Origin of the sequence: Inquilinus limosus, assembly GCF_051487185.1 — a bacterium.
GTDB lineage: Bacteria > Pseudomonadota > Alphaproteobacteria > DSM-16000 > Inquilinaceae > Inquilinus > Inquilinus limosus_F.
This window is the reverse complement of sequence record NZ_JAHVDK010000018.1, coordinates 57,517-113,425: the sequence shown is the minus strand read 5'-3', so window position 1 is coordinate 113,425 and position 55,909 is coordinate 57,517. Positions and strand designations below refer to the sequence as shown.

Genomic DNA, 55,909 nt, shown 5'->3' with positions numbered 1-55,909 from the left:
TGATCCCAACCCGTTCCTGACCGTTGCCCTGATCCGTCTCGGCGCCTTCTGCCAGCGCCGTGCCCTATGGGTGATCGGCGCCGCCCTGGTGCTGTCGGTCTGCGCCGCGCTCGCGGTGATCCGGTACCTGTCGATCAACACCGATACCGACACGCTGCTCGACCCGAACCTGCCGTGGCAGCAGGACAATGCCGCGCTGGACCGCGCCTTTCCGCAGAACATCGATGTGCTGGCGATCGTCGTCGACGGCCAGACGCCGGAACTGGCGGACTCCGCGGCGGCGCAGCTGGCCAAGGCGCTGACGGCGGAGCCGTCGCTGTTCAAGAGCGTCCGCCGGCCCGACGGCGGCCCGTTCTTCGACCGGAACGGCATCCTGTTCCTGTCGGTGGACGAGTTGCGCCAGACGGCGGAGGACGTCATCGCCGCCCAGCCGCTGCTCGGCGGCCTGGCCGCCGATCCGAGCCTGCGCGGACTGCTCGGCGTCGTCGACCTGGCCTTGCAGGGGGTGCAGATGGGCCAGGCGGAGCGGTCGCGGATGCAGCCGGCCTTCAGCCGGATGGCCGAGACCATCGACGCCAACCTGGCCTCCGACCACGTCGTGCAGCCTCTGTCCTGGCAGTCGCTCCTGTCCTCCGCCCCGCCGTCGCCGCGGGCCCTGCGCCGCTTCGTGCTGACCCAGCCTGTGCTCGACTACGGCGCGCTCGAGCCCGGAAAGAAGGCCACCGACTTCGTCCGCGCAGCGGCGGAGCGGCTGCATCTGACGCCGGATTACGGCGTCACGGTGCGGCAGACCGGCAATATCCCGCTGAACGACGACCAGTTCTCCACGGTCAGCGAGGGCATCGGCCTGTCGACCACGCTCTCGGTCATCCTGGTCCTGGGCCTGCTGCTGCTCGGCCTGCGCTCGCTGTCCATGACCGTGGCGATCATGATCACGATGCTGGTCGGTCTCCTGCTGACCGCCGCCTTCGCAGCGCTGACCGTGGGCGCCCTGAACCTGATCTCGGTCGCCTTCGCCGTGCTGTTCGTCGGCATTGCCGTCGATTTCGGCGTCCAGCTCTGCGTTGCCGTGCGGGCCAAACGCCTCACGGCCCCCGGTATCCAGACGGCGACCGCCGCCGCCATCCGCCGGATGGGCGGCGCCCTGGTGCTGGCCGCGCTGGCCGCCGCCAGCGGCTTCTTCGCCTTCCTGCCGACCGCCTATCGCGGCGTGTCCGAGTTGGGGCTGGTCGCCGGCGCCGGCATGCTGATCGCGGTCGCGCTGAACCTGACGCTGCTGCCGGCCCTGCTGGCGGTGCTGCCGGTCCGGGCTGAGCGGGAGGAGGTGGGCTGGCAGACGCTGGCGCCGGTCGACCGTTTCCTCCTCAGGCGCCGGCGCTGGGTGCTGGCCGGCGCCGGGGTGCTGGCGCTGGGGGCGCTGGCCCTGATGCCGCGGCTGAGCTTCGACTTCAACCCGCTGAACCTGATGGATCCGCGCACCGAGTCGGTCTCGACCATGCTCGAGCTGATGCGCGATCCGCTGACCACCGCCAACACGATCGAGGTTCTGACCCCCTCGGTGGAGGAAGCGGCAGCGCTGGCGCCGAAGCTGGAGGCGCTGCCGGAGGTCAGCACCGTGCTGTCGCTGAACAGCTTCGTGCCCACGGATCAGGAACCTAAGCTGGCAATCCTGTCCGACCTCGCCCTGCTGGTCGGTCCGACGCTGGAGGTGCCGGAGACCGAGGATCCGCCGCCGGATGACGTCGTGCGTACCGCCGCCGCCGGGACCGCGGCGACGCTGCGCCGGATCGCGCCCGAGCCGGACAGCCCCGAGCGCCGCCTGGCGGATGCGTTGGATCGGCTGTCCAAGGCCGATGCCGCGACCCTGGCGCGGGTGAGAGAGGCCCTGCTGGCATCGCTGCCGGCGACGCTCGACCGGCTGCGGCTAATGCTCTCGGCCCAGCCGGTGACCATGGCCGACCTGCCGCAGGATCTGAGGGAGAGTTGGGTCTCCCCGAACGGCCAGGCCCGGCTGCAGGTGTTCCCGTCCGGCGATGCCACCGACAATGCGGTGATGGAGCGCTTCGTCGACGCCGTCCGCGCAGTGGCGCCGCACGCCACCGGCACCGCCGTGACGATCCAGGAATCGAGCCGCACCATCGTCGGCGCCTTCATCACCGCCGGCATCCTGGCGACGGTGATGATCGCGCTGCTGTTGGCCCTCACCCTGCGCCGGCTGATCGACGTGGTGATGGCGCTGGTGCCGCTGCTTCTGGCCGGGCTGCTGACGCTGGCCTCCACCGTCGTCATCGGCCTGCCGATCAACTTCGCCAACATCATCGCCCTGCCGCTGCTGCTCGGCGTCGGCGTCGCCTTCGACATCTACTTCGTCACCAACTGGCGGGCCGGCCGCGCCGACCCGCTGCAGTCTAGCACCACCCGCGCGGTCGTGTTCAGCGCGCTCGTCACCGGCTCGGCCTTCGGCAGCCTCTGGCTGTCGCCCCATCCCGGCACGGCGGGGATGGGCGAGCTGCTGTCGATCGAGCTGATGTTCACCCTCCTCGCCGTGCTGGCGTTCATGCCGGCGCTGCTGGGGCCGCCCCGCGTGGCACCGCCGCGGCGCCCGGCCGGATCGTGAAGCCAAGCTTCACGGCGCATCCGGATCATGGCTGGTGACGGCCCGAGTCGGATGCGGTTAGTCTCGCCCCGCCGCGGCCTTCATGGCCGGGATACGGCGGCCTTGCCGGGCTTGAGAACGAAGCTCATGTGAGGTGGTTGTTGCCGTACCGCCCGCAGGATATTGTTCACAGCTGTATAAAGCCTCCCGCCGCGGGGCTGGGGTTCGCCCGAACCGCGGCGTCAAGCGTGCGAAACCGTCGATCCTTGGCGGTCCGTCACGGATAGAACCACCGAGTGGATTGCTCACGGGATCGGATCGGAATGCCGACGCGCTCACACGGACCCTCTCGCCCAGTCGCTCTCGTCGTCGCTGCGCTTTTTGCCACCGCGACTCTGAGCGGCTGTGCCACGCCGCCGACCGACCCCGCCCAGCGGGCCGAGTTCGACCGGATCAACGATCCGCTCGAGCCGATGAACCGGGCGATCTTCGACTTCAACCAGGCGGTCGACAAGAACGCGATCCGCCCGGTGGCGATCGCCTATCGTGACGTGGTGCCGGAATTCGCGCGCGACCGCCTGCACAACGCGCTGCAGAATTTCGGCGAGCCAGTGATCTTCCTGAACAAGGTGCTGCAGGGCGAGCCGATCGCCGCGATCAAGACGCTGCTGCGCTTCATGGCGAACTCGACCTTCGGCCTCGGCGGCTTCTTCGACGTCGCCACGCCGCGCGGCGTGGTCCGGCAGCAGGCCGGCGACTTCGGTGCGACCCTGTACAAATGGGGGATCGGCGAAGGCCCGTACCTGATGCTGCCCCTGCTCGGCCCCTCCAATCCGCGGGACACGGTCGGCTTCGCGGTCGATACGGTCAGTAGCCCCTGGGGCTACATCGTCGACATCCCGACCGAGGCGAGCGTCGGCATGTTCGTGTTCAGGGGTGTCGACGTGCGGTCGCGCACCGTCGACGCCACCGACGAGCTGGAGCGCCAATCGGTCGACTACTACGCGACGCTGCGCAGCGTGTTCCGGCAGTACCGGCAGGCCGAGCTCAGCGGCGGCCAGGCCCCGTCGGGCGGCGATCTCTACACCGACCCCGCCGCAGCGGGTCCGGCCGGCGCCGCCGCGCCGACGGTCCCTGCGGGTGACATCCCCGAGTCGCAGCTGCCGGATATTCCCTGACCGGTCGGCCGGCGGGGCATCGCCTCCGCCGGCCCTGTCCGGGAGTGTCTGGCCTACCGCCTCGGCGTCAGCTCGGCGATCTTGCGTTCGATCAGCTGCACCAGCGCGTCGCCACCGCCCCGGCGCAGCGTCGCACCGAACTCGGACCGGTAGTTGGCGAGCTGGCTGATCGTGCCGTTCAGATAGACGTCGATGATCTGCCAGTTCGCCCCGCTGGCGCGCAGGCGGTAGTTCAGCGCCACCGGGGCGCCGCTGGGCCGCACCAGCCTGGTGTCGACCACCTGGTCGCCGCCGGAGACGGGCTTGACGTCGTTGACCTGGAAGCTCTCGCCGCTGTAGCCGTCGAACCGGGCGGCATAGGTGGTGATGCTGAAGCGGCGGAAGGCGTCCATCACCTTCTGCTGCTGGGTCGGGTTCAGCGTCGACCAGTCCGGACCGACGGCGATGCGCGCCATCAAGGGCAGGTTGAACACCTGGTCGAGCACCGGCTCGAGCTTCTGGTAACGCCCGCGAAAGCCCAGCGAATCGGCGTTCTTCATGACGTCGAGAAGGGCGGCGTCGAGGGTCTCGACGACCTGGCGCGGCTCGGCTGCGGATGCGGCCGGGGCGGCGAAAGGCAGCGGCAACAGCAGCGCCAGGGTCAGGGCAAGGCGATAAAGGGCAGGCGAGCGCATGATGTCTCTTCCGATTCGGAACATTGGGCCGTCGCCGTTCGGCTCCGCGACGCGGCGTGATCGCCCCATGATGGCTTCAACCCGTCCCTTTGCCGAGAGGTTCCGCACGATCCGGATTCGGAATTCTCTCGGGCAGACAAGCATATCCGCCGATGCATACAATTTGATAAATACCGAGGGCGTGTTGTGATGCTGATCACAGCGGTCACCTTAGTGACACGCAAAGTTGTCGCGTTGTATGGTCCAAATTGAGAGTGATTCACTCTGGCGAACTCCAGCGCTCAGCCAGGACAAAGGTGCGGAATGCGGATCATCTTGGCCCAGCCGCGAGGCTTTTGCGCCGGCGTCGAGCGGGCGATCGAAATCGTCGAACGGGCGTTGGAGATCTTCGGCCCTCCCGTCTATGTCCGGCACGAGATCGTGCACAACCGGCACGTGGTCGAGAGCCTGCGGGCGAAGGGCGCCAAGTTCGTCGACGAGCTGGACGAGGTGCCGCCGGGCAGCATCACGATCTTCAGCGCGCATGGCGTCGCTAAGGCCGTCGAGGAGGATGCGGAGCAGCGCGGTCTGCAGGTGATCGACGCGACCTGCCCGCTGGTGTCGAAGGTGCACATCGAGGGACGCAGATACGCGGCCCAGGACCGTACCGTCATCCTGATCGGCCATGCCGGCCATGCCGAGGTCGAGGGCACCACCGGCCAGATACCGGGCGGCGTCACCCTGATCTCGACGGTCGAGGATGTTGCGGCGCTCGAGGTGCCGGATCCGGAGCGCGTCTCCTACATCACCCAGACCACGCTCAGCGTCGACGACACCAAGGCGGTGATCGATGCGCTGAAGGCCAGGTTCCCGGCGATCGTCGGCCCGGACACCAAGGACATCTGCTACGCCACCCAGAACCGCCAGCGCGCGGTGCGGGAGCTGGCGCAGGTCGTCGACGTCATCCTCGTGGTCGGCGCCAGGAACAGCTCGAACTCGAACCGGCTGCGCGAGATCGGGGCCGAGCTCGGCGTGCCGAGCTACCTGATCGACGACGCCTCGGCACTGGACCCGGCCTGGCTCGAGGGCAAGCAGGCCGTCGGCATCACCGCCGGCGCCTCCGCCCCCGACAGCCTGGTGCAGGAGCTGGTCGAAGCCCTGCGACGTTATGGCGAGGTCGAGGTCTCGACGCTGCAGGGCGTCGATGAGAATATCCGCTTCCGCCTTCCCTCCCAATTGACCGCGCCGGTTCCCGCCGAGTAGGCAATGTCGCTTGGCCCGGGTTTCGGCCGACAGTCACGTGAAGGTCCCATGGGTATCCCGCTTCAACAGCAGATCCGTATCGGCGCGTACCTCCTGAAGAACCACCTGATGGGGACCAAGCGGTACCCGATGGTGCTCATGCTGGAGCCGCTGTTCCGCTGCAACCTGGCCTGCGCCGGCTGCGGCAAGATCGACTATCCGGACGAGATCCTGAACCAGCGCCTGTCGGTGGCCGAATGCCTGCAGGCGGTGGATGACTGCGGGGCACCGGTGGTCTCGATCGCGGGCGGCGAGCCGCTGCTGCACAAGGAGATGGCGGAGGTGGTGCAGGGCATCATCGCCCGTAGGAAATACGTCTATCTCTGCACCAACGCGCTGCTGATGGAGAAGAAGCTCGATCAATACAAGCCGAGCCCCTACTTCATCTGGTCGGTCCATCTCGACGGCGACCGCGAGAACCACGACCGCTCAGTCTGCCAGGAGGGCGTCTACGACCGCGCGGTCAAGGCGATCAAGGCGGCCAAGGAGCGCGGCTTCCGGGTCAACATCAACTGCACGCTGTTCAACAACGCTGATCCGGAGCGCGTCGCGAACTTCTTCGACGACGTCAAGACGATGGGCGTCGACGCCATCACCGTGTCGCCCGGCTACGCCTATGAGCGGGCGCCGGACCAGCAGCACTTCCTGACCCGGCAGACCACCAAGCAGCTGTTCCGCGAGATCTTCAAGCGCGGCGACAAGGGCCGGCGCTGGTCGTTCAGCCAGTCGACGATGTTCCTCGACTTCCTAGCCGGCAACCAGCAGTACCACTGCACCCCCTGGGGCAACCCGACCCGCACCTATTTCGGCTGGCAGCGGCCCTGCTACCTCCTCGGCGAAGGCTACGCCCAGAGCTTCAAGGCGCTGATGGAGGAGACGGACTGGGACAAGTACGGCACCGGCAACTACGAGAAATGCGCCAACTGCATGGTGCATTCGGGCTATGAGGCCAGCGCGGTGAAGGACATGTTCCGCAACCCGCTGAAGGCCTTCCTGGTCAGCCTGCGTGGCATCCGCACCGAGGGGTCGATGGCGCCGGAGATCCCGCTCGACCGGCAGCGCCCGGCCGAATATGTGTTCTCCGCCCATGTCCAGAAGGCGCTGGAGAAGCTACGCCACACCCCCAAGGTCGCCAAGGCGGCCGGCGGCGGCAAGTAGCGCCCTCATCGCCGCGCTGCTCTGCCGGCCCAGGCGGATCAGCGCGGGAAGCTGACCCGGGCTGCGGGCGAGTGCCCGCAGCACCGGTCCGATCGCCGGCCGGCCCTCGGCGTTGAGACCGACCAGCGCCGCCGGGGGCAGGCCATGCGCCGCGGGATCGGCCACGGCTCGCAGCACGCCGAAGGGCAGCCCCGCCTCCATTGCTGCTGCTGCAACTGCGGCGCTTTCCAGATCGACGATGACGGCGCCGCTGTCGCTGTACAGCTGGACCTTGGCCGCGGCCGTGTCGACGATGGCGTCGCCGCCCCAGACATCGCCTCGCACCGCGCCGGGCAGGACAGCCGCCAGCCGGGCGGCCAGATCCGGGTCGCAGGCATAGGTCGCCGCGCCGGTCCGGACGGTGGTGCCGATCACCAGCCGTCCCGTGGGCAGGTCGGGCGCCAGCCCGCCGGCGATGCCGAAGCTGAGCAGCGCGGTGGCGCCCTGACCGATCAGATCACGCGCCAGCGCAACGGCCCGGACCGGATCGCTGGCCGAGCAGGCCACGAGCGGCGAGATCCGTTGCGCGATCTCCGCCTCCTTGGCCAGGCCGGTCAGGATGCCGAGCATAGAGGCGGCGCCGCCGCCCCTCACATGCCCACCTCGACCCGGCCGCTGTTGCTGTCCTGCAGGCGGCGGTAGCGGGACAGGGCCCAGGTCGGGAAGAAGGCCGGGTAGCCGTGGTAGCGCAGATAGAACACCCGCGGGAAGCCGACCGCGGTGAAGCTCGGCTCGTCCCACAGCCCGTCCTCGCGCTGATGCGCCGAGAGCCAGGCGATGCCCCGGGCGACCGCCGGATGCTTCGCCTCGCCTGCCGCCATCAGCGCCAGCACCGCCCAGGCGGTCTGCGACGCCGTCGAGGTGGCCGGCGTCATCTCCGGCTTGCCCTCGTAATAGCTGTCGCCGGATTCGCCCCAACCGCCATCCTCGCGCTGCTGCGCCACCAGCCAGTCGACGGCGCGTCGGATCATCGGCTCCTGCGGGTCCATCTCGATGGCGTTGAGGGCGCACAGCACCGACCAGGTGCCGTAGACGTAGTTGGTGCCCCACCGCCCGAACCAGGAGCCCTCGGCCTCCTGCTCGCGCCGCAGGAACTCCACCGCCCGCGCCACCGCCGGGTCGTCGATGCGCCGGCCCAGCTGGCCCAGCATGCTGACGCAGCGCGCGGTCACGTCGGCGGTCGGCGGGTCCAGCAGCGCCCCGTGGTCGGCGAAGGGGATGTGGTTCAGGTAGTGATAAGTGTTGTCGACCTCGAAGGCCGCCCAGCCGCCATTGCTGCTCTGCAGCCCCAGGATCCATTCCACCCCACGGTCGATCGCCTCGCGGTAGCGGGCCGGGTCGGCGCGGTGCATGGCCATGACCACGACCGCGGTGTCATCGAGGTCCGGGTAGTGCGGATTGTTGTACTGGAAGGCCCAGCCGCCCGGCCGGACATCCGGCCGGCGGACCGCCCAGTCGCCCTTGAGGTCCAGCACCTGGCGGCCGACCAGCCAGTCGAGGCCGTGCTTCGCTCGCGCCACCGCCTCCGGGTCGTCGGATTCGAGCAGGGCGTGGGCGGTCAGCGCCGTGTCCCAGACCGGCGACAGGCAGGGCTGGGCATAGGTGACACCGTCGACGGTGTCGACCAGCTTCTCGATCGAGGCCCAGGCGATCTGCAGGTCCGGATGGTCGTCCGGATAGCCGAGGCATTTGAACATCATCACGGCGTTGGCCATGGCCGGGTAGATGGCGCCCAGCCCGTCCTCGCCGTTCAGCCGCTCGGTGACGAACTCGACCGCCTTCTCGATCGATTTCTGCCGCCGCGGGAAGAACGGCTCGATCGGCCGCAGCACCCCGTCCAGCCGGCGGAAGAACCGGCCCCAGAAGGTGCCGTCGACATGGACGTGCCAGTTCTTCACCTGCTCCGGCGGCTCGACCATCAGCTCCTGGATCGACAGCGCCCCCGGATTCACCGGCCGCGGCTTCTTCGCCATGATCACCAGCAGCGGCACGATCACCGTCCGGCTCCAGTATGACACCTTGTTCAGGTGGAACGGGAACCAGGAGGGCAGCACCATGATCTGCACCGGCATCACCGGCACGGCGCGCCACGGCACCTGCTCGAACAGCGCCAGCAGGATGCGGGTGAAGACGTTGGACCGGGCGGCGCCGCCGGCGGCCAGGATGGCGGCGCGGGCGCGGGCCATATGCGGCGCGCCCGGATCGTCGCCCGCCGCCTTCAGCGCGAAATAGGCCTTCACGCTGGCGCTGATGTTGAACGGGCCGTCATGCCACAGCGGCCAGCCGCCATGCGTGTCCGACTGGATGCTGCGGATGTAGTCGGCCAGCTTCGCTTCCTTCTCCCGGTCGACCACGCCGAGGAAGTGCTTCAGCAGGATGTATTCGGCCGGGATGGTGGCATCGGCCTCGAGGATGAAGGCCCAGTGGCCGTCCTCCCGCTGCAGGCCGAGCAGCCCGCCGACGCCGCGGCCGATCGCCTCGTCGAGGCTGGCGCGCGAGGCTGTGGCGAGGTCGGCGGTGTCGAGGGAAACGCTGGACATGGTCATCGGGACAGGGTCCGGGTCTGACGGGACAGGTCGGGCGCGGCGCCGGGCTGGTCGTAGACGCGGCCCTTCCAGGCCCCGCCGACTCCGGCCCAATGGCGCCGCGCCGAATCGATCGTGGCCCCGAGATATACCAGCGCCGCGAGCGGCAGGAAGGGCGCCCAGAGCGGCGAGCGCCGATAGAAGCGCAGCATCGGCACATAGCAGCCGCTCATGATCGCCCAGGCGGCCACGGCGACATATCGCGCCGCCCCTTGCCCCAGGATCGTCAGGGCCGGCGGCGCGACGTAGGTGACGACCAGGCCGGCGACGGTGCCGAGCAGGAGCCAGGGCGAATAGCGCAGCTGGGTGAAGGCGGTGCGGGTCACCATGCGCCAGATCTCGCCGACATCGCCGTAGACGCGCAAGCTCTCCGCCTGATTGGTGAGGTCGAGCCGGATCATACCGTGCCGCTTCAGCGCCGCAGCCAGGGTGCAGTCGTCGATCAGCGCGTCGCGGATCGCGGCGATGCCGCCGACCCGGGCCAAGGCCTCGCGCCGCACCAGCATGCAGCCGCCGGCCGCGCCCGCGGTGGCCTTGTCCGCCCGGTTCACCCAGGCGAAGGGGTACAGCATCTTGAAGAAGAAGACGAAGGGCGGGATCAGCCAGCGCTCGGCGAAATCGACGCAGCGCAGCCGCACCATCAGCGACACGAGGTCGAGCCCGTCCGCCTCGCCCCGCGCCACCAGTTGCGCCACATTGCCGGGCCGGTGGACGATGTCGCCGTCGGTCAGCAGGATCCAACGCGCCTCGGGATCCGCCTGCTCCGCCGCTGCGACGCCCTGCGACACCGCCCACATCTTGCCGACCCAGCCGGGTTGCAGCGGTGTCCCCGGAACAACGGTCAGCCGGCCGGACACCCCTGCGTCCGCCGCGGCGGCGCGGGCGATGTCGGCGGTGCCGTCGGTCGACTGGTCGTCGACCACCACCACCCGCAGCCGGCCGGGATAGGCCTGCCGCAGCAGCGAGCCGACGGCGGCGCCGATGCCCTCGGCCTCGTTGCGCGCCGGGATCACCACGGCGACACCCGGCCATTCGGCCGGCGGCGGCGCCTCGGGAGCCGTCTCGGCCTCCCAGAACCGACCCTGGAACAGCCACAGCTTGAGCCAGGCGGCAAGGCTGGCGAGCGCGAGGATTAGCCCGGCTATCTCACACCCCCTACGACCTGCGTCGTCTTGCGGTGAGTCGGATGCGGGGGCGGGGCGCGAAAAGCGTATAGGGACATACGGTTGAGCGGCCCGCCCCCGCAGGCGGCCGCCGCAAGACGACCCTTCGGGCCGGTTGAAAATGCCGACAGGGTGCGTCGAACGGCTTGCCCGATGCATAAGCATCGCGCTGCGCCGCTCTCCTGCCCCGTCGGCATTTTGAACCGGCGCAGGACGCAGGGGGTGTGAGATAGCCGGGCTGAGCCGATCATTTCAGGTAGCCGTTGGCCTGGAACCACTCGAGCGCGTCGACCAGGGCCTGGCGGGCCGGCCGCGGCCGGTACTCCAGCGCCGCCTGCGCCTTGGCGGAGGAGAAGTACATGGTCTTGCGCGCCATGCGCAGCGCGTCGCGCGTCACCATCGGCTCCTTGCCGGTGAAGCGCGACACCGTCTCGGCCGCCAGAGCCACCGGCCAGATCGGCCCCAGTGGCAGCCGGATCTTCGGCGCCTTGCGGCCGACCAGGGCGGCGATCTCGGACAGGATGGCGGACAGGGCGAAGTCCTCGCCCCCCAGGATGTACCGCTCGCCTGGCACGCCGCGGGCGAAGGCGGCGAGATGGCCCTGGGCGACGTCGTCGACATGGACGAGGTTCAGCCCGGTGTCGACGAAGGCCGGGATGCGGCCGGTCGCCGCCTCGACGATGATCCGCCCGGTCGGGGTCGGCTTGACGTCGCGCGGCCCGATCGGCGTCGACGGGTTGACGATCACCACCGGCAGCCCGGTCTCGGCCGCCGCCTCGCGGGCCGCGTCCTCGGCCAGGAACTTCGAGCGCTTGTAGAGGCCGATCATCTGGCCTTCGGTCGCGACCGTGGTCTCGTCCGCAGGCCGGCCGTCCGCATGATGGCCGAGCGTCGCGACGCTCGAGGTGTAGACGGCGCGCGAGACCCCGGCCGCCGCGGCGGCGCGCAGGATCGCGGCCGTGCCTTCGACATTGGTGCGCAGCATCGCCTGCGGCACGGGGACCCAGAGGCGGTAATCGGCCGCGACGTGGAACAGCGCGGTACAGCCCTTCAGCGCCGGAACCAGCGAGGCCGGGTCGTCGAGGTCGCCGGTCACCGGCTCGGCATCGAGGCCGGCGAGGTTGCGGCGGTCGCTGTTCGGGCGCACCAGCACCTTGACCCGATGGCCTTCGGCCAGCAGCGCGCGGGCCACGGCCGAGCCGACGAAGCCGGTGGCCCCGGAGACGAGGGCGATCTCGCTCATCCTTCCCCGTGGCTATCGTCCCGAACTCGGGAACGTTCCGTATTCGATCGCATCATGGCAGCGAGACTGTCGGACCGGGCCGCAGACCGCAACCGCAATTACCGTAAGCCTGCATGCCATCGGCGTTTGCCTTGACAATTCCGGGGGGTCTGCGATGTGGTGGCCCGGTCCAGGGCCGCGCGGTGGAACCGCCGCTGCGCCTCGTTTCGGATGGCCCTGGCCGAGACAAGACAGGCGACCATGACCGTGCCGGCCGATCGAGCCATCGTCGACTCTTCGCCGCCCGCCGGCGCCCCGTCCCCCCGGGCGGACGCCGTCGAGCTGCCGGCGACGAAGACCTCGAGCCAGGAGAATTTCCCGGTCGGGTCCTGGCTGTTGCCCAAGCGCCTCAGGCCGCACATCGCCGCCTTCTACCGCTTCGCCCGCGCCGCCGACGACATCGGCGACGATCCCGACCTGCCGACGGAGGAGAAGCTGGCCCGGCTCGACGCGCTGGAGGCCGGGCTGACCGCCCCCGGGCCGGAGGCGGCCGCCGGGATCCGCGCCTCGATCACCGTCACCGGCGTCGGCCTCGTCGACTGCCGCGACCTGCTGGTCGCCTTCCGCCGCGATTCCGAGAACCGCAGCTGCCGAAGCTGGGACGACCTGATCGACTATTGCCGCTATTCGGCCAATCCGGTCGGGCGCTACCTGCTGCGGCTGCACGGCCAGTCCGAGGAGACCTTCCCGGCCGGTGATGCGCTGTGCACCGTGCTGCAGATCCTGAATCACCTGCAGGATTGCGGCGACGACTGGCGCAAGCTGCATCGGATCTATGTGCCGACCGACTGGATCGAGGCCGCCAGCGGGATCGACCGCTTCTTCACCCCGGAGGAAGCCGGGCTGCGCCGGCCGGTGATCGACCGCTGCCTCGACCTGGTCGACGCCATGCTCGACACCGCCAGCACCCTGCCGGGGCAGCTGACCTCGCGGCCGCTGGCGGCCGAGGTCAGCGTCATGCTGTGGCTGGCCCGGCGCCTGGCGGCGCGGTTGCGTGTCGGCGATCCGCTGCAGGGCCGGGTGGCGCTGAGCAAGGCCGATTTCGCCCGCGCCCTGCGGCCCGGCCTGGCTGTTCTGGCCGTCGGCGCCAAGCCGCTGGACGACGCCGCGCTGGTGCGGATGGCGGTGTTCCGGGCCAAATCCTCCTTCGCCGCCGGGATGCGCATCCTGCCGGCCGAGGGCCGCCGCGCCATCTACGCCGTCTACGGCTTCTGTCGGCAGGTCGACGACATCGCTGATTCCGCCGCTACGGTCGAGGAGAAGACCGCCAGTCTCCTCGCATGGCGGCGGCGGCTGGACCGGATCTTCGCCGGCCGTGGCGAGGATCCGCTGGACCGCGAGCTGATCTCGGCGATCCGCCGCTTCGGCCTGCCGCGCGCCGAGTTCGAGGGCATGCTGGACGGTATGACCATCGACGCCGCGACCGAGGTGCGGATCGCCGATCGCGCCGGGCTGGCGCATTACGCCCGCTGCGTCGCCGGCACGGTCGGCGTGATGGCAGTGAAGATCTTCGGCTGCCCGGACCAGGCCAGCGAAGCCTTCGCCGTGGTCCAGGGCGAAGCGCTGCAGCTGACCAACATCCTGCGCGACGTCGACGAGGACGCGGCGCTCGGCCGCCTCTACCTGCCGGACAGCTGGCTGCAGGAAGCCGGCATTTCGACCGACCGGCCGATCCCGGAGATCGTCGCCGATCCCCGCATCGCCCAGGTCTGCGCCCGGCTGGCGGCCGAGATCCAGCCCCTCTACGCCGCCCTGCCCGGGCTGATGCCGCCCGGCACGGAGAAACGCATGAAGGCCGCGCTGATCATGCAGCACAGCTACCGCCGTATTTTCGAGAAACTGCAGGCCCGGGGGTACGCCGACCGAACGGTCCGGCCGCGCCTGTCGAAGCGCGAGCGGATCGGCATCCTGCTGTCGGCGCTGCTGCGATGACCGCGCATGTGATCGGCGGCGGGCTGTCCGGCCTCGCCGCCGCGGTCGAGCTCGCCCGGACCGGAACCCCGGCGGTGGTGTACGAGGCCACCGCGCGGCCCGGCGGGCGCTGCCGTGCCTTCCACGAGCCGGCCTTGGATCGGGTGATCGACAACGGCAACCATCTGGTGCTGTCCGGCAACCGCAACGTGCGGCGCTATCTCGAGCTAATTGGCGCCGCCGACCGGCTGGCCGCGCCGGCCCGCCCCGGCTTCCGCTTCGTCGACCTGGAGCACGATCGCGAATTCACCCTGCGGCCGAACCGCGGCCGGCTGCCCTGGTGGATCCTGCGCGCCGGCCGTCGGGTGCCCGGGACCCGGCCGCGCGACTATCTGGCGCTGCGCCGTCTGGCCAAGGCCGGTCCGGAGGACACCGTGGCCGGCATGGTGCCGCCGGGCGAGCTGTATCGCTGCCTGATCGAGCCGCTCGCCGTCTCTGCGCTCAATACCCCGGCGGAGGAAGCCTCGGCCCGTGGCCTGTGGGCGGTGGTGGAGCAGACCCTGGCCAAGGGCGGCGCCCAGACCATCCCGCTGATCGCCCGTACCGACCTGGCCGACACCTTCATCAACCCGGCGCTGGAGTTCCTGCACCGGCACCGCGTGACGGTCCGGACCGGCATGCGGATCAAGGCCCTGGAGATCGACGAGGGGCGCGTCACGGCGCTGGAGCTGGACCAGGGCACCCTGCCCCTCGCGCCGGACGACCAGGTGATTCTGGCGGTGCCGCCGACGGTCGCGGCGCGGCTGGCGCCGGGGTTGACGCCGCCCGAGGTGGACGAACCGATCGTCAACGGCCATTTCGCCATCCCCATGCGCGAGGAGCCGCACGACATCGCCGGCATCGTCGGCGGCACCGCCCATTGGGTGTTCCGCCGCCCGGGCATTGCCAGCACCACGGTCAGCGCCGCCCGCGGCCTGGTGGACGAGCCGGCGGAGCAGCTGGCCCCGCGGTTGTGGGCCGATGTGGTGCGGGCTTTTCCCGACCTGGCCGGTCCCCTGCCAGCCTACCGCATCATCAAGGAGAAGCGGGCGACGATCCGCCAGACCCCGGCCGACGAGGCCCGGCGCCCGCCCTGCCCCACGCCTTACGCCAATCTCTGGCTGGCCGGCGACTGGACCGCGACCGGGCTGCCGGCGACGATCGAGGGCAGCCTGCTGTCCGGCTTCCGCGCCGCCGACCATGTGCGGTCCGCCGGCGCGTCCCCACGGCCGGCGCGGCCAAGTCGGGTCAGGCCATCATCTCGCGGACGAGCGGCATGACCCTGCTGCCGTAAAGCTCGATGCTGCGCATCAGCTTGGCGTGCGGCAGCGGGCCGGCGCTGTACTTCAACTGGAAGCGCGAGGCGCCGAGCACAGAGACGGTGGCGACGATCTTGCGCGCCACGGTCTCAGGAGAGCCGACGTAGAGCGAGCCGTGCTCGGCCTCGCGCTCGAACTCCGCCCGCCCCATCGGCGGCCAGCCACGCTCTGCCCCAATCTTGTCGCGCATCTTCTTGTAATCGGCGAACAGCTCCTCCTGCGCCTGGTCGTCGGTCTCGGCGACATAGCCGGGAGAATGGACGCCGATCGGCTGCGCCGGCCGGCCGAGCTGCTCATAGGCGCGATGGTAGAGATCGACATACGGGCGGAAGCGCTTCGGGTCGCCGCCGATGATGGCCAGCATCAGCGGCAGGTCGTAGCGGGCGGCGCGGATCACCGATTCCGGGCTGCCGCCGACGCCGATCCAGGTCGTCAGCCGCCGGTCGCCCTCGACCGGCGGGAAGACGCGCTGATTGCGCAGCGGCGGGCGGGTGCTGCCCTGCCAGGTCACCGGCTCCTGCCGCAGCAGCGCCGCGAACAGGTCCAGCTTCTCCTCGAACAGCGTCTCGTAGTCGCCCAGCTCATAGCCGAACAGCGGGAAGGATTCGGTGAAGGAGCCGCGGCCGAGGATCACCTCCGCCCGGCCGTTCGAGACCGCATCCAGGGTCGAGAAGCGCTGGAACACGCGGATCGGGTCGTCAGAGCTGAGCACCGTCACGGCCGAGCCGAGATGGATCCGGCTGGTCCGCCCCGCGATCGCCGCCAGCAGCACCTCGGGCGCCGATACCGCGAAATCGGCGCGGTGATGCTCGCCGACGCCGAAGAAATCGAGGCCGAGCTGGTCGGCCAGCACCGCCTCCTCGACCACGTCGCGCAGCACCTGCGCCTGGGTCAGCAGGGTGCCGTCGGGCCCGGTGGTGACGTCGCCGAAGGTGTCGAGTCCGAATTCGAGGGGCTGGGGCATGCGGGTCTCTGGGTCGCGGGATGCGTCAGCGCACAAATGGCCTCCGAGCAGGGCCGGTCAACTGTGTTGGACGGAAACAGACTGTCTCACGGACGGAACCTGCGCTCCCAGCCCGGCCGGCGGAAGGGCGACGATCACTCCGGCCGGAAGCGCCATTTCCGCTCGACCGCGGCGGTCAGGTCGATGCCGTTCGCCCGGGCGAACGGCAGGATATGGCCGAGCATGTCCGCGGTCTCGTCGGCCAGCGCCTGCCGCAGCTCCTCCTCGGACCGGCCATGCGTCCGGCCGCGGCCGGTCAGCCTGTTCCAGACCTGGGTCAGCTCGCCCAGCTCCTCGTGCAGCTTCAGGAGGAACCAGTCGGGGTCGCGTCGCAGCCCGTTGGTCTCGGCATAGACGCAGGACACGTTCTCGAACTGGTCCTTCAGGCGGTCGAGCATTGGCGGCTTCGGGCGGAGATTCGGCTTCCACAGGTTACCGGGACGCCGGAACGGCAGGATAGTTCCAGCAACGGGATAGGCATTTCAGCCTACCCGACGGCCGGTCGATACGTCATACTTATCGGATACGGAATACAGAATACCCGCTCATCCGGAACGACGACCGGCTTCCAGACAGCCGGTGGCGCAGAGAGAGGAGGACGCTCATGAGCACAAGGAGGGCCATGTCCGGCGTGGTCGCCGGCCTGTTCACCGTCTTCGCGGCCGGCGTGTCACTCGCCCAGCAGCCCCCGGTGCAGCCCGCTGCACCGGGCGAAGACGAATCCTGGGCGGCCGGGCGGCCGCGCAGCGACGCCGCTGTCGCCCTGGCGCCGGTTGGGGCGCCGCCGATCCCGACGCCAGCGGCGCGGCTGCCGGTGGCGAAGATGAAGGTGCCGGAAGGCTTCAAGGTCGAGGTCTGGGCCGCCGGCGTCGCCAATGCCCGGTCCATGGCCGTCGGCGACAAGGGCACGGTCTTCGTCGGCACCCGGCAGCTCGGCAACGTCTATGCGATCACCGACAGCGGCGGGAAGCGCACCGTGAAGACGATCGCCAAAGGGCTGCACCGGCCGAACGGCGTCGCCTTCAAGGACGGCGTGCTCTATGTCGCCGAGCTGTCGCGAATCCTGCGCTACGACGACATCGAGCAGCATCTCGACGCCCCGCCCGAGCCGAAGGTGATCTATGACGACCTGCCGAAGGACGAGCCGCACGGCTGGAAGTTCATCGCGATCGGGCCGGACGACAAGCTCTATGTCCCGATCGGCGCACCCTGCAACATCTGCGAGCCGCCGGAGACGCACGCCCAGATCCGCCGCATCGCCCTCGACGGATCGGGGGCCGAGGTGGTGGCGCGCGGCGTGCGCAACACCGTCGGCTTCGACTTCGACCCGAAGACCGGCGACCTCTGGTTCACCGACAACGGCCGCGATTGGATGTCCGAGGACATCCCGAACGACGAGCTGAACCGCCTGACGCGGCCGGGCGAGGAGCATTTCGGCTATCCGTTCTGTCACCAGGGCGATATCCGCGATCCGGAGTTCGGCTGGGGCAAGTCCTGCGAGGAGACCACCGCCCCCGCGGCGCTGCTGGGCCCCCACATCGCGGCGCTGGGGATGGAGTTCTACACCGGCAGCATGTTCCCCGAGGCCTATCGCGACGCGATCTTCATCGCCCGTCACGGTCCCTGGAACCGGACCGAGAAGATCGGCGGGGACATTGCCGTCGCCACGCTGGACGGCGACGGCCGCGTCACCAAGGTCGAGCCATTCCTGACCGGACTGATCGAGAACAACGGCTATCTCGGACGGCCGGTCGACGTGGAGACGCTGCCCGACGGCTCCCTCCTCGTCTCCGACGACCACAATGGCGCGATCTATCGTGTCAGCTATGGCGGCTGAGAGAGGCCTTCCTTGGCTGCTCGCCGGCGGCCTCGTCCTGGCGGCGGCCGCGGCGGTGGCGCAGAGCCTGGAGGAGCGCCTGCCGGCCTGCGCCGCCTGCCACGGCGAGGCCGGGGTCTCGCAGATGGAGGCCACGCCCTCCCTGGCGGCGCAGCCTTCGGCCTATTCGGTCGCGCAGCTCTACATGTTCCGCGAAGGCCTGCGGCCCGGCACGCCGATGACCGACATCGCCAAGGACCTGACCGACGAGGATCTACAGGCCTTCGCCGATCATTTCGCAGCGCTGCCGTCGCCTGCCCCTGCGACGGATGGGGACGCAGGACGACTCGAGCGGGGCCGCGCCCTGGCGCAGACACATCGCTGCGGCGTCTGCCACCGGCCCGACTTCTCGGGCCAGGGGCAGGTGCCGCGCCTGGCCGGGCAGCGCGAGGACTACCTGGCCAAGGCGCTGCGCGAGTACAAGAGCGGCGCTCGTCCGGGCTACGACCCGGCCATGGCCGAGGTCATGGCGCCGATCGGCGAGCCGGAGATCGATGCGCTCGCCTATTTCCTTGCGCGGACGGGCAGGTGATCGGAGAGAGACCACTCGCCGCTGCCCATGTCGTCATTGCGAGGAGGCGAAGCCGACGAAGCAATCCAGGGGCCGATGCGGGCCGCCCTGGATTGCTTCGCTGCGCTCGCAATGACGATGGGGCAGCGGGCCATCACACCCGGAACTTGTACTCCTTGCCCGGCTGGCGCTCGATATCGGGCGGGAAGTTGGCCCGCTTCTCCGTGAAATACAGCTCACGGTGGTCGCCATCGGCCAGACGGTTATAGGTGAGATACAGGATCCGCCGCGCCTTGTCGGTCAGGTTCGGCTTCGAGGCGTGCGGGGCGTAGCTGTCGAAGAACAGCACGTCGCCCGGCTCGGTCGGCACCGGCACCAGCTGGAAGCTGGCCATCTGCGCCTCGGTCAGCGGCTTCCACTCCTCGCCGATCAGCCCGGTCAGGCGCGGCATGTCCGCCATCTCCAGGCAGCCGTTCTCGACCGTGGCGCGGTCGACCGAGACCATCACGGTCAGGAAGATCGGGGCATAGCGCGACCAGCCGGCCTGCTGGTCCTGGTGCGGCTCGAAGCCGGCGCCGCCCGCCATCTTGAAGTTGATCTTCTCCTTGAATAGGCAGGACGGCGCACCCAGCAGCTGCTCCACCGCCCGGAACAGCCGGCCGTGGCGGACCAGCCCGTCGAATTCGGGGTGATAAGGGCAGAAATTCTCGATCCGCTGAACCACCCGCTTGGTGGGGTCGAGCAGGCTGGGCTCGTAATAGACCATGTGCTTGCCCGGCTCCTCGGGCATCGCGACCAGCTCGTCGGTCCAGCGGCTGATGGCGGCGGCTTCGTCCGGGCTGAAGAAGCCGCGGGCGGCGACCCAGCCGGTGCGGGTGTAGGCCGCGAGGTCCCCGTCCGAAAGGGGGGCCGAAAGCGGGCCGGCGGCCGTGGCGTCGGCGGGGGTCACGGTATCGGGCATTCTCAATGCTCCAGCTGCGGCAGGATCTCCCGCTGCGCGCGGGTCACGTCGACGTCGAAGTCGATCTCGGTCCAGGGCAGGTCGCTGATATCGGCGACGCCGAACCGGTGCGGATGCGCCAGGATCAGGTCCCGGATCGCCTCCTCGTACTCGACCGCGGTGATGCCCTGGCGGACATACCAATCGGTGCGGTCGCCGAGCGCACGGGCCATGTCGGGCGAGAAGCGGAAGAAGCCGACCGATTCGCCGTGCCAGTCGTGTGCGTGCTCGGGTTTCTTGCGGAAATCGACGATGGTGTCGCCGCGGAAGCAGATCTTCACCGGCTCGTCGCCCGGCTCGATCTCGCGGTCGACCAGCAGCGCGTTCTCCGGCGCCGCGGCCAGGAGGCGGCCGATCATCGGCTCCGGATACAGCACGTCGCCGTCCATCAGCACCACCGGCTTCCCGGCGGCGAGGCGGCCGCGCTGGACCCAGAGCGAGACCAGGCTGCCCTCGCGGTAGCGCGGGTTCTCGACGAAGCCGATGCGGCCGCCGAGTCCGAGTCGGTCGATCTCGCGGCGGATCTGTTCGCCCTCATGCCCGATGGTGATCGAGATGTCGTCGATCCCATTCGCGTGCAGCGCGGCGATGTGCCGTTCCAGAAGCGACCGTCCACCGAACCGGAGCAGGATTTTCGGGCCGCCGGCGGCCGATCCGAGGCGCCGGCCGATACCGGCCGCGAGGATGATCGCAGCGGCCGGCCGCCCATCGGGAAGTGACAATTCCGTGATGCTCCGGTTGCTTTTTTCTGACGCGGCCTGAAGATACAGGCCGAAATGGCGGCCCGGCAAGGCGCTGGACGGCCGAGATTCCGCAACCCGGACATCCGGTTCATGACCAAGAATGCGATGAAGGCTCTCGACGACACCGCCCTGACGGGCCCGTCCAACGCCGGCTCTTCCACCCGGGCCGACCGCCCGAAATCGGTCTTCGCGGCGCTGCGCGAGGAGATCTTCTCCCCGACCCTGTCCTTCCTGATGGAGGCCCATAACGGCCTCTCGGCGAAGATCGTGGAGGAGGCCGGGTTCCGCGGCGTCTGGGCCTCGGGCCTGACCACCTCGGCCAGCCTGGGCCTGCGCGACAGCAACGAAGCGTCCTGGACCCAGGTGCTGGACGTGCTGGAATACATGGCCGACGCGACCACGCTGCCAATCCTGGTCGACGGCGACACCGGCTACGGCAACTTCAACAACGTCCGCCGGCTGGTGCGCAAGCTGTGCGAACGGCGCATCGCCGGGGTCTGCATCGAGGACAAGCTGTTCCCGAAGACCAACTCCTTCATCGGCGAGGACCAGCCGCTGGCCGAGATCGAGGAGTTCTGCGGCCGCATCAAGGCCGGCAAGGACAGCCAGCTGGACGACGACTTCGTGCTGGTGGCCCGGGTCGAGGCGCTGATCTCCGGCCGCGGCATGGAGGAGGCGCTGCGCCGGGCCGAGGCCTATCACGCCGCCGGGGCCGACGCGATCCTGATCCATTCCAAGAAGTCGACGGCCAACGAGATCTTCACCTTCGCCGAGCGCTGGGGGAACCGGGCGCCGCTGGTGATCGTGCCGACGATGTACTACGCCACCTCGACCGACCTGTTCCGCCAGGCCGGCATCTCGACGGTGATCTGGGCGAACCACCTGCTGCGGTCCTCGATCACCGCGATGCGCGAGACCGCCCGGCGGATCTTCGAGGACGAGTCGCTGCGCGAGGTCGAGGGCCGGGTGGCGAGCGTGCGCGACATCTTCGCCCTGGTCGGCAACGCCGAGCTGGAGGCGGCGGAGCGGCGCTACCTGCCGGGCAAGGCCGCGCCGAAGGCCGTCGTTCTGGCGGCGTCGCGCGGCGACCTGGGCGACGAGCTGACCCGCGACCAGCCGAAATGCATGATCGACGTGCGCGGCCAGTCGCTGCTGCAGCGCCTGGTCTCGACCCTGGGCGACAGCGGTCTGAAGGACGTCACCGTGGTGCGCGGCTACCGCAAGGAGGCGGTGGTGGTGCCCGGGATCAAGACCGTCGACAACGACCGCTATGACGAGACCGGCGAGGTCTATTCCCTGGCTCAGGCGCGCCAGGCGCTGGAGGGCGAGGCGGTGGTGGCCTATGGCGACGTGCTGTTCCGCCGCTACATCCTGGACGGGCTGATGTCGAGCGAAGGCGACATCGTGCTGGCGGTGGACGCGATGAGCCTGTCGGTCAAGCAGCCGAAGAAGACGCTGCGCGACCTGGTCGCCGCCGACCGGCCCTATTCCGGCAGCTATCTCGACGACACGCCGGTGCATCTGAAGTCGATCTCCGAATCGATCCCGGCCGGCGACGTCAGCGGCGAATGGATCGGCCTGGCCCGGTTCAGCGCCCAGGGGGCCGCCTGGCTGCGCGAGGAGATCGATCGGATCGAGGCCGAGGGCCTGCTGGAGACTGCGGACCTGCCGCTGCTGCTGACCCGCCTGGCGGCCCGGCATCCGGTGGTGGTGCAGTATTTCACCGCCCATTGGCTGGACGTCGACACGCTGAGCGACCTCGCCGACGCCCGGAACTTCACCTGAGGAAATGCGGCGCGCGACCCAGCCATGCGTCGGCGCGCCGCTTCCCTCCGGCGCCATCGCGCTCTAGAAGGGCGGGCATGATCACCGCAGACGAGTTCATCGCGGCGGCGAAGGCGCGCGGCCACGATTTCTACACCGGGGTGCCGTGCAGCTTCCTGACCCCGCTGATCAACGGCGTGCTGTCGAGCAAGGCCCTGACCTATGTCGGCGCCGCCAGCGAGGGCGAGGCGGTGGCGATCGCCGCCGGCGCCTGGCTGGCCGGGCGCCGGACGGTGGTCATGTGCCAGAACTCGGGCCTGGGCAATGCGGTCAATCCGCTGACCTCGCTGAACGCGCCGTTCCGCATCCCGACCCTGTTCGTCACCACCTGGCGCGGCCAGCCCGGCCTGCCGGACGAGCCGCAGCACGAGGTGATGGGCCGGATCACCCAGGACCTGCTGGCGCTGATGGAGATCCCCCAGGCCCCCTTCCCGGCCGCGCCTGAGGTGCTGGGCCCGGCGCTGGATCAGGCCGCGGCCCGGATGGACGAAAGCGGCCTGCCCTATGCCTTCGTGATAAAGAAGGGCGATGTCCGGGACGAGGATCTGCAGGCCCCACCCCTTCCCCTGCCCCGCCCGGGCCGCCGCGCCGACTGGCCCGAGGCCGGGCCGCCCCCGGCCCGCGCCGCCGTGCTGGAGCGCTTCCTGGCCCTGACCGACGACCGCACCGCGGTGGTGGCCACCACCGGCAAATGCGGCCGCGAACTGTTCACCCTGGCCGACCGCAAGCAGCACATCTACCAGGTCGGGTCGATGGGCGGCGCCTCCGGTATGGCACTGGGCGTGGCGCTGAACACCACCGCGCCGGTAGTGGTGCTGGACGGCGACGGCGCCGCGCTGATGAAGCTGGGCACCTTCGCCACCATCGGCGCCCAGGCGCCCGGCAACCTGATCCACATCCTGCTCGACAACGGCGTGCATGATTCGACCGGCGGCCAGGCCACGGTCTCCGCCTCGGTCGACTTCGCCGCGATCGCGCTGGCCTGCGGCTATCAGTTCGCCGCCTCCTGCACCGGCCTGGACGGGTTCGAGGCGGCGTTCCGCGCCGCGTCCGAGGCGCCGCGGCCGGCGCTGATCCATGTCCGCATCGCCCCCGGTTCGATGGACAAGCTGGGGCGGCCGACCGTCGCCCCGGCCGATGTCGCCCGCCGCTTCCGGGACTTCCTCGCCGGCGTCCGCCCGGCCGCAACGGATGCTGGCACCGCATCATGAAATGGCCCGCCTGCATCGGAATCGCCGTCGGCCTGACGGTCGCGGTCGTGCTGGTCTGGCTGACCGGCGCCGCCGAGATCTGGGCGGCGCTGACCGGCGCCGGCTGGGGCATCCTGGCCGTGATCGCCCTGCACTTCCCGCAGTTCCTGTTCTCCTCGCTCGGCTGGCGGGTGCTGGTGCCGGATCGGCCGGTGCCGAGCTTGCCCTATTTCATCCGGCTGCGCTGGATCCGCGAGGCGATCAACGCGCTGCTGCCGGTGGCGCAGATCGGCGGCGAGCTGATCACCGCCCGCCTGCTGGCGATGCGCGGCGTGCCGCTGCACCGCTCCGGCGCCGCCATCGTCGTCGACCTGACGACGCAGATGGCCAGCCAGGTGGTGTTCACCGTCTTCGGCCTGGGACTGCTGCTGCTGGGCGCCCATGATGGGGCGATGACGCCCTGGATCATCGCCGGCACCAGCGTCGGGCTGGTGCTGGTCGTGCTGTTCATCGGCGCCCAGCGCTTCGGCATGTTCAAGGTGCTGGAGCGGGCGCTGATCCGGCTGGCCGACAAGTTCGGCTGGTCGTCGCTGGGCGAGGTCTCCGGCCTGCACGATTCGATCGTGTCGCTGTACGACGACCATGCCCGCCGGGTCTGGGCGTCCGGCGGCCATCACCTGCTTTCCTGGCTGCTCGGCTGCCTCGAGATCTGGGCGACTCTATGGGCGCTGGGCCTCGACGCCGGGCTGCGCGAGGCGGTGATCATCGAGAGCCTGGCCCAGGCGGTCCGGGTCGCCGGCCTGCTGGTGCCAGGCGCGCTCGGCGTGCAGGAGGGCGGCTTCATCGTCATCTGCGGCCTGCTCGGCATCCCGCCGCACAGCGCCGTGGCCATGGCGCTGATCCGCCGGATCCGTGACATCGTCCTCGGCGTGCCGGGCCTGATGGCCTGGCAGGTGATGGAGGGCCGGCACCTGGCCCGCCGCCGGGCCCTGGCGCGCGCCGCGGCGGCCTCGGAGGCGTCCTCGTGAGCCGCGGCCCGAGTGAGCCGGCCCTGCTGACCCCGGGGCCGCTGACCACGCGGATCGAGACCCGCCGCGCCATGCTGCGCGACTGGGGCTCGCGCGACCGCGCCTTCATCGCCCTGACGGCGGAACTGCGGCAGCGGCTGCTGGCCGTCGCCCGGGGCGAGAACAGCCACGTCGTGGTCCCGCTGCAGGGCAGCGGCACCTTCATCACCGAAGCCGCCATCGCCACGCTGATGCCGCCGACGGGCAAGCTGCTGGTGCTGGCCAATGGCGCCTATGGCGAGCGCATGGTCGCGATCGCCAACCGCCTGGGACGGGCGGTCGAGGCGCTGCGCTGGCCGGAGGACCGGCCGGTGGAACCGGACCAGGCCGAACGGGCGCTGGCGGCGGATCCTACGATCACTCACGTCGCTCTCGTTCATTGCGAGACCACCTCGGGCCTGCTGAACCCTTTCGAGGCGGTGGCCGAAGTCGTCGCCGCGCAGGGCCGGGCGCTGATCCTGGACGCGATGAGCAGCTTCGGCGCGCTGCCGATCGACCTGTCCGCCGCCCCGGCCACGGCGGTGCTGGCCTCCAGCAACAAGTGCCTGGAGGGCGTGCCCGGCATCGGCTTCGCCCTTGTCGAACGCCAGGCGATCGCGGCGGCGAAGGGCAACAGTCCGTCACTCAGCCTCGACCTGCACGACCAGTGGCGCGGCTTCGAGGGCAACGGCCAATGGCGCTTCACGCCGCCGGTGCAGGTGGCGGCGGCGCTGGTCGAGGCGCTGCGCCTCTTGGAGGCCGAAGGCGGCCCGGCCGCCCGGCTGCGCCGCTACCGGGACAATTTCGACACGCTGGCCGCAGGCATGCGGCGGCTGGGCTTCCGCCTGTTCCTCGACCCGGCGGTGCAGGCGCCGATCATCGCCACCTTCCACCCGCTGGACGATCCGCGCTTCGCCTTTGACCGCTTCTACGAGGCGCTGGCCGCGCGCGGCTTCCTGATCTATCCGGGCAAGCTGACCCGGGCCGACAGCTTCCGCATTGGCTGCATCGGCGCCCTCGATCGCGACGATTTCCAGGCTCTGCTCGTTGCCATCGAGGAAGCGCTGTCGGAGATGCGCCGATGAGGATCCCTCTCCTGGCAGGCGCGGCCGCCGCCTGGCTCGGCCTGGGTGGTGCCGCGGCTGCGGCGACGGTGGAGATCACCGTCACCAACATCAAGGAGGCCAAGGGCACGATCCGGATGTCGCTGTGCCCCCAGGCCAAGTTCCTGCAGGACGACTGCCCCTACAGCGGCACGGCGCCGGCCGCGGTTCCCCAGGCGACCGTGCTGATCCCGAACGTCGCCCCCGGCGTCTACGCCGCCCAGGGCTTCCAGGACGTCAACGACAACCACGAGGTCGACCGCACCCTGCTGGGCGTGCCCGAGGAAGGCGTCGCCTTCTCGCGCAATCCCTCCTATTTCTTCGCCCCGCCGAACTTCAAGGACGCTGCCTTCACCGTCAGCCCGCAAGGGACGCGGATCACCGTCCGGCTGCGCTACTTCTGAACGGCAGGCTTCGGCCGCCGCGACAGCACCCCGAGCCACAGTGCGCCGGCCGGGGTGATCACCGCCGCCGCGATCAGCATCGGCCAGGCCAGGTCGAGCCAGAGGAAAACCGGCACCAGGGCCAGCGCGTCGTCGGGGTCGACCACCACGCCGCGATGGCGCATGGCATAGCGCGACAGCTCGATCACCTTGGTCACGTTGAGCTGCCAGAACAGGACCGCGATCCCGAGGCCGGCCGCCACGCCGAGCAGCACCGGGGCGATGCCGAGGCCGGATCCGGCCAGGCCGATGCCGATGCCGATGAAGGTGATCGCGTCGCACAAGCAGTCGGTGACGAGATCGTAGCGGTGGCCCCATGGGCTCATCTGGCCGGTCTGCCGCGCCAGCTCGCCGTCGGCCCGGTCGAACAGCATCGACAGCAGGAACACCACCCCACCGAGATCGGCCCAGCCCCCGCCGGCCGCGAAACCCGCCGCCGCCGCAACACCGGTGATCAGCCGCACGGTGGTGAGCTGATTCGGCGTAACGCCGGTCGGCGCGATCCGCCGGACCGCGGGGCGAACGATGCGATGGATCAGGGTGTCGTGGCTCATCCTATATCTGCTGTCTCCGCGCCCCGTCCCGAAGGCGCCCGTCTCGGGCTTCTACACCATCAAGCCGGATGCAAGGCAACGGTCTCAGCAGTTCCTGCGTCGAATCGGCGATGCGTCCTGTCACGAAGGCGTGATTGCAATCCGTCGCCGGCTCTGCGAAATGCTTATTATCGTCGCGCTGGGTTTCGTCGCCTGCGAGGCTGCTTTTTCATGACCGCGTCCATACCCTCCCGGCCCCTGGTTCCGATTCTCACCCGCCGCGCCGCGCTCGGCATCGTCGGCGGCATCGCCCTGGCCGGACCGGCCGCCCATGCCCTGCCCCCGGCGGCGCGTCCGGGATCGCTGCTGGACGAGGTGCACAACCGGGTGCCGCCCTATCTTGAGCTGACCCACGCCCATACCGGCGAGAAATATGCCGGCCAGTTCTACGGCCCGACCGGCTATGAGGTGGCCGAGTTGCAGAAGCTCGACTGGTTCCTGCGCGACTGGCGCCAGGGCCTGAGCGTGCAGATCGATCCGCGGCTGTTCTGGGCCCTGGCGGTGATCCGGGCGGTGGCCCAGCGGGCCGGCTTCAGCGGCAAGGCGACGATCAATTCCGGCTACCGCACGCCGCAGACCAACTCCTCGCTCGAAGGCGCCGCCCGCAACTCCCTGCACATGGCCGGTCGGGCGATCGACCTGACCTTCGACAAGGTGCCGCCGCACCAGCTGGTCGGCTGCGCCCTGGCGCTGCAGATCGGCGGCGTCGGCCAGTATCCGGGCTTCACCCATATCGATTCCGGCAATCTGCGCACCTGGGAAGGCTGACCGCCGCGATCGGGGAGCGCGACCATGCGCCGGCTCGGACGAGATTCCCAATCGTGGAGTCGACGCGGCGGCGCGATCATTCTATCCATGTTCCAGCCCTGCGCCGCCGCGCAGGCACGCCGCCGGATACGCCCCGGACTCGCTGTTCCAAGGGAGAGCCCGCCGCCATGCCGTTCCCGTTCACCCGTGCCGCCATCGTCGCCACGGCCCTGATCGTCGCGGGTTGCGGCGAATCGTCGACGACTTCGCTGCTCCGGATGGGCGACAGCATCCGCGCCGCGGGCGATCCCGCCACCGCGATCACATTCTACCAGCGCGCCGCGACCGAGGACCCGGACAATCCCCAGCCGATGATCAAGCTGGGCGACGCGATGGTGCAGTCCGGTGATCCGGTGCGGGCGGCCAGCTACTACCACGCCGCCCTGGCGATCGAGCCGACCAATGTCGACGCCCTGCGCGGCCTGGGCAAGGTGCAGCTGGCCCAGGGCAAGCCGCAGGAGGCGATCGCAGTGCTCGACCAGGCGCTGGCCCGCAAGCCGGACGACGCGCAGACGGTGCTGGTCAAGGGCACCGCGCTGGCCCTGCTGGGTCGGCCGCAGGAGGCGCAGGGGCTGTACCAGAGGGCGCTGACGAAGGAGCCGACCAATGTCAGCCTGAAGACCAACCTCGCCCTTTCCTACGCCCTGGCCGGCGACACCGGCGAGGCGGTGCGGGTGATGCGCGAAGCCGCGGCCGCGCCCGACGCCACGGCGGTGCAGCAGCGCAACCTGGCGCTGGTCCTGGCGATGGACGGCAAGACCCAGGAGGCGCGCCGGGTGGCCGATGCGGCCCTGCCGGCGAAGGAGGCGCGCAACCTGGTCAACGCCGCGCGCCGGATCCGCGGCATCAAGGACCCGGCGCGGCGGGCCCAGGCGATCGGCACGATCGGCTGAGCCGGCGACCGCCGCCCCAAGCTACGGGGCGGCGCCGGCGGAGATGTCGGTGGTCCCGGACTCGGTCGACGGCGGCAGGACCATGCCCGCCTGGCTGCGCTCGCCGCGGGCATCGGTCCCGAGATCGGTCGCATCGCCGCCACCGAGCTGCAGATAGCGCTCGGCCGCCCGGACCGAGGGGTTGGCGAAGGCCGGGCCCATCTGGCGGCCCTGGAACAGGTCACTCTTGCGCTCGACCTGCAGCGCCAGGTTCAGGTCGTTGGCGCAGCCCAGGGGCAGGTCCTCCGGCAGCGAGCCGTCGGGGTTCATGCAGCGCTTGGGCCAGAGTACCTGCTGCCCGGCCGCCGCCACCTGCACCGTGTCGGAGGCGGCGGGATCGCTGACCAGCGAGATGTTGTAGCGGCCGGCGCCGCGCAGCGCCGCCGCCACCGCCTCCTGCCGCGCCGCCGCCCGCGGGCCGCCGGCGGCGACGGTGATGGAGGATCCGGGGGCCAGCCCCGCGCCGCGGACGAACTCGACCAGGCGGGCGCGCTCGGTCGCGCTCAGGCTCGACGCCTGGGGCGCGAACAGCACCGGATGCGCCACCGGCGTCGACAGGGTGGTGTAGCCGTCCTCCGGCCAGTCCGGGAACTTGTGTTCGCAGGCGGCCAGGACGCCGGCGAGGGCCAAGGCCGCGAAGAGTTGCGGTCGGATCGGAAACGTCATGGCACGTCCTATTCGAGCACGAAGCCGGCGCTGCCGCCGGTCATGGAGGGGGATTGGCGCGCCCGCCGCACGGTCGGCTCGGTGCGCTGCGCCGGCACCGCCACCGACTTGGGCGACTCCGCCGGCTTCATCAGGAACGGAGTGATCAGGATCACCAGCTCGGTCTCGTTGCGCTTGTACCGGCTCGACTGGAACAGCTTGCCGAGGATCGGGATGTCACCGAGCACCGGGATCTTGTCGGCCACGTTCGACATGTTGCGCTGGAACATGCCGGCCAGCGCGAAGGTCTGGCCCGAGGCCAGCTCGATCGTGGTCTCGGCCCGGCGCACGATCAGCGACGGGACCGAAACCCCGTCGCTCTCAACCCGCGCGTCGTCGCTGAGCTCGCTGACCTCCGGCTTCACCCGCATGGCGATGCGCTCGCCGGGCAGCACGGTCGGGACGAAGGACAGCGACACGCCGAACTGCTTGTATTCGATCGTCACCGTCTCGTTGCCCTGAGGCACCGGGATCGGGAACTCGCCGCCGGCCAGGAAGTTCGCGGTCTCGCCGCTGACCGCGGTCAGGGTCGGCTCGGCCAGGATGCTGACCAGACCCTCGCGCTGCAGCGCGTCGATCACGGCATCGACGTTGTAGCCGCCGCTGTGGTAGCCGGCGGTGGCGGTGCCGGGCAGGTTGGTTACCGGGGGCATGCCGCCGCTGACCAGGCCGATGTTGAACTTGCCGATCTCGAACATCGCCTGCCAGTTAATGCCGAGATTCTCCACCGCGTTGCGCTGGACCTCGGCGAAGCGGACGCGGATGCCGACCTGCTGCGACCCCTTCAGAGTGTTCAGGTTCATCGCCCCGCCGGCGTTGCTGCCGAGCTGCTGGGCCAGCGCGTCGAGCTTCATGGCGCTGCCGAGATCGGCCACCGTCCCGGTGGTCACTGGGCGGTCCTGGATGTAGCCCATCTGGCCGCCGCTGGCCGGGGCCACCCGCATCATCTCGCGCTGCGCCGCCGTCTCGTCCTGGCTGACCCGGACATTGGCCGCGGCCACCACCTGGTCGGCGCTGCTGAGCGCGAACAGGTTGGTGGTGCCGGAGGACACGCCGTAGATATAGGCCGAGCGGGCGGACACCATCTCGACGTCCAGCACGTTCGGATTGGCCACAAGCACGGTCTGCACCGGCATGGCGAAGGTCAAGAGGTTGCCCTGCCCGACCTTCATCTCGATCAGCGACCGGCTGGGCGTCAGCCCCGGCTGCGCCTGCCGCGGCGGCGCCGGCGAGACCTGCATCATCGGCCCCTGCGGCGCGCCAGGGGCGGCTGGCTGGCCCGGCTGCAACGATGGCGGCGGCTGCATCGCCGGCGTCATCTGCGGCGGGGTGTCCGGCATGCCCGGCGGCACGGTCACGATCTTCGGGGCCGCGGCCGGCGCCCGCAAGGCGGTGACGTCCTCGGTCGGGGTCACCGACGCGTCGGGCGCGGCCCCAGGCTCCTGCGCCTGGGTCGGCAGCGGCTGCACCGTCATGCCCCCGTCCGGCCCGGCCTGGGCCTGCGCACGCGGAACACCGACCGCGATGGCCGCGACCAGGACGGTCATGGCGGCGAGGGCGCGGCGCAATCGGGATCGTGACTGGTCCATCTTCCCTCTCACTCCGCGGCGGCCCGGTCGACCCCAGCATCCTGGCGGACGCGGCGGCCGGTCAGCCGGACCACCGCCACCGGCTGCACCGTGTAGTCCGAAGCGATCTCGGCATAGGACAGCACCACCGCCTCGACCCGGTTCCGGGTCAGCGTCTGGCGCAGGAACCGGCGGGTGTCGAGCGCGGTCAGGATCACCGGCGGCCGGCCGCCGGCCACCACCCGGCCGAGATGGCCGCGAATGGTGTCGACCAGCTCCTCGGCCTGGCCTTCGGGCAAGGCGAGATAGGCGCCGACCGTGGTCTGCCGGATCGACTGGCGCAGCACATCCTCGGCGCTGCGGTCAAGGATCAGCGCGTGGATGACCTTCCGCTCGTCGGCATGGGCGTGGCAGATCTGCCGCTTCAGCCCGCCGCGGACATATTCGGTGAGCAGGATCACGTCCTGCTCCTTCTGCCCCCATTCGGCCAGCGTCTCCAGCACCAGCCGGTGGTTGCGCAGCGAGATGCCCTCCTCCAGCAGCCGGCGGAACACGTCGGCGAGCTGGTTGACCGACAGGTTGCGCTGCGCCTCGCGCACCAGGTCACCGCGCGTCGCCTCGATGCCCTTGAGGAAGGCCATGGTCTCCTGGATGCCCAGGAAATGCGGGGCGTAGCGGCGCAGCGCCCGGGTCAGCGCCTCGGCCACGATCTCCTCCGCCGTCGCGAAGCCGATGCCGGCCTCGGCCAGCGCCGTCTCGTGCCGGGCGTCGAGCCAGTGCTGGACCGCCCCGCCCGGGCCTTCGCCGGTCTCGGCGGAGAGACCCAGGAGGTCGAGATGCATCGGGTCGTCGCGCAGCAGGATCCGGCCCGGCCGCGCCGTTCCGGCTTCGACCGGGACCCCGTCGACGTCGATCCGGAAGCCGTCCGGCAGCAGCGTGCCGCCGGGCCCGACCCGACCGACCGGGAACGGCACGCCGAGGTCCTGCTCCAGCTCCGCCGCCGTGTCCCGCGCCAGCCGCTCGGCCGCGGCGCGGCCCAGCCCGGCCGCCACATAGGCGCCGAGATGCAGCGTCACCGTGTCGTCCCCCGCCGCTTCCGAAGCGGCGTCCTCCTGCGCGGCCGCCCCGGCGATGCTGCGCAGCATCCGACGCCGGCGCAGCAGCACGCCGCCGGTCATGGCGGCGGCGATGGCGAGGAAGATCAGGGTCGGGAAGCCTGGGATGAAGCCGAGCAGCGCCACCACCCCCGCCGCCATCAGCAGCGCGCTGGAGTTGGCGCCCAGCTGGCGGGCGATGTCGGCGCCGAGGTTGCGGCTGTCCGTCGTGGTGACGCGGGTGACGACGGTGCCGGAGGTGATGGCGACGAACAGCGCCGGGATCTGCGACACTAGCCCGTCGCCGATGGTCAGCAGCGAATAGACGTGCATCGCCTGGCCCAGCGACATGCCGTGCTGCAGCATGCCGATGGCGAGGCCGCCGATCAGGTTGACTGCGACGATGATGAGCCCGGCGATCGCATCGCCCTTCACGAACTTCATGGCGCCGTCCATGGCGCCGTAGAGCTGGCTCTCCTTCTCCAGCTCCTGCCGCCGGCGCGTCGCCTCGGCCAGGTCGATGTCGCCGGAGCGCAGCTCGCCATCGATGCTCATCTGCTTGCCGGGCAGGGCATCCAGGGTGAAGCGGGCCGCGACCTCGGCCACCCGCTCGGCGCCCTTCACCACCACCACGAACTGGACCACGGTGATGATCAGGAAGATCACGAGGCCGATCGCGAGGCTGCCGCCGATGACGAACTCGCCGAAGGTCTGGATGATCGCTCCGGCATCGGCGTCCATCAGGATCAGCCGGGTGACGCCGATCGACAGCGCCAGGCGGAAGACGGTGGCGATCAGGATCACCGACGGCAGCACCGACAGCTCAAGCGGGCTGCGCAGATAGACCGCCACCATCAGCAGCAGGACCGCGAAGGTCATGTTGCAGGCGATCAGCGCGTCGACCAGCAGCGTCGGCAGCGGCAGGATCATCAGGAGGATGGTTGCGACCAGCAGGGCCACGATCATCAGGTCCTGCCGCCCCGCCGCCGCGGCCAGGGCCGATTGCCAGCGTGCGCTCATGCTGCCACCGCCACCCGCCCGTCGCGAGCGTCGAGATAATCGCGGAAGGCGCGCCGCGCCGCGTCGATCTCGCCCAGCTGATGCAGCGCCCGGCTGCGCAGCAGGTGCCGCGCCGCGGCCGGCGGCTCGGCCTGGTCGAGCCGGTCGAGGATCTCGATCGCCTGGCCGGGGCGGCCGACCGCGAGCAGGGCGACGGAGAGCGCCCGCAGCGCCGCCGGATCGGCCTCGCCGCCACGCGACGCCAGCAGCAGCGCGAGTGCCAGGGCCCGCCGGTTCTGGCCGTGCCGCAGATAGTCGAAGATGAGGCGATGCAGGGTGTCGCGCTGGGCCGGCGTCATCCGCGTCACCCGCCGATCAAATCGTTTAGCCGGGCGCGCAGCAGGTCGTGTTTGCGCAACTCCTGCAACAGCACGGCGCTGCCCCAGCGGGCCAGCCGGTCCTCGGGCGCTTCCGCCTGCAGCAGGTCCAGGATATCGGCCAGGGTCTCGGCCTGGCTGCCGGGGACGGCATGGATCTCCCCGGCCGCGACGGGGCGGATGTAGTCCAGCACCTCCTCGCGCAGCCGCGAGGTCCGGTCCCGCCGGCTGCGCACGGCCCCGGCCCGGCGCGGCGTCGGCGCGCCGGCGGCGGTGACCGGGCGTCCGGCGATGCCGTCCGGCTGCTGGCCGGCCCGGATCCCATCGAGCGGCTCGGTGCGTGGCTGGATCGTCGTCATCTCTATTCCCCCGTTCCCCGGCGTCCGACTACGGCTTGGCGGGGTCGGTCAGGACCATCACGAAGGTCTGCCCCGAGCGGCTGCGCAGGGTGACGGCATCGGCCTGGATCCTGTCGACCGACCAGCCGCCACCGAGATCGGCCCCTTCGAAATATTTCGAGCCGGTGTGGGTGATCAGATACGGGTTGTCGCCGGTCCACACCGCCTGGATCACGATCTCGGGCGCGCCGCTGCTCGCTCCGGTGGCCACTTCGGACGCCAGCAGGGCGGAGGCGGCGAAGGTGCGGTCGAACCAGGCCTGGATCTCGCGCCACTGCGCCATGTCGGCGGGCGACAACCGGCCCGAGGCGACGATGCGGCTGCCCTTCGTCGTCAGGGTGACGCCGTCGAGATGGGCGGCGTCGATCCGCGCCTGCAGCGCCTCCCGCGGCGTCTGCTGCCGCGGCACGACCGGCGCGAGCGCCGCGGTCTGGACTGCCGGCTTTCCGGCTTCGGGCGTCGCCGTCGGCCCGGCCGCCGGGCGGTCCGAGCCGCCGCCGGACGACAGCGCGATTCCGGACAGGCCGCCCAGGATCACCAGCAGCGCGACCGTCACGGTGATGGCACGGAGGCGCGGCCCGCCGACGGTCGCTTCGACCGGGCTGCGCAGCACGATCCGCGAGGCCCCCAGCGTCAGCTCGGCCGGCAGCGGCAGGGTCACCGCGCCGCCGGGCTCCATCGTCCCGGCCCGACCCGGCACGACCACGGCGCCGGCCAGCGGTTCGACCCGCACGCGCTGGCGGCCGATGTCGATCAGGGCGTGGACCGGCGCCAAAGTCGCGTCGGCGAGGACAATATCGGAGTCGAGGCCGCTGCCGACCCGGTAGGGGGCGGGCGCCAGCTTCTGGACGGTGCCGGCATTCGGCCCCTCGAGCACGAACAGGGTGACCGAGGGCGACTGGGGGAAGAATCGTTGGATCGCCCCCTGGAGGGGACCGTCAGAGAGGAGCGCCTTGAATTTCGAGAGCATGGCCCACCCCACGCGGCGCCTCGATCAGCGGCGAAAGCGAGCGCGACCGAGGCCGGCCGCGCTCGCCAGACTGAACAGCGATGAAACTCAGGAGCCGGAGCGGCGTCCGGAGATCAGCCCTTGCGGGCCGCGTCCTGAAGCGCCTGGGCCCACTTGTCCAGCTTCTGGTTCTTCTGGGTCTCCCAGGCGGTATCGATGGTGTCCTGGGCATTCTGCTTGCGGATCTCGGCCATCTGGGCCTTCACATCCGCCATCGGATCGGTGCCGGAAGTCGACGCCATAACACTCTCCTCCTCAATGCGACTCTCAGGATTCACAAAGCCGAAACACGATTGAAGTGCGGGCTCGAAGCTTTGGCGTGGCACGCCGAATCGCCGAATTTCTTGCCAGCGTCCGGGCCAAACAATCCTAGGCCCGCATCCCTGGCCAGCCTGACCCAAATGCCGGCTCGACGCCAGGGTTCTCCCCACCCTTCGAAACTACTATCCGACTATGCGGTAAACTGCCGTCAGGTCAAGCACTTCGACATGACAATGCACCCGCATTTCGGCGTCCGGCGAATTCAACAAAACTTTAACAAAAGACGAGGAACCCGGCGAAGCGTCTAAGCGTTTAGGTCTGCCCAACGTCTGGACGTTTCATAGTCGGTTTCAGCCGGCGGGGCGCTTGGATTGGCTTTTGCACCTCCGGCTATGCAGCGTTATAAAGGCCGGGGCGGGCCGGCGATCCGGACATATCGGCGGGAAGTCTTGATGCGGGTGGGGATGGCAATCAGGACAAAAGGACTAACAGGACTTTTGTCAAACGAACGCCAGCGGGATGCGGCCACGCTTTCGCTTGCCCTTCTGATCCCCCTGACCGCCGGCCCGGTCATGGCGCAGCAGCCCGCGCCCCCCGCCGCCGTGGCGGCGCCCGCCCCCACCGTCGCCGCGACTCCGGCTCCCCCTGCTTCGGCCGATCTCGCCGCGGCCCAGGGCCGCCGGGCCCTGCCCTGGCCCGACAAGCCGTATCCCTATGTCGTCCTGGACCAGGACGTGCGCGACGTGCTGGCGGCCTTCGGCAGCAACCTCGATATCCCGGTCAAAATCAGCGACAAGGTGTCCGGCCGGGTGCGCGGGCGGCTGCCGGAGCTGACGCCGCAGAAGCTGCTCGACCACCTCGCCGCCAGCTTCGGCCTGCAATGGTACTATGACGGCCAGGTCCTGTACGTGACCACGGTCGAGGAGGCGGTGTCGGAGATGCTGCCCCTCGGCCCGATTCGGTTCGAGGAGCTGCAGGCGTCGCTGGCCAGCCTGAAGCTCGACGACCCGCGTTTCCCGCCGCGGCCGCTGGCCAGCGCCAATGTCGCGCTGGTGTCGGGGCCGCCCCGCTATGTCGCCCTGGTCAAGGAGACCATGCAGGCGCTGCAGCAGGCCTATCAATTCCAGACCACGATCGTGCGCGGCCGCACCGGGAAGCCCGGATCATGAGCCAGCCGCGACGCCGCCATACCGACCAGACCCGTTTCATGAGCCGAGGCTGATCCAATGGTTGTCATCTCGCCCTCCGTTCTCCAGGCGCCGGCGCTGATCGAACCCAAGGCCGCGGTTACGCCCGTTGCCCTGCCGCTGGATCAGAAGGCCGCGAATGTCTTCGACTACGCCCTGCCGCTGCAGCCGGCGCACAAGTCGGTCGCCGACTATGCGCCGAGCCTGAAGGCCAAGCTGCTGGCGAACCCGGCGGCGATGGGCGACCAGCTGCTCAATTCGCTGCAGCAGTTCCACAAGGACACGATGTCCCTCGGCACCAGGCTGAACGAGCCGCAACCCGCCGCGGTGAGACAGGCGTCGGCGACCCAAACCGGCCCGGCCGCGACCAAGCCGGGCGTGCAGCCGGGACCCGCCGCGGCGCATCCGGCGCAGCAGCAGGCCGAGATGCGGGCCGAATTCCGGGAGCAGATGCGCGAGATGCGGGCGGCGACGCGGGAGTTCAACAACGGCGTGCTGCGGACCACCCTCGTCACCACCGCCTCCAAGCAGCTGGGCACCGTTCCGGACACGCTGCTGCGCGGATGATCGCCGCCATCCCGGCGGTGTTCGACTCGATTTCGGAAAGGTCGACCGGAATTGCTCAAGCCTTTCGCGTTCGCCGCGCTGCTGCTGCTGGCCGCCTGCAAGGTCGAACTCTATAGCGGCCTTCAGGAGCGCGAGGCCAACGAGATGGTCGCGATCCTGCTGCACCAGGGCATCCCGGCCGAGCGCGAGGTCACCAAGGACCGCGGCCTGGTCGTCTCGGTCGAGGAGGACCGTTTCGCCGACGCGGTCGACGTGCTGCGCCGCAACGGCTACCCGCGCGAGCGCTACGATACCATCACCAACGTCTTCAAGGGCGAGGGGCTGGTGTCGTCGCCGGTCGAGGAGCAGGCGCGGCTGATCTATGCGCTGAGCCAGGAGCTGTCGCGCACGATCTCGGAGATCGACGGCGTCTACTCCGCCCGCGTCCATGTGGTGCTGCCCGACAGCGAGGGGCTGAAGGCGGCCAGCCTGCCCTCCTCCGCCTCGGTGGTCATCCGCCACCGCGCCGATATCGACCTGTCGAAGCTGACGCCCGAGATCAAGATGCTGGTGGCGAACGGAATCAAGGGCCTCTTGTACGAGAACGTCTCGGTGGTGTTCCTGCCGACCGATCCGGAGGCGGCGACGCCGCCGATCACCGATCCTCTGACCAATGTCGCCGGATTCTGGGTGCACCGCTCCAGCGCCCCCTGGCTCGAGGGATTGCTGGCCCTGGTCGCCGTGGCCGTGGTCGCCGCCGCCGGCACCGCCGGCTGGAGGATCTGGCGCCGGCGCGGCGCGGCCCCCCAGGCGGCTGAATGACCGTGCCCCCGGAGATCGACCGGCTGGCGTTCCGGCGCTTCGACCGGGCGGTGGCGCTGCACGCCCACCCGGCGCAGCTCGGCCGCGCCTTCCCCGGCCTGCCGGAGAGCGCGGCCGGGCTGCTGCTCGGGACGGCGCGGATCCAGCCGCGCCTGTCGGCCCTATTGCGCCGGCGGCTCGGCCTCGTTCCCTGCGACCCCGCCGCCTGGCGCGGCGATGTCGCCAGCATCGCCGGGCTGGCGCCGGCCGATCTCGACCGCGCCATCCGCCACGCCGGCGCCGCGGCCCTGGCGGCGCGGCTGCGCACCATCGTCCTCGGCGCCGAGATCCGCCGCGTCACCAGCCGGATCGGCGCCGACGCCTACAGCTTTGGTCTTGGCCACAGAGGCCCGGCCCCGGCGGTCGGCGGGCTCGACGGGCTGCCCGTCGAGGAGGCGGTCGACCACGCCGGCCTGCTGTGCCTCGCGGCCTGGTGCGGCGAGGCGGGGCCGGCGATCGGCGGGAGGCTGCCGCTGCGACTGGCGCCGGAGCGCTGGCCGGAGGACGGCCTGCCGCCGGCCGAGCGGCCCCGTGCCGCCGCTCTGTTCGCGGCCGTGGCCCAGGCGGTGACGGGTCATGGCTAAGACGGCCCCAGCTTTCCGCCGCGGCGGTCCGGTCCTGAAGGCCGAGGCGCTCGGCCAATGGCGGGACGCGCGGCGCTATCTGGCCGAGGCCGAGGCCCATGCCGGGCGGCTGCGGGCCGAGGCCGACGCCGCCTTCACCGCCGAGCGCGAGCGCGGCCATGCCGAGGGGCTGGCCGCCGCCCGGGAAGAGGCCGCGGCCCTCCTGGCCGCGACCTCGCTGCAGATCGACCGTTATCTCGCCGGGCTCGACCAGACCCTGGCCGATCTGGTGCAGGAGACGATCGAGCGCATCCTCGGCCGCTTCGACCGGCGCGAGCTGCTGCTGCAGGCGGTCGACCACGCGCTGCGCCAGGCCCGGCTGGACCACGCGGCGACGCTGCGGGTGGCGCCGGACATGGTCGAGGCACTGCGCGGCCGGCTGGCCGACCCGCCGCTGGCCGATATCGGCCGAAGGGTGACGGTCGAGTCCGATCCCGGCCTCGCCGCCGACACCTGCGTGATGGTGACCAAATACGGCCATGTCGAGCTGGGCATCGACGCCCAGCTGCGTGCCCTGCGCGAGGCGCTGCGGCGGACCGGCCCGGGCGAGACGGCGGCATGACCCCGGACGCCCTGCCCCGGCCGATTCCTGGCCTTCAGCTGCGGGCCGATCCGCTGCAGGCGCTGCGCCGGCGCCTGGAAGAGGCCGACCCGCGCCCGGTCAAGGGCCGGGTGGTGAAGGCGATCGGCGTCACCGTCCACGCCGAGATCAATGACGCCCGCCTCGGCGAGATCTGCGAGCTGCGCGACCCGCAGACCGGCCACAGCATCCTGGCCGAGGTGGTCGGGCTGATCGACGGCGCCGCGGTGCTGACGCCGATCGGCAGCCTGCAGGGCCTGTCAACCCGCACCGAGGCGATCCCGACCGGCCGGTCCCTGCGGCTCGGCGTCGGCCCTGCCCTGCTGGGCCGGGTGCTGGACAGCCTGGGCCGGCCGCTCGACACCGCGGAGCGCGGGCCGCTCGACACCGACGGCACCTATCCGCTGCACGCCGAGGCGCCGCCGGCGCTGCTGCGGCCGCTGATCAGCCGGCCGCTGCCGCTCGGCATCCGGGCGATCGACGGCCTGCTGACCTGCGGCGAGGGCCAGCGCATCGGCATCTACGGCTCGCCCGGCACCGGCAAGTCCTCGTTGCTGGCCCAGATCGTCAAGGGCGCCGAGGCCGACGCCATCGTCATCGGCCTGATCGGCGAGCGCGGCCGCGAGGTGCGCGAATTCATCGATCGGCATCTGGGGCCGCAGGCGCTGCGCCGGGCGGTGATCGTCACCGCCACCTCCGACCGGCCGGCGATCGAGCGCGTCAAGGCCGCCTTCGTCGCCACCGCCATCGCCGAGTATTTCCGCGATCGGGGGATGCGTGTCGCCCTGCTGATGGACAGCATCACCCGCTTCGCCCGCGCCGTGCGCGAGATCGGCCTGGCCGCGGGCGAGCCGCCGACCCGCCGCGGCTTCCCGCCCTCCTTCTTCGCCATGCTGCCGCGCCTCTTGGAACGGGCCGGGCCGGCGGCAACCGGCTCGATCACCGGCTTCTACACCGTGCTGGTCGAAGGCGACGCCGAGACCGACCCGATCGCCGACGAGACCCGCGGCCTTCTGGACGGGCATATCGTGCTGTCGCAGGCCCTGGCCAGCGCCGGCCACTTCCCGGCGATCGACGTGCTGGCCAGCCGCAGCCGAGTGATGGAGGCGGTGATCGACAGCGCCCATCGCCGCGCCGCGGTGCAGCTGCGCCGGCTGATGGCCAAGCACGCCGATATCGAGCTCTTGCTGCAGGTCGGCGAATACCGGGCCGGCGCCGACGCCCTGGCCGACGAGGCCGTGGCCAAGATCGGCGACATCCGGCGCTTCCTGCAGCAGGATTTCGAGGAGGCGTCGCCCTTCGCCCAGACCCGCGAGCAGCTGGAGCGGCTGAGCCGATGAGTCCGCGGTCCAAGACTGATGCCCTCGACAAGCTGCGGCGCCTGCGGCACGACCGGGAAAAGCTGGCGGCCGAGACGTTGGGCCGCGAGCGTGCCGCCCTCGGCGCGGCCGAGGACCGGGAGCGCCAGGCCGAGGCCGATCGCGCCGCCTATGAGCAGCACCGAACGGCCCAGGAGGTCCGGCTCTACGCCGCGGCGCTGGAGCGGCCGGCCCCCGTCGATGCGCTGGAGCGGCTGAGCGACCGGGTGTCGGAGCTCGCCGCCGGATCCCGGCGCCAGGAGGCCGTGGTGCGGGAGCGCCGGGCCGAGACCAGCCGGGCCGAGGCCGAGACCGATGCGGCGCGCGAGGCCTGGCGGCAGCGGCGGCGGGATGCGGATCGGCTGGACCGGCTGGCCGAGCGCCGCGGCCTCGCCCGGCGCAAGGCCGCCGAGATCCGCGACGACCTCGCCACCGAGGACGAGGCCAGCCTGACGCCGACCGGCCTCACGCCATCTGGGGGCCGGCCATGACCGCCGCCGCGCCGCCGGCGCGGATCCGTGCGGCGGATCCCCTGGCTTCCGATCCCGCCGCCCGCCCCTATGATCCGCCGCGCCTGACCCGCGAACAGGCGGGCGACGCCAACGCCGCCGCCCGGCGCTGCGCGCCCGTGCCGATCCGGATCGGCGGGCTGGAGGTCGAGGCGCCGCTGGCCATCACCCCGATTCTCGCCCCGCCCGAAGCGGACGGCGTCGCGCTCGCGCTCCGCCTCGGTCCCGGCCGGGTCGTCCTCCAGGTGCCGACGCTGCTGCTTGAGCAGGCCCTGGCGGAGACGCCCGGGCTGCCGGCCGCAGAGCTGGAGCCCGAGCTGGCGGCGCTGCTGCTCGAAGCCGCCGCGGCCGATCTGCTGCCGGCGCTGGAAGCGGCGGCCGGGGCGCCGATCGCGATCGAGAGCGTCGGCTCCGCCGAAACGCCGGCGTTCGAGCCAGCCTTCCGCTGCACCGTCGCGATCCGCCACGCCTTCGCCGAGACGGCGCTGCACCTCGCCGCCGACGCCGCCGCCCGTCCCGCCCTGCGCCGCCTGATCGGCGCGGCACCGGCCCTGCCCGCGCTCTGCGCCGGCCTGCCGGTGCCGCTGGCCGTCCGCATCGGCGCGGTGCGGCTGGCGCTGACGCAGCTCAAGAGTTTGGAGCCTGGCGACGTCCTCTTTCCCGATATCGCCTGCCCGGCCGGCGAGGCGCTGGTGGTCTATGGCGAGGGCTGGTCGCACGCGGCGAAGCGCAACCGTGCCGCAGTCACGGTCACGGGGCCGCGGCGGCCCCTGGCCCTGTTGGATGGAGGAGGATGGATGGCGGATCCCGACAGCGGCGCCGCGGCGCCGCCGGCGGAGCGGCTGGACGAGCTTCCGGTGACGCTGGTGTTCGAACTGGGGCGCAGCGAGCTGCCGCTGGCCGCGCTGCAGGGCCTGGCCCCCGGCGCGGTCATCCCGCTCGGCCGCGACCCGGGCGAGGCGGTCGACATCGTCGCCAACGGCCGGCGCATCGGCCGCGGCGAGATCGTGCGGATCGAGGACGAGCTGGGCGTGCGCGTGGTGCGGCTGTTCGGCGATGAATGAGGCGCAGCCTGATGTCCTGCCCCTGCTCGGCATCGTCACGCTTGTCGGGCTGGTGCCGTTCCTGATCGTCACCCTGACGGCCTTCCTGAAGATCGCAGTGGTCATGCTGCTGCTGCGCAACGCGCTCGGTATCCAGCAGACGCCGCCGAACATGGTGCTGTACGGCATCGCCCTGATGCTGACGATCTACATCACCGGGCCGGTGATCGCCGAGGTCTATGCCCGGGTCAGCGACCCGGCGCTCAGGCTGCGCAGCATCCAGGACTGGCAGGCGGTGATCCAGTCGGCGGTCGAGCCGGTGCGCGCCTATCTGATCCGCTTCACCGACCCGGCAGAGCGCGAGTTCCTGCTCTCAGCCACCGCCCGGGTGTGGCCGCAGGAGGCCAGCGCCGCAGCCACGCCGAACGATATGGTCATCCTGATCCCGTCCTTCGTGATCTCGGAGCTGACCCGCGCCTTCGAGATCGGCTTCCTGCTCTACCTGCCCTTCATCGTCATCGACCTGATCGTCTCGGCGATCCTGATGGCGATGGGCATGATGATGGTGTCGCCGCTGGCCATCTCAGTGCCGTTCAAGCTGTTCCTGTTCGTCATGGTCGACGGCTGGTCGCGCCTGCTGCACGGCCTGATCCTGAGCTACAGCTGAGGCGGCGATGGGGTCGGCGACAAGCATGCTCTCCCATTTGTCATCGCCGGGCTTGACCCGGCGATCCAGGGGCCACAAGCACTGTCAGCTCTCCTCGTCCCTGGATGCCCGGGTCAAGCCCGGGCATGACAGGGTAGGGCCGCCGGTGCCGGGGAAGAGCCGCCCATGAACCAGGCGGTGATCTCGCATCTGCTGCAGGAGGCGCTGACCCTCACCCTGCTGCTGTCGCTGCCGGCGCTCGCCATCGCCGCGGCGGTCGGCCTCCTGGTCGGCCTGTTCCAGGCGGTGACGCAGATCCAGGACCAGACCCTGCCGATGGCGGTCAAGGTGATCGCCGTGGTGCTGGCCCTGGTGCTGCTCGGCCCGATGCTGGCCAGCCCGCTGGTCCGCTACACCGACCGGATCTTCAACGATTTCCCGTCGATCACCCGCGGCGCGGTGCCGGCCGACGCCGCGCAGCCGCGATGATCGAATCGTTCCGCCTGCTGGCCGAGCTGGTGGGGCCCTATTTCACCGCGGTGTCGGTCGCCATCGCCCGCTCCGTCGCCCTGGCCGCGGTGTTGCCGATCTTCTCCTGGCTCGGCCTCACCGGCATCCTGCGCAATGCGGTGATGATCGCGATCGCCCTGCCGATGGTGTCGCAGGTGACCTCCGAACTGGCGGTGCTGACGCCGCTCGGGCCCGGCCAGGTGCTGATGCTGGTGGCCAAGGAGGCGGTGATCGGCATCCTGCTCGGCATCCTGTTCGGCCTGCCCTTCTGGGCGGTCGAGGCGGCCGGCGAGCTGATCGACATGCAGCGCGGCGTCAACGGCGCCTATCTGCTCGACCCCAACGCCGCGGGCCAGGCCTCGCCGGTCGGCACGCTGTTCGTGCTGGTGCTGCTGGCCCTGTTCTTCGCCGGCAACGGCCTGGGCGTGCTGGCCGACGCGCTGTACCGCAGCTATGCGCTGTGGCCGGTCACCGAGCTGCTGCCGCCCTTCACCGGGGAGACGCCGATGCTGCTGCTCGGCCTGCTCGACCGCGTGGTCCGGCTCGGCCTGCTGCTGGCGGTGCCGCTGGTGATCGTCATGCTGCTGGCCGACATCACGCTCGCCGTGATCGGCCGGATGGCGCCGCAGCTCAACGTCTTCGACCTGTCGCTGTCGCTGAAATCGGCGGCGCTGGTGCTGGTGCTGCCGATCTATGCGATCTTCCTGGTGCCGTATTTCGACGACAGCCTCGGCGCGCTCCGTGGCGTGCTCGACCTCGCCCGGACCGTGCTGCCGTGAGCCAGGGCGGCAGCGAGGACAAAAGTCTTCCAGCGAGCGCCAAGAAGCTGGCGGACGCAAGGCGCAAGGGGCAGGTGGCGCACAGCCGCGACCTGGTCACGGTGGTGGCGCTCGTCGCCGGCTTCCTCTATCTCGGGGTCGAGGGGCCGGAGATCATGGAGGCGTTCCGCGCCATCCTGACCGAACCGATCGCCCTGACCGCCAAGCCCTTCCACGAGAGCTACACCATCCTGCCGACGCTCCTGGCGCTGGCGACCCGGATCGTGGCCCCGCTGGTGCTGGTCGTCGTCGTCGCCAGCATCCTCGCCAATGTCGGCTTCCTGCGCGGCATCCCCTTCTCGCTCGACCCGCTGGTGCCGCGCGGCGAGAAGATCAACCCGGTCAGCGGCTTCCAGCGGCTGTTCAGTCTGCGCAACCTGCTGGAGTTCGTGAAGTCGGTGGTGAAGGCCTGCACCCTGATCGCGGTGATCGGGCTGCTCGCCCTCGGGGCGCTGCGGGCGGTGCTGGTGGCGCCGCAATGCGGCCGCGACTGCATCGGCCTGGTGCTGGTGGCGACCCTGAAGCCGGTGCTGATCGGCATCATCGCGGTGCTTCTGGTCTTCGCGCTCGCCGACATGGCGCTGCAGCGCTGGCTGTTCCTGCGCGACCAGCGGATGACCCGCACCGAGATGAAGCGCGAGCGCAAGGAGCAGGAAGGCGATCCGCACATCCGCAGCACCCGGCGGCAGCTGCATCGCGGTCTGGCCCGCGGCGAGGGCCGGTCATCCGCGCCGACGCTCTATGTCACCGACGGCGAGGTCACGGTGGGCATCCGCTTCGTCTCCGGCGAGACGCCGGTGCCGGTCCTGGTCAGCAAGTCGTTCAAGCGCGGCCTGGGCGAGGTGCCGGTGGAGACGGCGCCCCTCCTGGCGCAGCAGCTGCACGCCGAAGGCAAGGTCGGCGAGTCCGTCCCGACCGAGCATTTCGATGCCCTGGCCCGGATCCTGCTGCGGCTCGGCGCCGTGTAGCCAGGGGCGTGATCAGGGCGCGGCGGGACCGCGCGGCAGGAAGGCGGCGATGATCGCCTCGGCCATGCGGATGAAGCGCGCGCTAGGTCCCTCGGCGCCGACGCTCTGCCGACTCACCCGGGCGCCCTCCAGAAGCAGCCACAGCGTGTCGGCCAGCAGCTCCGCCTGGGCGGCGCCGGCGGCCCGGCACAGCCGCACCAGGCGGTCGCGCTGGGCCGTCTTGAAGTCCTCGATCACACGCCGGGCCGGATGGTCCGACTCGGTCAGCTCGACCGCGGCATTGACCATGTCGCAGCCGCGCGCGTCAGCAATCGCGCATTCGGCCCCGGCCCGGACCCATTCGTGCAGCTGCGCCCTGGGGTCGCCGGGATGCTTGTCCTCGAAGCGGGCCCAGATTGCGTCGGCCTCTTCAGCGATCCGCTGCAGGCACTCGACGATCAGATCGTCCTTCGAGCCGAAATGCCGGTACAGCGTCATCTTGTTGGTGCCGGCCGCCTCGGCGATGGTGTCGACGCCGACACCCTTGTACCCGTATCTGTGGAACAGCTCCCGGGCGGTGCCGAGAATCCGGTCCCGCGGTCGAAGCCCGCAGCAGGACCCCGACAGGCCCTCCGCCCTTGGGGGTGTGATCGTCGTCATAGCTGCTGGTTTGCCCTTGACGCTATGATCGGTCTAGACCAATACTGTTACTTACCGGTAACACCCTAGTGAGGTCGGGTCAAGATCCGACCCAGCCGGAGGGTGTTGGGGACGAAGCTCTGCTTGACGACGTCCCGCCGGAACGATAATCAACCATAAGGTTAACTAACCAAGAGGTTTACCATGGCCTACGGGTCGGCCTCGGCATTTTCCTGCGGCGCGCGTCACGGCAGCGCGGACCGGCGCCGTCGGCTCGGCCGGACCGCAAAGTGGGCGTCCCGGTCATGGTAGGCTTCTTCATCCAGCGCCCGATCTTCGCCTCGGCGATCGCGGTGATCATGGTGCTGGCGGGCGGCATCTGCTACTTCCTGCTGCCGGTCTCGCAGTTCCCCGACATCACGCCGCCGCAGGTCGTCGTCACCGCCAACTACCCGGGCGCCAGCGCCCAGGTCGTGGCCGACACCGTGACCACGCCGCTGGAGCAGCAGATCAACGGCGTCGAGGGCATGACCTACATGTCCTCGACCAGCTCCAATGACGGCAGCTCGAACATCACCGTCACCTTCGAGGTCGGCTATCCGCTGGCCATCGGCGCGGTCGACGTCCAGAACCGGGTGTCCCAGGCGGCCTCGTCGCTGCCGGCGATCGTCAACCAGGGCGGCGTCACGATCAAGAAGCAGAACCCGAACTTCGTCCTGATCGTCGATCTGACCTCGCCGGACGGGTCGGTCGACCCGGTGTCGCTCAGCAACTACGCCTATCTGCAGATCGTCGACCCGATCAAGCGCCTGCCCGGCGTCGGCGACGTCCAGATCTTCGGCGAGCGGCGCTATTCGATGCGTGTCTGGCTGGATCCGGACAAGCTGGCCAATCTCGGCATCACCGCGGTCGACGTGCAGAACGCGATCGCCGAGCAGAACCTGCAGGTGGCGGCCGGCAAGATCGGCCAGTCGCCCGCCCCGGCCGGCACGCCGTTCGAGATGCAGATCAACGCCACCGGCCGCCTGAGCGACCCGGGCCAGTTCGGGGACATCGTCGTCCGCACCGACACCCAGACCGGATCGGTGGTGCGGCTGCGCGACGTCGCCCGGATCGAGCTCGGCGCCCTGCAATACTCCTCCTCCGGCGATTTCGGCGGCCGGCCCGCCGTGGTGATCGGCGTGTTCCAGGCTCCGGGATCGAACGCGCTGGCGCTGCAGCAGGCGGTCAAGGACACGATGGAGGGCCTGTCGAAGCGCTTCCCCAAGGGCATCGAATACGGGATGCGCTACGACACCACCCGCTTCGTCTCGGCGGCGATGGAAGACGTGCTGGTCACGCTGATCGAGGCGCTGATCCTGGTCGTGCTGGTGGTGTTCATCTTCCTGCAGAACTGGCGCACCACCATCATCCCGACCATCGCCATCCCGGTGTCGCTGGTGGCGACGCTGGCGATCATGGAGATGATGGGCTTCTCGCTGAACATGCTGAGCCTGCTCGGCATGGTGCTGGCGATCGGCCTGGTCGTCGACGACGCCATCGTCGTAGTCGAGAACGTCGAACGGCAGCTCGAGGCCGGCCTGCCGCCGCTGGCGGCCACGCGCAAGGCGATGAACGAGGTCACCGGCCCGATCATCGCCACCACCGCCGTGCTGATGGCGGTGTTCATCCCGGTCGCCTTCATCCCCGGCGTCTCCGGCCGGCTGTACAACCAGTTCGCCCTCACCGTCGCCATCTCGGTCGGGCTCTCTGCGATCAACTCGCTGACGCTGAGCCCGTCGCTGAGCGCCGCCTTCCTGCGCCACCGGCCGCCCGGCAGCTTCATCCTGTTCCGCTGGTTCAACGCCGGTTTCACCTGGCTGTCGCACGCCTATGCCGCATCGGTGCGCTGGCTGATCCGCTTCCGCTGGCCGGTGCTGGCCCTGTTCGTGGCCGGGCTGGGCGCGACATACTGGGTGTCCACCCGGCTGGCCTCGACCTTCCTGCCGGTCGAGGACCAGGGCTATTTCTTCGTCGTCATCCAGCTGCCGGACGGCGCGTCGCTGGAGCGCACCGACGCGGTGGCGAAGCAGGTGCGCGAGATCCTGCAGGCGACACCGGGCGTCGAGACCGTCGGCTCGATCAGCGGCTTCAACTTCCTGACCAGCGCGGCCCAGTCGAACTCCGCCGTCGAATTCGCCATCCTGACGCCCTGGGCCGAGCGCGGCCCGGATCTGAGCGCCACGGCCATCGTCAACCGGGTCCGCGGCCAGCTGCTGCAGATCCCGGAGGCCTTCGCGCTCAGCTTCGATCCGCCCTCCATCCCCGGCATCAGCACCACCGGCGGCTTCGAATTCCAGGTCGAGGACCTGACCGGCCAGGGCGTCGAGGCGCTGAACGCGGCCACCCAGGCGGTGATGGCCGAGGCGCGCAAGCAGCCGGAGCTCGACCCGCACCAGCTGTTCACCACTTTCAGCACCTCGACGCCGCAGTTCAACTACGACCTCGACCGCAACAAGGCGAAGCTGCTGGGCCTCAGCCTGCCGGACGTGTTCAACACGCTGCAGATCTATCTCGGCTCGCTCTACGTCAACGACTTCAACCTGTTCGGCCGCACCTTCCGCGTCACCCTGCAGGCGGACAAGGACGCACGCGGCTCGGCCGCCGACATCTCCCGCCTCTATGTCCGCAACGCCTCGGGCGGCATGGTGCCGCTGAGCACGCTCGGCGAGCTGAAGCCGACCGTGGGGCCGGAGACGGTGCCGCGCTACAACAACTACAACTCGGCCAAGATCAACGGCGCCCCGGCGCCGGGCTACAGCTCGGGCCAGGCGATCGCGGCGATGGAGCGGGCGGCGGCGACGGCCCTGCCGCGCGACTTCGGCTATGAATGGACCGGCATCACCTTCCAGGAGCTGAAGGCGGGCTCGATCGCTGCGATCGTCTTCGGCCTCGCCATCGTCTTCGTCTTCCTGATCCTGGCGGCGCAGTACGAGAGCTGGTCGATGCCGTTCATGGTCCTGCTGGCGGTGCCGCTGGCCCTGTTCGGCGCCTTCGCGGCGCTGTGGATCCGGGAGATGCAGATCGACGTTTACTCTCAGATCGGCTTCGTCATGCTGATCGGCCTGGCGGCCAAGAACGCCATCCTGATCGTGGAGTTCGCCAAGCGGCTGCGCGAGCAGGGCTATAGCATCGTCGAAGCGGCGGCGGAGGCCGGGCGCCTGCGCCTCCGCCCGATCCTGATGACGGCCTTCGCCTTCATCCTGGGCGTCGTGCCGCTGATGTTCGCGACCGGGGCGGGCGCCGCCAGCCGCCAGTCGATCGGTACCACGGTGTTCGGCGGCATGGTCGCCGCCACCATCCTGACGCTGATCTTCGTCCCGGTGTTCTATGCGGTGATCGAGTCGCTGCGCGAGAGCCGCACCCAAACGCAACCCGCCCCCTCCCCCGCCGGCCACCGTTTCGGGCCGGAGGTCGAGGGCGCCGCTGAATAGGATTGGAGAGCCGCGCCATGCGCGCCTTGGGCATCATTCTCGGATCGGCTGTCGTCACGGCGGCGGTGCTGTCCACCGGCCTCTATGTGGTCAAGCGCGAGGTGCCGTCGTTGGGCGGCGAGACCGCGAACGCGGCCGCGCCCGCCGCCTTCGTCATGCCGGTGCCGGTGGCGCCGGTGGTCAAGAAGACGATCCCGGTCGACCTGGAATATTCGGCGCGCACGGAATCGATCCGCAACGTCGCGCTCCTGGCCAAGGTCTCCGGCTACATCCAGTCGCAGCCGGCGGCCGACGGCAGCGACGTCAAGCAGGGCGATCTGCTCTACAGGATCGACCCACGCGACTACCAGGCCGCGCTGGACCAGGCCAATGCCCAGGTGCAGCGCGACACCGCCCAGATCGAGTATCTGCGCTCCAACTTCGACCGCGGCAGCGAGCTGAGCAAGAACGGCTGGCTCGACAAGGACACCTTCGACCAGCGCTCCAGCAATCTGCGCCAGGCCGAGGCGACGCTGGCCAGCAACCGGGCGGCGCTGCGCCAGGCCGAGCTGAATCTGAGCTACACCGAGATCCGGGCCCCCTTCGCCGGGCGGCTCGGGCGCAACCAGGCACCGGAAGGCACGCTGGTCAGCGTCGGCAACACGGTGCTGAACACGCTGGTCCAGCTCGACCCGATCTACGTCACCTTCAACCCGAGCGAGACCGAGCTGGCGCGGATCCTGGAGGCCAAGGCCGACGGCAAGGTCGAGGCCGACATCCTGCTGTCGGGCGAGACCGAGCCGCGCTACAAGGGCGAACTGACCTTCCTCGACAACGCGGTCGACCACGCCACCGGCACGATCGTGGCCCGCGCCACCGTGGCCAATCCCGACCTGACGCTGCTGCCGGGCCAGTATGTCCGCATCCGCCTGCATCTGAAGCAGCAGCCGAACGCGCTGATGGTGCCGCAGGTCGCGGTCGGGTCGGGGCAGTTCGGCAAATACGTCTATGTGATCGGCAAGGACAACACCGTCGACCAGCGCCTGGTCTCGCTCGGCCCCACGCTGGGCGAGCTGGTGACGGTCGAGAAGGGTCTGGCCGAGAGCGACCGCGTCATCACCGGCAACCTGCAGAAGATCGGCCCCGGCATGCCGGTTCAGCCGCTGCCGCAGCAGCAGGCCAACGCCGGGTCGTGAGGCCGGCGGCCGTCACCCAAAGCCGTCATTGCGAGGAGGCGAAGCCGACGAAGCAATCCAGGGGCCGGCGCCGCTGGATCGCTTCGCTGCGCTCGCGATGACGGCGTGGGCCAGGCGGGCTTAGTGCCGAACCACCCTACCCGTCCAAACGACGCATCAGCTCCCGCGTTGCCGGATACAGCTCCTTGAATACGCCGAACTGCCGCCGGTAGACCTCGGCATGGGCCGGGTCGGGCGTCACCTCCGAGGCGGTCGGGTTCCAGTCGCGGATGTCGCCCGGCCGGACGTCGCCGACCGCGAGCGCGGCCAGGAAGGCGTCGCCGTAGCTGGCGCCCACCGTCTTCTGCCGCAGGATCTGCGGATGCCCGGAGATGTCGGAGGTCGCCTGCGACCACACCCGGTTCTTGGTGCCGCCGCCGACCGCGAAGACCGCGCGGGGCTTCTGCCCGGCCTCCAGATATGTCTCGATGATGTGCGCGGTGCCGCAGGCGATGCCCTCGAACAGCGCCCGGCAGATGTCGCCCCGGGTGTGGGTCAGGTTGAGGCCGAACAGCACGCCCTTGGCCTGCGGGTCGTGGATCGGCGTGCGCTCGCCGGAGAAATAGGGCAGCAGCACCAGACCTTTCGCCCCGGGCGGCGACTGCTCCGCCTCCGCCACCAGCGCCGGGATCGCCAAGGCCGGGTCGAGATCGCGGCCGAACTGGTCGCGGAACCAGTGGCTCAGCGTGCCGCTGGTGGCGAGGCCCGCCAGCGCCGCGTGCTGGCCGGGCATCAGCCAGGGCGCCCACCACAGCCGCGGATCGCGCAGCCGTGAGTCCGTCAGCAGGATGGTGAAGATGGTCGAGCCGTACATCACCATCATGTCGCCGGTGTCGAGCACGCCGACGCTGACCGCCTCCGCCGCCGCGTCGATGGTGCCGGCGATCACTGGCGTGCCCTCGGCCAGCCCGGTCTCCTCCGCCGCCTGTCGGGTGACGGTGCCGACGATATCCGTGCTCCAGGCCAGATCCGGCATCTTGTCGAGGTCGACGATGCCGGGGGCCAGCTCCTCGCTCCAGGTCAGTTCGTCGGCCAGATAGAAAGGGCTGGAATTCGCCGCGGTGTAGTGGTCGATGACGAAGCGCCCGGTCAGCCTGTGCACCAGGAACGAGGTCGAGGTCAGGATCTTCGCCGTGCGGGCAAAGATCTCCGGCCGGTTGCGCTTGAGCCAAAGGATCTTCGGCCCGACCGACTGCGAGGTCAGGGCGTTGCCGCAGCGGTCGACCAGCACGTCTTCACCGATCTGCGCCGTCAGATCCGCGATCTCCTGATGCGCTCGAGTGTCGACGCCGTAGAGCACACCGTTCATCAGCGGCTCGCCGGCGGCGTCGACCGGCAGCATGCACGGCCCGATGGCGCTGGTTCCGACCGCGCGGATCGAGGCGGCCGGCACGCCGCTGTCGGCCAGCAGCTTGCGGCAGAGGAAGGTGACGTCGTCCCACCAATCCTCGCGCGGCCGGTGCTCGGCCCAGCCAGGCTGCGGCACGATTAGCTTGTGCGGCTTGGCGGCCATGGCGACGATCCGGCCGTCGGCCGCCACCAGAACGCCCTTGGATTCGAAGGTTCCGATGTCGATTCCGAGGTAATGGGTCATGTCACATACCGATCGCGGTCGAGGCTGAGGCTTTCATCGATGCGGCCGATGCCGGCGGCGAGGAGGCGCACGAGCCCGGCGAGGTCGGAGAGGTCGCAGATCTCGAGCGAGGAATGGGTGCCGCGGGCCGGGAAGCCGAGATCGATCGCGGCGACGCCGGCATGGACCAGCTGGACATAGGAGGAATCGGTCAGCAGGCCGACATGGGCGCTCTTCTGCAGGGGGATGCCCTCGCCGCGGGCGGTCTCGCCGAACAGGGCGACCAGCGCCGGATGCGGGATGGTGCCGTTCAGCGTGCCGCGGCCGTGAAAGCTGTACAGGCTCATCGCCGGGCCGCCGCCGAGCCGGACGTCGCCGCGCTGCGCCATGTCCGGCGTGTCGGTGGCGAGGACGATGTCGAGCTGGATCGCGATGTCGGGCGCCAGCACCTGCGCCGCCGTCACCGCGCCGCGCAGGTTGAACTCCTCCTGCACCGAGAACACCAGATGCACGGTCGGCCGCCGCGGTGTCGCCAGCAGCGCCCGGGCGGCCTCGACGATCACGGCGCAGCCGGCGCGGTCGTCCACCGCAGTGCCGGCGATGCGGTCGCCGGCCAGCTCCACCACCTTCGGCGCGTAGACCACCGGCGTGCCGATATCGATGCCGGCGGCCAGCGCGTCGGCGGCGCTGTCGAAGCCGGCATCGATGTAGATCTCGGGATAGGGCAGGACCCGGTACTTCTCCTCTTGCGAGGTCGCGTGGTGGCTCTTGTTGGCGATCACGCCCGGCACGTCGCGGCCGCCGGTGCAGAACACCACGGGCTGCGAGGGCAGCGCCTTCTCCGGCACCCCGCCCAGCCGCTCCACCCGCACCAGGCCGCCCGGCTCGATCTTGCGGACGATCAGGCCGAGCTGGTCCATATGGGCGAACAGCATCACGCTGGGCCCCCCGACCGTGCCTTCGATCGTCGCGATCAGGTTGCCGAGCCGGTCGGTGCGCGACGCGATGCCGAGCCCCGACAGCCGCCCGGCGAGGTGCCGCCGGACCCGGCCCTCATGGCCGCTGAGGCCCGGGATCAGCATCAGCTCCGAGACCAGCCCGCGAAGGCGCCGCTTGACCGGATCGTCGCCTGGCAGCTCCGTCGTCATCGCCGTCAGCCCTGCCGTGCCGCCCGCGCCAGCCGCATGAACTCGGCCGCGCGGTCGGGGTCGACCGGGTTCCAGGTGTTGCCGTCGATCTTGAGCGAGGAGCCGACGATGCAGCCATCCGCCACCCGCAGCACGTCGGCCACCGTCTCGTGCTTGACGCCGGTGTTGGCCAGGACCGGGGTGTGCGGCAGGGCCTGCTTGACTGCCTCGAGGTCGGACATGGCCGCGGCTTCGCCGGTGATCGCGCCCGAGACCAGGACCGCGTCCGGAATGCTGGAGAACACCGCGCTGCGCGCCCGGTCGACCAGGCTGCGCCGGTCCAGCGACCAGGCGAACTCGGCCGAGATGTTGTACAGCATGGCCAGGTCCCGGCGGCCGAGCCGGTCGCGGTAGCGCATCGCCGCCCCGGCATCGGGGTTCCACGGACCCATGTCGGAGGCATAGGTGCCGGTCATGATCTCGCGGACGAAGGCGGCGCCGGTGGCGGCGGCCAGCGCGACCGTGCTGATCGGGTCCCACAGCACGTTGACGCCGAAGGGCACCGTGATCTCCGGCCGCAGCCGGCCGATAAGATAGGCCATGGTCGCTGTCGAGGCCGGGTCGACCTTGAACTCGTAGGGCCGGTCGTTCTCATTGCCGAACATCACGGCGTCGAAGCCGGCCGCCTGCAGCGCCAGGAGGTCCCGGCGCGCGCCTTCGAGCAGCCCGTTCAGCCCCGCCGCCATGTCGTGGAGCGGCGCGCCCGGCAGGGCGCCGAAATGGACCATGGCGATCACCGGCTTCCGGTCGCCGAACACCCGTTGGAAATTGCCCGCACCTGCCATCCGCGCGTCCCTTCTCCCTTCCTTCGAGGGACGTATGCGACTCCCCGGCCGCTCCCTTGCGCCCCCGTCGAGCCCGCATCATACTCAGGATCGCCTTCATCACCCGCCGAAATCGCAACGGAGGTCGGGACCGCATGAAACGTTTCACGGCCGCTCGCGGTTTGAAACGCTTGTTCGCGGCTCCGACCACGATGTCGGTATCGGTCGGCGGTGATGCCGGTCCGACGGGGCGATAACGAACCAAGGCGAAGAACACAGGGAGGTTTCACGGTGAAGCTCGAAGATTACGGCCGTCTTGTCGGGATGCAGGCCAGCCGGCGCTCGGTCTTGAAGGGTGCGGCGGGACTTGGCGCCGCCCTGGGAACGGCCGGCCTATTCGGCCCCTTGTCGTCGACGGCATTGGCGCAGGGTGACCTGCGCGCCCAGATCCTGCAGATCCCGGGCGTCGGCAAAGGATCGCCGACCGACGCCGATTGGCAGAAGGTGGGCGAGCTGTGCCTCGGCCCGACCAAGGCAGCGATCAAGGAGGGCGAGTTCAAGGGCGTCCAGCTCACCTTCATGGGGCTGAACAACCAGAACCTGCACAACCTGCTGTTCCGCGGCTTCCTGCGGCCTTGGGAGACCTACACCGGCGCCAAGATCACCTGGATCGACCTGGCCCAGGCCGACTACAACCCGCGGCTGCAGCAATCGATCGCCACCGGCACGGTGGATTTCGACATCCTCGAGATGGGCGCCCCGTTCGAGGGCGACGTCTGCGGCAAGGGCCTGGCCTCGGAGATGCCGGACTGGGTCAAGACCCAGATCGAGATGGACGATTATGTCGCCTATCTGAAGGCCCCGGTCGGCACCTGGAACGGCAAGACCTACCGGATCTCGATCGACGGCGACTGCCACAACTTCAACTATCGTACCGACGTCTTCTCCGACCCCGATCTCGCGCAGGCCTGGAAGGAGTCCGGCGGCCAGGGCGAGTGGGGCGTGCCCAAGACTTGGCAACAGGTCCAGGCGGTGACCAAGTTCCTGAAGGGCAAGAAGGTCGGCGGCCAGGACGTCTACGGTTATCTCGACGCGCCCAAGGCCTGGGGCGGCTTCGGCTTCTACTTCCTGGGCAGCCGGGCCACGGCCTATGCCAAGCATCCGGACGACAAGGCCTGGCTGTTCGACGTCGACACCATGAAGCCGCGGATCAACAATCCCGCCTGGGTGCGGGCGATCCAGGACGTGATCGACGCCCTGCCGTCGGAGCCGGCCGACCAGCTCGGCGCCGACCCGAACACCACGGCCTTCCAGCAGTTCCTGGCCGGGACCGGGTCGATGCTGGCCTGGTGGGGCGACGTGGGATCGATGGCGAACACCAGCGACTCCTCGGTGGTCGGCGATGTCTGCGGCTTCAGCATCCTGCCGGGCTCGGACGACGTCTACAACGCCAAGACCGGCGCCTGGGAGAAGCTGCCGAGCGGCCCGAACTACGCGCCGAACATGGCCTATCTCGGCTGGGGCGTCTATGTCATGGCCCGGGTCGACAGCGACTCGGCCAAGCACAAGGCGGCCTGGAGCGCCGCAGCGCATATCGGCGGCAAGGACCTGTCGCTGTGGACGGCGGCCTATCCCTCCGGCTTCCAGCCCTACCGGAACAGCCATTTCAACATCCCGGAATGGGTCTCCGCCGGCTACGATGAGGCCTACACCACCTCCTACCTGAACTCGCAGTCGACCTCCTACAACCACCCGAACGCCGCGGTCGAACCGCGCATCCCCGGCATCTTCCAGTACTACAGCGTGGCCGAGGACGAGCTGGCCAAGGTCTTCGCCGGCAAGAGCACCGCCCAGCAGGGCGCCGATGCCATCGCCGCAGCCTGGGAGAAGATCACCGACCAGATCGGCCGGGACAAGCAGCTCGCCCTGTACAGAGCGTCGCTCGGATTGTGACGTCCGATGTGATCAAAGCAGTGTCCGAACCGCTTCCTTCTTTGTCTCCCCCTCCCGTAACGGGAGGGGGGGCAATGTTCATCTGCGCCCTCGTGGCCTTCTACGAGTCCGGACCAGCATGAGCGAAGCGGAGATCGAAGTCGGCGCCCTCGGCGGCGATCACAGCTACAAGGCCGTCTCGTCGCACATCCCCGCCGGCCGCAAGACCGCGGGCAGATGGCTGATCGGGCTCGCCACCCTCGGCCTCGTGGCAATGCTGCTGCTGCAGGTGCTGGACACGGCCGGGATCGTCGCGATCGGCTTCGAGACCTGGCGCCCCCTGCTCTACGCCTATCTGGCCTGGGCGGTGGCGCTCGGCGCCGGGCAGGTGATGATCCGGGGCGAGGCCGGGCACCGGGCGCTGTTCCTGCTGCCCGCGGTGCTGTTCACCGTCTCGATGGTGATCTTCCCGACCATCTTCGGCCTCTACATCGCCTTCACCGACTGGAACCTCAGCTCCTTCGCCGGCCGGCAGCTCAACGGCCTCGACAACCTCCGGACCCTCTGGGCCGATCCCTACTACTGGAACGCGCTCGGCAACATGGTCTGGTACGTGCTGGCGGTGCTGGTGCAATACGCCATCGCCTTCGGCCTGGCACTGCTGCTGAATGCCGAGATCCGGGCCCGGAAGTTCTTCCGCGTCGCCTTCCTGATGCCGTTCATGCTGAGCCCGGTCGCGGTCAGCTGGATGATCGGCAAGTCGATCATGGAGTACCGCTTCGGCCCGGCGGC

General features: G+C 70.1%; 53 protein-coding genes (2 of these 53 running past the window's edge). 32 read left to right on the top strand and 21 right to left on the bottom strand.

The window, feature by feature from the left end; translation table 11 throughout:
• Positions 1-2,617, top strand: the 3' portion of a protein-coding gene (locus KXR53_RS20830; RefSeq protein ID WP_437377182.1) for an MMPL family transporter. Its footprint begins 8 nt before the window's first position; the window shows 2,617 of its 2,625 coding nt (coding positions 9-2,625); its start codon lies beyond the left edge, outside the window; it ends in the stop codon at positions 2,615-2,617.
• Between the two features lie 302 nt (positions 2,618-2,919).
• Positions 2,920-3,774: an MlaA family lipoprotein gene (locus tag KXR53_RS20825; protein ID WP_437377181.1), complete on the top strand. Its 855-nt coding sequence runs from the start codon at positions 2,920-2,922 to the stop codon at positions 3,772-3,774.
• Positions 3,775-3,827: 53 nt separating this feature from the next.
• Here KXR53_RS20825 and KXR53_RS20820 read toward each other — a convergent pair whose 3' ends face one another.
• A complete protein-coding gene (locus KXR53_RS20820) occupies positions 3,828-4,448 on the bottom strand; it encodes an ABC transporter substrate-binding protein (RefSeq protein ID WP_437377179.1) in 621 nt (206 codons plus the stop codon).
• 303 nt (positions 4,449-4,751) lie between these two features.
• On the opposite strand from KXR53_RS20820, the gene ispH reads away from it, so the two are divergent.
• Together ispH and hpnH are read left to right on the top strand one after the other, a co-directional pair.
• A complete protein-coding gene (gene ispH, locus KXR53_RS20815) occupies positions 4,752-5,690 on the top strand; it encodes a 4-hydroxy-3-methylbut-2-enyl diphosphate reductase (protein WP_437377178.1) in 939 nt (312 codons plus the stop codon).
• A 48-nt stretch (positions 5,691-5,738) separates the two neighbouring features.
• A complete protein-coding gene (gene hpnH / locus KXR53_RS20810; protein ID WP_437377177.1) occupies positions 5,739-6,887 on the top strand; it encodes an adenosyl-hopene transferase HpnH in 1,149 nt (382 codons plus the stop codon).
• Here the strand turns inward: hpnH and KXR53_RS20805 are convergent.
• The 4 genes from KXR53_RS20805 to hpnA all read right to left on the bottom strand — a co-directional run bounded on the left by KXR53_RS20805 (position 6,840) and on the right by hpnA (position 11,917).
• A complete protein-coding gene (locus KXR53_RS20805) occupies positions 6,840-7,496 on the bottom strand; it encodes a phosphorylase family protein (protein WP_437377176.1) in 657 nt (218 codons plus the stop codon). The genes hpnH and KXR53_RS20805 overlap by 48 nt on opposite strands.
• Before the next feature lie 20 nt (positions 7,497-7,516).
• Entirely contained in the window at positions 7,517-9,472 is a 1,956-nt protein-coding gene (gene shc, locus KXR53_RS20800) for a squalene--hopene cyclase (RefSeq protein WP_437377175.1), read from the bottom strand.
• Entirely contained in the window at positions 9,469-10,644 is a 1,176-nt protein-coding gene (locus KXR53_RS20795) for a glycosyltransferase (RefSeq protein WP_437377229.1), read from the bottom strand. Before KXR53_RS20795 ends, shc begins: the two co-directional genes overlap by 4 nt.
• A gap of 277 nt (positions 10,645-10,921) precedes the next feature.
• Positions 10,922-11,917 carry a hopanoid-associated sugar epimerase gene (gene hpnA / locus KXR53_RS20790; RefSeq protein ID WP_437377174.1) on the bottom strand — a complete coding sequence of 332 codons (996 nt, stop codon included), beginning with the start codon at positions 11,915-11,917 and terminating at the stop codon, positions 10,922-10,924.
• Positions 11,918-12,157: 240 nt separating this feature from the next.
• Here hpnA and KXR53_RS20785 point away from each other — a divergent pair, with 240 nt between their 5' ends.
• The gene (locus KXR53_RS20785) at positions 12,158-13,888 is read left to right on the top strand and encodes a squalene/phytoene synthase family protein (RefSeq protein WP_437377173.1); all 1,731 of its coding nucleotides are present in this window, start codon (positions 12,158-12,160) and stop codon (positions 13,886-13,888) included.
• Entirely contained in the window at positions 13,885-15,186 is a 1,302-nt protein-coding gene (hpnE, locus tag KXR53_RS20780; RefSeq protein WP_437377172.1) for a hydroxysqualene dehydroxylase HpnE, read from the top strand. Before KXR53_RS20785 ends, hpnE begins: the two co-directional genes overlap by 4 nt.
• Here hpnE and KXR53_RS20775 read toward each other — a convergent pair.
• Both KXR53_RS20775 and KXR53_RS20770 read right to left on the bottom strand, forming a co-directional pair.
• Positions 15,155-16,189, bottom strand: a complete 1,035-nt coding sequence (locus KXR53_RS20775; protein WP_437377171.1) for an LLM class flavin-dependent oxidoreductase — start codon at positions 16,187-16,189, stop codon at positions 15,155-15,157. The genes hpnE and KXR53_RS20775 overlap by 32 nt on opposite strands.
• A 134-nt stretch (positions 16,190-16,323) precedes the next feature.
• The gene (locus tag KXR53_RS20770; RefSeq protein ID WP_437377170.1) at positions 16,324-16,626 is read right to left on the bottom strand and encodes a hypothetical protein; all 303 of its coding nucleotides are present in this window, start codon (positions 16,624-16,626) and stop codon (positions 16,324-16,326) included.
• A 206-nt stretch (positions 16,627-16,832) separates the two neighbouring features.
• On the opposite strand from KXR53_RS20770, the gene KXR53_RS20765 reads away from it, so the two are divergent.
• Both KXR53_RS20765 and KXR53_RS20760 read left to right on the top strand, forming a co-directional pair.
• Positions 16,833-18,065, top strand: coding sequence for a PQQ-dependent sugar dehydrogenase (locus KXR53_RS20765; protein WP_437377169.1), 1,233 nt, complete (start codon positions 16,833-16,835; stop codon positions 18,063-18,065).
• Positions 18,055-18,636, top strand: coding sequence for a c-type cytochrome (locus tag KXR53_RS20760; protein ID WP_437377168.1), 582 nt, complete (start codon positions 18,055-18,057; stop codon positions 18,634-18,636). Before KXR53_RS20765 ends, KXR53_RS20760 begins: the two co-directional genes overlap by 11 nt.
• Positions 18,637-18,769: 133 nt before the next feature.
• Here KXR53_RS20760 and KXR53_RS20755 read toward each other — a convergent pair whose 3' ends face one another.
• Both KXR53_RS20755 and KXR53_RS20750 read right to left on the bottom strand, forming a co-directional pair.
• Positions 18,770-19,576 carry a phytanoyl-CoA dioxygenase family protein gene (locus tag KXR53_RS20755; protein WP_437377167.1) on the bottom strand — a complete coding sequence of 269 codons (807 nt, stop codon included), beginning with the start codon at positions 19,574-19,576 and terminating at the stop codon, positions 18,770-18,772.
• A 2-nt stretch (positions 19,577-19,578) separates the two neighbouring features.
• The gene (locus tag KXR53_RS20750; RefSeq protein WP_437377166.1) at positions 19,579-20,337 is read right to left on the bottom strand and encodes an NTP transferase domain-containing protein; all 759 of its coding nucleotides are present in this window, start codon (positions 20,335-20,337) and stop codon (positions 19,579-19,581) included.
• Between the two features lie 111 nt (positions 20,338-20,448).
• Here KXR53_RS20750 and aepX point away from each other — a divergent pair, with 111 nt between their 5' ends.
• The 5 genes from aepX to KXR53_RS20725 all read left to right on the top strand — a co-directional run bounded on the left by aepX (position 20,449) and on the right by KXR53_RS20725 (position 25,925).
• Positions 20,449-22,143 (top strand): phosphoenolpyruvate mutase, encoded by a 1,695-nt coding sequence (aepX, locus tag KXR53_RS20745; protein WP_437377165.1) that lies wholly within the window; start codon positions 20,449-20,451, stop codon positions 22,141-22,143.
• 77 nt (positions 22,144-22,220) lie between these two features.
• Positions 22,221-23,393 carry a phosphonopyruvate decarboxylase gene (gene aepY, locus KXR53_RS20740; protein WP_437377164.1) on the top strand — a complete coding sequence of 391 codons (1,173 nt, stop codon included), beginning with the start codon at positions 22,221-22,223 and terminating at the stop codon, positions 23,391-23,393.
• On the top strand, positions 23,390-24,400 hold the full coding sequence (locus tag KXR53_RS20735) for a flippase-like domain-containing protein (protein ID WP_437377163.1): 1,011 nt from the start codon (positions 23,390-23,392) through the stop codon (positions 24,398-24,400). Before aepY ends, KXR53_RS20735 begins: the two co-directional genes overlap by 4 nt.
• Positions 24,397-25,503 (top strand): 2-aminoethylphosphonate--pyruvate transaminase, encoded by a 1,107-nt coding sequence (locus tag KXR53_RS20730; RefSeq protein WP_437377162.1) that lies wholly within the window; start codon positions 24,397-24,399, stop codon positions 25,501-25,503. Before KXR53_RS20735 ends, KXR53_RS20730 begins: the two co-directional genes overlap by 4 nt.
• Positions 25,500-25,925, top strand: a complete 426-nt coding sequence (locus tag KXR53_RS20725; protein WP_437377161.1) for a DUF2141 domain-containing protein — start codon at positions 25,500-25,502, stop codon at positions 25,923-25,925. Before KXR53_RS20730 ends, KXR53_RS20725 begins: the two co-directional genes overlap by 4 nt.
• Here KXR53_RS20725 and KXR53_RS20720 read toward each other — a convergent pair.
• On the bottom strand, positions 25,916-26,518 hold the full coding sequence (locus tag KXR53_RS20720; RefSeq protein ID WP_437377160.1) for a CDP-alcohol phosphatidyltransferase family protein: 603 nt from the start codon (positions 26,516-26,518) through the stop codon (positions 25,916-25,918). The genes KXR53_RS20725 and KXR53_RS20720 overlap by 10 nt on opposite strands.
• Here KXR53_RS20720 and KXR53_RS20715 point away from each other — a divergent pair.
• The 3 genes from KXR53_RS20715 to KXR53_RS20705 all read left to right on the top strand — a co-directional run bounded on the left by KXR53_RS20715 (position 26,505) and on the right by KXR53_RS20705 (position 28,257).
• Positions 26,505-26,732: a hypothetical protein gene (locus KXR53_RS20715; RefSeq protein ID WP_437377159.1), complete on the top strand. Its 228-nt coding sequence runs from the start codon at positions 26,505-26,507 to the stop codon at positions 26,730-26,732. The two genes, KXR53_RS20720 and KXR53_RS20715, sit on opposite strands and share 14 nt — an antisense overlap.
• Positions 26,729-27,325, top strand: coding sequence for a YcbK family protein (locus tag KXR53_RS20710; RefSeq protein WP_437377158.1), 597 nt, complete (start codon positions 26,729-26,731; stop codon positions 27,323-27,325). The genes KXR53_RS20715 and KXR53_RS20710 overlap by 4 nt, the downstream gene beginning before the upstream one ends.
• Positions 27,326-27,492: 167 nt before the next feature.
• Positions 27,493-28,257 (top strand): tetratricopeptide repeat protein, encoded by a 765-nt coding sequence (locus tag KXR53_RS20705; RefSeq protein ID WP_437377157.1) that lies wholly within the window; start codon positions 27,493-27,495, stop codon positions 28,255-28,257.
• A gap of 21 nt (positions 28,258-28,278) precedes the next feature.
• Here the strand turns inward: KXR53_RS20705 and KXR53_RS20700 are convergent, their stop codons facing one another.
• From KXR53_RS20700 to KXR53_RS20670, 7 genes are all read right to left on the bottom strand, one after another.
• Positions 28,279-28,962, bottom strand: coding sequence for a CpaD family pilus assembly lipoprotein (locus tag KXR53_RS20700; RefSeq protein WP_437377156.1), 684 nt, complete (start codon positions 28,960-28,962; stop codon positions 28,279-28,281).
• A gap of 8 nt (positions 28,963-28,970) precedes the next feature.
• A complete protein-coding gene (locus KXR53_RS20695; RefSeq protein ID WP_437377155.1) occupies positions 28,971-30,590 on the bottom strand; it encodes a pilus assembly protein N-terminal domain-containing protein in 1,620 nt (539 codons plus the stop codon).
• A gap of 8 nt (positions 30,591-30,598) precedes the next feature.
• Positions 30,599-32,683 (bottom strand): type III secretion system export apparatus subunit SctV, encoded by a 2,085-nt coding sequence (gene sctV / locus KXR53_RS20690; RefSeq protein WP_437377154.1) that lies wholly within the window; start codon positions 32,681-32,683, stop codon positions 30,599-30,601.
• Positions 32,680-33,021, bottom strand: coding sequence for a tetratricopeptide repeat protein (locus KXR53_RS20685; protein ID WP_437377153.1), 342 nt, complete (start codon positions 33,019-33,021; stop codon positions 32,680-32,682). Before KXR53_RS20685 ends, sctV begins: the two co-directional genes overlap by 4 nt.
• 5 nt (positions 33,022-33,026) lie before the next feature.
• Entirely contained in the window at positions 33,027-33,398 is a 372-nt protein-coding gene (locus KXR53_RS20680; RefSeq protein ID WP_437377152.1) for a hypothetical protein, read from the bottom strand.
• Between the two features lie 28 nt (positions 33,399-33,426).
• Positions 33,427-34,407 carry a SctD/MshK family protein gene (locus KXR53_RS20675; RefSeq protein WP_437377151.1) on the bottom strand — a complete coding sequence of 327 codons (981 nt, stop codon included), beginning with the start codon at positions 34,405-34,407 and terminating at the stop codon, positions 33,427-33,429.
• Between the two features lie 113 nt (positions 34,408-34,520).
• Positions 34,521-34,688: a hypothetical protein gene (locus tag KXR53_RS20670; RefSeq protein WP_437377150.1), complete on the bottom strand. Its 168-nt coding sequence runs from the start codon at positions 34,686-34,688 to the stop codon at positions 34,521-34,523.
• Positions 34,689-35,279: 591 nt separating this feature from the next.
• On the opposite strand from KXR53_RS20670, the gene KXR53_RS20665 reads away from it, so the two are divergent.
• From KXR53_RS20665 to KXR53_RS20610, 12 genes are all read left to right on the top strand, one after another.
• On the top strand, positions 35,280-35,876 hold the full coding sequence (locus KXR53_RS20665; RefSeq protein ID WP_437377149.1) for a secretin N-terminal domain-containing protein: 597 nt from the start codon (positions 35,280-35,282) through the stop codon (positions 35,874-35,876).
• Positions 35,877-35,933: 57 nt separating this feature from the next.
• The gene (locus tag KXR53_RS20660) at positions 35,934-36,461 is read left to right on the top strand and encodes a hypothetical protein (RefSeq protein WP_437377148.1); all 528 of its coding nucleotides are present in this window, start codon (positions 35,934-35,936) and stop codon (positions 36,459-36,461) included.
• Positions 36,462-36,512: 51 nt separating this feature from the next.
• Positions 36,513-37,262 carry a type III secretion system inner membrane ring lipoprotein SctJ gene (sctJ, locus tag KXR53_RS20655; protein ID WP_437377147.1) on the top strand — a complete coding sequence of 250 codons (750 nt, stop codon included), beginning with the start codon at positions 36,513-36,515 and terminating at the stop codon, positions 37,260-37,262.
• The gene (locus KXR53_RS20650) at positions 37,259-37,885 is read left to right on the top strand and encodes a SctK family type III secretion system sorting platform protein (protein WP_437377146.1); all 627 of its coding nucleotides are present in this window, start codon (positions 37,259-37,261) and stop codon (positions 37,883-37,885) included. Before sctJ ends, KXR53_RS20650 begins: the two co-directional genes overlap by 4 nt.
• On the top strand, positions 37,878-38,486 hold the full coding sequence (sctL, locus tag KXR53_RS20645) for a type III secretion system stator protein SctL (RefSeq protein WP_437377145.1): 609 nt from the start codon (positions 37,878-37,880) through the stop codon (positions 38,484-38,486). The genes KXR53_RS20650 and sctL overlap by 8 nt, the downstream gene beginning before the upstream one ends.
• Positions 38,483-39,844 carry a FliI/YscN family ATPase gene (locus KXR53_RS20640; RefSeq protein ID WP_437377144.1) on the top strand — a complete coding sequence of 454 codons (1,362 nt, stop codon included), beginning with the start codon at positions 38,483-38,485 and terminating at the stop codon, positions 39,842-39,844. Before sctL ends, KXR53_RS20640 begins: the two co-directional genes overlap by 4 nt.
• Complete coding sequence (gene sctO / locus KXR53_RS20635; protein WP_437377143.1) at positions 39,841-40,353, top strand: type III secretion system stalk subunit SctO; 513 nt, start codon at positions 39,841-39,843, stop codon at positions 40,351-40,353. The genes KXR53_RS20640 and sctO overlap by 4 nt, the downstream gene beginning before the upstream one ends.
• Entirely contained in the window at positions 40,350-41,435 is a 1,086-nt protein-coding gene (sctQ, locus tag KXR53_RS20630; protein ID WP_437377142.1) for a type III secretion system cytoplasmic ring protein SctQ, read from the top strand. The genes sctO and sctQ overlap by 4 nt, the downstream gene beginning before the upstream one ends.
• Complete coding sequence (gene sctR / locus KXR53_RS20625; RefSeq protein WP_437377141.1) at positions 41,428-42,081, top strand: type III secretion system export apparatus subunit SctR; 654 nt, start codon at positions 41,428-41,430, stop codon at positions 42,079-42,081. Before sctQ ends, sctR begins: the two co-directional genes overlap by 8 nt.
• 165 nt (positions 42,082-42,246) lie before the next feature.
• On the top strand, positions 42,247-42,549 hold the full coding sequence (gene sctS / locus KXR53_RS20620) for a type III secretion system export apparatus subunit SctS (protein WP_437377140.1): 303 nt from the start codon (positions 42,247-42,249) through the stop codon (positions 42,547-42,549).
• Entirely contained in the window at positions 42,546-43,349 is an 804-nt protein-coding gene (sctT, locus tag KXR53_RS20615; protein ID WP_437377139.1) for a type III secretion system export apparatus subunit SctT, read from the top strand. The genes sctS and sctT overlap by 4 nt, the downstream gene beginning before the upstream one ends.
• A complete protein-coding gene (locus KXR53_RS20610) occupies positions 43,346-44,356 on the top strand; it encodes an EscU/YscU/HrcU family type III secretion system export apparatus switch protein (RefSeq protein WP_437377138.1) in 1,011 nt (336 codons plus the stop codon). The genes sctT and KXR53_RS20610 overlap by 4 nt, the downstream gene beginning before the upstream one ends.
• A 12-nt stretch (positions 44,357-44,368) precedes the next feature.
• Here KXR53_RS20610 and KXR53_RS20605 read toward each other — a convergent pair whose 3' ends face one another.
• Positions 44,369-44,995, bottom strand: coding sequence for a TetR/AcrR family transcriptional regulator (locus tag KXR53_RS20605; RefSeq protein ID WP_437377137.1), 627 nt, complete (start codon positions 44,993-44,995; stop codon positions 44,369-44,371).
• Positions 44,996-45,279: 284 nt separating this feature from the next.
• On the opposite strand from KXR53_RS20605, the gene KXR53_RS20600 reads away from it, so the two are divergent.
• Together KXR53_RS20600 and KXR53_RS20595 are read left to right on the top strand one after the other, a co-directional pair.
• On the top strand, positions 45,280-48,447 hold the full coding sequence (locus KXR53_RS20600) for an efflux RND transporter permease subunit (protein WP_437377136.1): 3,168 nt from the start codon (positions 45,280-45,282) through the stop codon (positions 48,445-48,447).
• 17 nt (positions 48,448-48,464) lie between these two features.
• Positions 48,465-49,622, top strand: a complete 1,158-nt coding sequence (locus tag KXR53_RS20595) for an efflux RND transporter periplasmic adaptor subunit (RefSeq protein WP_437377135.1) — start codon at positions 48,465-48,467, stop codon at positions 49,620-49,622.
• 136 nt (positions 49,623-49,758) lie between these two features.
• Here the strand turns inward: KXR53_RS20595 and KXR53_RS20590 are convergent, their stop codons facing one another.
• Genes KXR53_RS20590 through KXR53_RS20580 form a run of 3 tightly spaced genes read right to left on the bottom strand, consistent with a single transcriptional unit; the run spans position 49,759 to position 53,206 of the window.
• Entirely contained in the window at positions 49,759-51,255 is a 1,497-nt protein-coding gene (locus tag KXR53_RS20590; protein WP_437377134.1) for an FGGY-family carbohydrate kinase, read from the bottom strand.
• Positions 51,252-52,382, bottom strand: coding sequence for a M42 family metallopeptidase (locus KXR53_RS20585; RefSeq protein WP_437377133.1), 1,131 nt, complete (start codon positions 52,380-52,382; stop codon positions 51,252-51,254). The genes KXR53_RS20590 and KXR53_RS20585 overlap by 4 nt, the downstream gene beginning before the upstream one ends.
• Positions 52,383-52,387: 5 nt before the next feature.
• Positions 52,388-53,206 (bottom strand): BtpA/SgcQ family protein, encoded by an 819-nt coding sequence (locus KXR53_RS20580; RefSeq protein WP_437377132.1) that lies wholly within the window; start codon positions 53,204-53,206, stop codon positions 52,388-52,390.
• A gap of 270 nt (positions 53,207-53,476) precedes the next feature.
• Here KXR53_RS20580 and KXR53_RS20575 point away from each other — a divergent pair, with 270 nt between their 5' ends.
• Both KXR53_RS20575 and KXR53_RS20570 read left to right on the top strand, forming a co-directional pair.
• Positions 53,477-55,138 carry a hypothetical protein gene (locus tag KXR53_RS20575; protein ID WP_437377131.1) on the top strand — a complete coding sequence of 554 codons (1,662 nt, stop codon included), beginning with the start codon at positions 53,477-53,479 and terminating at the stop codon, positions 55,136-55,138.
• Positions 55,139-55,256: 118 nt separating this feature from the next.
• Positions 55,257-55,909, top strand: the 5' portion of a protein-coding gene (locus tag KXR53_RS20570; RefSeq protein ID WP_437377130.1) for a carbohydrate ABC transporter permease. The gene runs 478 nt beyond the window's last position; 653 of the gene's 1,131 nt are visible here — the first part of the coding sequence; its start codon is at positions 55,257-55,259; its stop codon lies beyond the right edge, outside the window.

Coding starts and splice junctions, on each gene's coding strand:
- KXR53_RS20660 (WP_437377148.1), top strand. CDS start 35,934: ATGGTTGTCATCTCGCCCTCCGTTCTCCAGGCGCCGGCGCTGATCGAA.
- KXR53_RS20755 (WP_437377167.1), bottom strand. CDS start 19,576: ATGCCCGATACCGTGACCCCCGCCGACGCCACGGCCGCCGGCCCGCTT.
- KXR53_RS20605 (WP_437377137.1), bottom strand. CDS start 44,995: ATGACGACGATCACACCCCCAAGGGCGGAGGGCCTGTCGGGGTCCTGC.
- aepX (WP_437377165.1), top strand. CDS start 20,449: ATGACCAAGAATGCGATGAAGGCTCTCGACGACACCGCCCTGACGGGC.
- KXR53_RS20585 (WP_437377133.1), bottom strand. CDS start 52,382: ATGACGACGGAGCTGCCAGGCGACGATCCGGTCAAGCGGCGCCTTCGC.
- KXR53_RS20825 (WP_437377181.1), top strand. CDS start 2,920: ATGCCGACGCGCTCACACGGACCCTCTCGCCCAGTCGCTCTCGTCGTC.
- KXR53_RS20680 (WP_437377152.1), bottom strand. CDS start 33,398: ATGACGACGATCCAGCCACGCACCGAGCCGCTCGATGGGATCCGGGCC.
- KXR53_RS20595 (WP_437377135.1), top strand. CDS start 48,465: ATGCGCGCCTTGGGCATCATTCTCGGATCGGCTGTCGTCACGGCGGCG.
- sctO (WP_437377143.1), top strand. CDS start 39,841: ATGAGTCCGCGGTCCAAGACTGATGCCCTCGACAAGCTGCGGCGCCTG.
- aepY (WP_437377164.1), top strand. CDS start 22,221: ATGATCACCGCAGACGAGTTCATCGCGGCGGCGAAGGCGCGCGGCCAC.
- KXR53_RS20805 (WP_437377176.1), bottom strand. CDS start 7,496: ATGCTCGGCATCCTGACCGGCCTGGCCAAGGAGGCGGAGATCGCGCAA.
- KXR53_RS20785 (WP_437377173.1), top strand. CDS start 12,158: ATGACCGTGCCGGCCGATCGAGCCATCGTCGACTCTTCGCCGCCCGCC.
- KXR53_RS20695 (WP_437377155.1), bottom strand. CDS start 30,590: ATGGACCAGTCACGATCCCGATTGCGCCGCGCCCTCGCCGCCATGACC.
- KXR53_RS20580 (WP_437377132.1), bottom strand. CDS start 53,206: ATGGCAGGTGCGGGCAATTTCCAACGGGTGTTCGGCGACCGGAAGCCG.
- hpnH (WP_437377177.1), top strand. CDS start 5,739: ATGGGTATCCCGCTTCAACAGCAGATCCGTATCGGCGCGTACCTCCTG.
- KXR53_RS20665 (WP_437377149.1), top strand. CDS start 35,280: ATGGCGCAGCAGCCCGCGCCCCCCGCCGCCGTGGCGGCGCCCGCCCCC.
- shc (WP_437377175.1), bottom strand. CDS start 9,472: ATGACCATGTCCAGCGTTTCCCTCGACACCGCCGACCTCGCCACAGCC.
- hpnE (WP_437377172.1), top strand. CDS start 13,885: ATGACCGCGCATGTGATCGGCGGCGGGCTGTCCGGCCTCGCCGCCGCG.
- sctT (WP_437377139.1), top strand. CDS start 42,546: ATGATCGAATCGTTCCGCCTGCTGGCCGAGCTGGTGGGGCCCTATTTC.
- KXR53_RS20820 (WP_437377179.1), bottom strand. CDS start 4,448: ATGCGCTCGCCTGCCCTTTATCGCCTTGCCCTGACCCTGGCGCTGCTG.
- KXR53_RS20700 (WP_437377156.1), bottom strand. CDS start 28,962: ATGACGTTTCCGATCCGACCGCAACTCTTCGCGGCCTTGGCCCTCGCC.
- ispH (WP_437377178.1), top strand. CDS start 4,752: ATGCGGATCATCTTGGCCCAGCCGCGAGGCTTTTGCGCCGGCGTCGAG.
- KXR53_RS20760 (WP_437377168.1), top strand. CDS start 18,055: ATGGCGGCTGAGAGAGGCCTTCCTTGGCTGCTCGCCGGCGGCCTCGTC.
- sctV (WP_437377154.1), bottom strand. CDS start 32,683: ATGAGCGCACGCTGGCAATCGGCCCTGGCCGCGGCGGCGGGGCGGCAG.
- sctR (WP_437377141.1), top strand. CDS start 41,428: ATGAATGAGGCGCAGCCTGATGTCCTGCCCCTGCTCGGCATCGTCACG.
- KXR53_RS20770 (WP_437377170.1), bottom strand. CDS start 16,626: ATGCTCGACCGCCTGAAGGACCAGTTCGAGAACGTGTCCTGCGTCTAT.
- sctQ (WP_437377142.1), top strand. CDS start 40,350: ATGACCGCCGCCGCGCCGCCGGCGCGGATCCGTGCGGCGGATCCCCTG.
- KXR53_RS20640 (WP_437377144.1), top strand. CDS start 38,483: ATGACCCCGGACGCCCTGCCCCGGCCGATTCCTGGCCTTCAGCTGCGG.
- KXR53_RS20675 (WP_437377151.1), bottom strand. CDS start 34,407: ATGCTCTCGAAATTCAAGGCGCTCCTCTCTGACGGTCCCCTCCAGGGG.
- KXR53_RS20650 (WP_437377146.1), top strand. CDS start 37,259: ATGACCGTGCCCCCGGAGATCGACCGGCTGGCGTTCCGGCGCTTCGAC.
- KXR53_RS20720 (WP_437377160.1), bottom strand. CDS start 26,518: ATGAGCCACGACACCCTGATCCATCGCATCGTTCGCCCCGCGGTCCGG.
- KXR53_RS20775 (WP_437377171.1), bottom strand. CDS start 16,189: ATGCCCCAGCCCCTCGAATTCGGACTCGACACCTTCGGCGACGTCACC.
- sctL (WP_437377145.1), top strand. CDS start 37,878: ATGGCTAAGACGGCCCCAGCTTTCCGCCGCGGCGGTCCGGTCCTGAAG.
- KXR53_RS20600 (WP_437377136.1), top strand. CDS start 45,280: ATGGTAGGCTTCTTCATCCAGCGCCCGATCTTCGCCTCGGCGATCGCG.
- KXR53_RS20725 (WP_437377161.1), top strand. CDS start 25,500: ATGAGGATCCCTCTCCTGGCAGGCGCGGCCGCCGCCTGGCTCGGCCTG.
- KXR53_RS20710 (WP_437377158.1), top strand. CDS start 26,729: ATGACCGCGTCCATACCCTCCCGGCCCCTGGTTCCGATTCTCACCCGC.
- hpnA (WP_437377174.1), bottom strand. CDS start 11,917: ATGAGCGAGATCGCCCTCGTCTCCGGGGCCACCGGCTTCGTCGGCTCG.
- KXR53_RS20685 (WP_437377153.1), bottom strand. CDS start 33,021: ATGACGCCGGCCCAGCGCGACACCCTGCATCGCCTCATCTTCGACTAT.
- sctS (WP_437377140.1), top strand. CDS start 42,247: ATGAACCAGGCGGTGATCTCGCATCTGCTGCAGGAGGCGCTGACCCTC.
- KXR53_RS20765 (WP_437377169.1), top strand. CDS start 16,833: ATGAGCACAAGGAGGGCCATGTCCGGCGTGGTCGCCGGCCTGTTCACC.
- KXR53_RS20590 (WP_437377134.1), bottom strand. CDS start 51,255: ATGACCCATTACCTCGGAATCGACATCGGAACCTTCGAATCCAAGGGC.
- KXR53_RS20705 (WP_437377157.1), top strand. CDS start 27,493: ATGCCGTTCCCGTTCACCCGTGCCGCCATCGTCGCCACGGCCCTGATC.
- KXR53_RS20735 (WP_437377163.1), top strand. CDS start 23,390: ATGAAATGGCCCGCCTGCATCGGAATCGCCGTCGGCCTGACGGTCGCG.
- KXR53_RS20670 (WP_437377150.1), bottom strand. CDS start 34,688: ATGGCGTCGACTTCCGGCACCGATCCGATGGCGGATGTGAAGGCCCAG.